This window comes from Dyella sp. S184, assembly GCF_009766065.1.
Classification (GTDB): domain Bacteria; phylum Pseudomonadota; class Gammaproteobacteria; order Xanthomonadales; family Rhodanobacteraceae; genus Rhodanobacter.
This window is the reverse complement of the sequence record NZ_LMUE01000009.1, coordinates 666,282-723,952: the sequence shown is the minus strand read 5'-3', so window position 1 is coordinate 723,952 and position 57,671 is coordinate 666,282. Positions and strand designations below refer to the sequence as shown.

Below are 57,671 nucleotides of genomic sequence, written 5' to 3'. Positions count from 1 at the left end.
CACCATTTATCGAGCCCAGAACCTGTTCGACGCCCATCTGGTCAAGGATGCGCTCGAAGCCGAGGGTATTCCGGCATTCATTGCCGGCGAATACCTCACCGGCGCGGTAGGCCAATTACCCGCGATGGACTACATCGCGGTGATGGTGCCCGAATCGAGCCTGGCGCTCGCCAGCGGCATCGTGGACGCGGTCGAGGCGCAGTTGAGCGAGGCGCGGCTCGCCATTGACGAGATCGGCGATCTACCCGACGGTCCGCAGCTCATGCCCTGCTGAACTAAGGTCAGCTACCGCGGTTCCGCGATCGCATCACCTCCAAGGAAGCTCCATGCAAGACCTCACCGCCCTGATCCGCGCCGTGCCCGATTTCCCCACGCCCGGCGTGATGTTCCGCGACGTCACCCCGCTGCTGGCCGACGCCGGCGGCTTCGCCCGCTGCATCGACGCGCTGGCCGAACCGTGGCAGGGCAGCGGCGTGCAGGCCGTGTGCGGCATCGAGGCACGCGGCTTCATCTTCGGCGCCGCACTGGCGCAGAAACTGCACGCCGGTTTCGTGCCGCTGCGCAAACCCGGCAAGCTGCCACCGCCGGTGGTGTCGGTGGACTATCAGCTCGAATACGGCAGTGACCGGCTGGAAGCGCAACGCGATGCGTTGAGGCCCCGCGAACGCGTGTTGCTTGTCGATGACGTGCTGGCCACGGGCGGCACGTTGGCGGCGGCGCGTGCGCTGGTCGAGCAGCTTGGTGGCGAGCTGATGGGTGCCAGTGTGGTCATCGAATTGCTTGCGCTGCGCGGGCGAGATCGTTGGTCAGGGGGCCAACAACTGCACAGCCTGTTGCGTTATTGAAGCTTGGCTTGGGCATCGTGACGACTCCTGAAGTGTTAGTTCAGAGCGTCCGCTTGGAACTGTTAGCGCTCACTTGCTCCAGCCTGTTCGTGAACGCCAATATCTTTTGAGAATGCCTGCATAGCGTGTGCATACGCGAGCTTTATACTCGTAGTACTAGACACATTTTCACTGAAAAGACTATCCCAAGAAGCTTGCCAGTCCCCAGAATAGTACTCGCGGCGACGTTCACATTCAGTGCGGAGACGAGCATCACGCCCCCAGCCAGTGAATGTCTCAAAGCAAGTATCTTGGAACGCAATAAGCGCCTTGAAGAAGTCTTTGCCGAAAAGCGGCGCGGCGAGATGGATCTCTTTGTCTATTGAGCGCTTAAGTCCTACGACGGAAGTTGGTGACATGTCTCGCCACGCACCGACATATGTGAAGTAGCAAAATAGATCGTTGAGTTTTGGAGCAAGAGAGTCATACACCGATAATCTTTTTTCAGTGAGCTTTTGGTTGCGCCATTGTAGATACTCAAATCGCTTGGCAAGTCGATGCAGGTATATGCCAAGCACTGCGAGTGCAATCGGAGTGAGAATCCCTGCTACGAGTTTGGCAATTTCTAGTGAGTTCCAGCTGTTTGGCTGCATGGTTTGAGCACTAACGTGAAGTAGCCCCCCCGGATCCGGAGCATTGCATCGAGTATGTAGTCTTGATCGCGCCTCGTACAAGCAGCGGATTTCCTTGTTATGCAACGTTTTGTATTACTGCAGATGCGCTACGCAAATAGCCGCGCTCCGTTGTCATTCGGCACTTTGTAGATGTAAACCGAGTTACGCCTGTGAATCCGCGGGTGTAACAGGATTTACGGTGTGACGATGCCAAGGCTCTCCACATAAACCAGCTCGCACGCGCCCGGACCCACATCGTCGCGGGTCATCGAGGTTTTCCAGCGCCAGCCGTCGGGGCGGCTGGCGTCGACGAGGAAGCCTTCGATATGTACGACTTCGCCGGGGCGCACTTCCTTAAGGTCGTGCAGCACGCCAGCGTCGGCGGGGATCATGTGCATGTTGGCGCTGTGCGTCTCGATCTCGCGGCGCGGGATCGGGAACTGTTTCACGTGCCAGTAGTAGAAACGGTCGGACTGGCTGATGTCGATGCTGGCCAGCACTGCGCTGTCGGACATGCGGCCCCAGCCGAGTGCGAGGTCTTCGGGGATCAATTTGGCGTCGGCGCCCCAGGAATAATCGGCGCGCGACAGCACGCGCGCGGTGAGGATGAAACGGGCGCGGGTGGTGAGGGTCACGTCGCCGTGTTGCAGCTTCGCGCCATCCTCGATGTTGTCCTGCTCGGGTTCATCCGGCGCAATCACGCCCGGTGGTTGATGCAGTGGACGGTGCTGCCACCACGAAGTGCCGCCCCACAGCACCAGCAGCAGGGCGACGCCGATCCATAGTTTGCGCATGCTCATCCGAAATCTGCGATTGGCCCCACGTTGTTCGGAACCAGCCTGGTGATGATGGCTGGCAGTGCTCTGTTCAGCTCGATCAGCCGGTTACAGGACATGGCTGCGGCTGGCCATGAACATACCACCATGAATAAAGCGCTCGGCGTCGCCTGGCTCCTCTATGGCGTCCGTTGAGAAGGGGTGGATGACCATAGCCATTGGCTATGAAACCGATTGGAATAATCGAATATACACACCTCATCGCGGTATCTATATTCGACTGGGATAAGTGGGACAAGCCAGTGCAAGTCACTGCCTCAGCCGCAAACCCAAGGAGTCCGTCGCGGGAGCCGCAAGATCCTGACCGCGCCACTTCCGGTCTGCTGACGTTGCGGTAACGCCAGATCGTCAAGAATCCAGCGCATCATGGGAAACCATTCGCAAGAACCAGTCATTCATCGGTACTCACGCTCCAAACTGGATCGCAACCAACCAACGGTGGAGAAGACATGTCAACCGAAACGAAATGCCCGTTCAATCACGCTGCCGGCAGTGGTATGTCGAATCGCGACTGGTGGCCCAAGCAGCTGAACCTGAAGATCCTGCACCAGCACTCCTCGCTGTCCGATCCCATGGGCGATGGCTTCAACTACGCCAAAGAGTTCAAGAGCCTGGACCTAGCTGCCGTGAAGAAGGATCTGCTCGCGGTGATGACCGATTCGCAGGAATGGTGGCCGGCGGACTTCGGTCACTACGGGCCTTTCTTCATACGCATGGCTTGGCACAGTGCCGGTACGTACCGCATTGGTGACGGTCGTGGCGGCGCCGGTGCCGGCCAGCAGCGCTTTGCGCCGCTCAACAGCTGGCCGGACAACGTTAGCCTGGACAAGGCGCGCCGGCTGATCTGGCCGGTCAAGCAGAAGTACGGCCGGAAGATTTCCTGGGCCGACCTGATCATCCTCACCGGCAACGTCGCACTGGAATCCATGGGGTTCAAGACCTTTGGTTTCGCCGGCGGGCGTGAAGACGTGTGGGAGCCGGAGGAGGAGATCTATTGGGGCTCCGAAACCACTTGGCTGGGTGGCGACGTGCGCTACGGCAAGCAAAAGCCGGGCGAGGGGGTGATTGTGGCCGAGGCGGACCTGCACGGCAGCGAAAAGAGTCGCACCGACCATGGACGCAACCTGGAGAATCCGCTCGGTGCGGTGCAGATGGGCCTGATCTACGTGAACCCGGAAGGCCCGGATGGCAACCCGGACCCGATCGCCGCGGCGCACGATATCCGCGAGACCTTCGCGCGCATGGCCATGAACGATGAAGAAACCGTGGCGTTGATCGCGGGCGGCCATACGTTCGGCAAGACTCACGGCGCCGGTCCTGCAGACAATGTGGGCGCTGAGCCCGAAGCTGCCGACATCGAGCAGCAAGGCTTCGGCTGGAAGAGCAGCTTCCGCACCGGCAAGGGCGTGGATGCGATCAGCAGTGGCCTGGAAGTTACCTGGACCACCACGCCGACGAAGTGGAGCAACAACTTCTTCGACAACCTGTTCGGCTACGAATGGGAGCTGACCAAGAGCCCCGCCGGCGCGCATCAGTGGACGCCGAAGCAAGGCGCCGGCGCCGGTACCATCCCGGATGCCTTCGATGCGTCGAAGCGTCGCGCGCCCAGCATGTTGACCACGGATCTTTCGCTGCGGATCGACCCGGCCTATGAAAAGATTTCCAGGCGGTTTCACCAGCATCCGGACCAGTTCGCCGACGCCTTCGCCCGCGCGTGGTTCAAGCTGACCCATCGTGACATGGGCCCGCTGGCACGCTATCTCGGCCCGGAAGTTCCGACCGAAGAGCTGCTCTGGCAAGATCCCATTCCCGCGGTCAATCATGCGTTGATCGATGACAAGGACATTGCCTCCCTCAAGAGCAAGCTGCTGGCGTCGGGCCTGACGGTCGCGCAACTGGTGTCGACCGCGTGGGCGTCGGCGTCCACCTTCCGCGGCTCCGACAAGCGTGGCGGTGCGAACGGTGCACGCATCCGTCTTGCCCCGCAGAAGGACTGGAAGGCCAACCAGCCCGAGCAACTGGCGAAGGTGCTGAAAACCCTCACCGGCATCCAGAGCGAGTTCAACGGCGCGCAGTCCGGCGGCAAGAAGGTCTCGCTTGCCGATCTGATCGTGCTGGGCGGTTGTGCGGGCGTCGAGCAGGCGGCGAAGAACGCCGGTCACGCCGTGACGGTGCCCTTCACGCCGGGACGCATGGACGCCTCGCAGGAGCAAACCGATGTGGATTCCTTCGCTGCACTCGAACCGATCGCCGATGGCTTCCGCAATTTCCTCAAGGGCAAATACGGCGTATCGGCCGAGGCGTTGCTGATCGACAAGGCGCAACTGCTGACCCTGACCGCGCCGGAAATGACCGTACTCGTGGGCGGCATGCGTGTCCTGAATACCAACGTCGGACAAACCTCGGCAGGCGTGTTCACGAAGCGGCCGGAAGCGCTGACCAACGACTTCTTCATGAACCTGCTCGACATGGGCACGGAATGGAAGGCGGCCTCGGATGCCAGGGACGTGTTCGAAGGTCGCGATCGCAAGACTGGCGCAGTCAAGTGGAGCGGCAGCCGTGTCGATCTCATCTTCGGTTCCAACGCCCAGCTCCGCGCATTGGCCGAAGTCTATGCAAGCTCGGACGCGCAGGAAAAGTTTGTGCGGGATTTCGTGGCGGCCTGGGCCAAGGTGATGAACCTTGATCGCTTCGACCTTGCGTGATCTCGCTGCATAGACCTTGAAGGTCTTGTGTCGAGCAAGCTCGATCCGGCTCGGGATCACCCGATGCCGGATCGAGCTTGGGCAGATGTCGGCGACTGAACCGTGGTATGCGCCTGTCACGCCATGAAGTCGATGGAACGATAACTTCGACTTCGGCTGGACTATCGGCGTGCGGGCGTGCGCGTTTTCGCGGAGGCTGCCGCGGCGGCCACCGCCGTTGCGGCCGTGTGCGGGTTGAGCAGGTCGGCGGGCAATTGCCGGAAGATCTCTGCAAGGTGCTTCAGGAACGCATCCATGGCCGAACTCTTGCGCCAGACCATGGCCACATGCCGGCTGGGTGGGCGACCCTTGAACTCGATCAGGTGCAGGTTCTCCAACGGCGCCACCGGCGGCTTCACCGCGGTGACCGGCAGCAGGGTGATGCCGACATTCGCCGCCACCATCTGCCGCAACGTCTCCAGGCTGGTGGCACGGAAGCCGCTGTGCTCGCCGGCGCCCACCATGTGGCAGACCTCCAGCGCCTGATCGCGCAGGCAGTGGCCGTCTTCCAGCAGCAGCAGGTTCTGGTTGGACAGGTCGGCGAGCTTCAGCTGGCTCTGCTTGTGTGCCAGCGGGTGCTCGCCCGATACCGCCAGCAGGAACGGTTCCTCGAACAGGAACTCGCTGTGCAGGCTGTCCTCATGCAGCGGTAGGGCGAGGATGCCGGCGTCCAGCTTGCCTTCACGCAGCATGCGCAATACCGCCTCGGTCTTCTCCTCGACCAGCAACAGCTCCAGTCGTGGAAACGCCGTGCGTACCAGCGGCAATACGTGCGGCAACAGATAGGGGCCCAGGGTCGGGAAAATGCCCAGCCGCACCGTGCCGGATTCCGGGTCGAGCGTGCGCCGGGCTACGCCGCGGATCTGCTCGATCTCGTTGAGCACGTCGCGTGCGCGGATGGCGATGTCGCGGCCGACTTCGGTGAGCAGCACCTTGCGCGGTGTGCGTTCGACCAGCGGCACGCCGAGCTCGTCCTCCAGTTTCTTGATCTGGGTAGACAGTGTCGGCTGGCTGACGAAGCAGGCATCCGCGGCGTGGCCGAAGTGCCGATGCTCGGCCAGTGCCACCAGATACTGCAGATCGCGCAGGTTCATCGTATGCCTCATCCAGGCCATAGGCTCAACCTATGATTGCGATGGTAACAATCAATTTGAACAATGCAAGCGCGGCAGCTATCTTGTTCGCCAAGGCACCTGCTGCAAGGCGTCTCTTATCCCCCGAATCCACCACCAAAGGCTAACTACATGCTGAGCATTGGCGACAAGTTCCCCCAGTTCAACGTCCCGGCCACCGTCTCGATCGAGAGCCTGGACAACGCATTCCAGAACATCGACAACAACACCTACATGGGCAAGTGGCTGTGCGTGTTCTTCTACCCGAAGGACTTCACCTTCGTCTGCCCGACCGAGATCAAGGGTTTCAGCGACGTGAACAGCCAGTTCGCCGACCGTGACACCCAGGTGCTGGCCGCCAGCACCGACAGCGAGTTCGTGCATCTGGCCTGGCGCAAGGACCACAAGGACCTGCGCGACCTGAAGTTCCCGATGCTGGCCGACATCAAGAAGGACCTCAGCAATGCGCTGGGCATCCTGACCGACGACGGCGTGGCGCAGCGCGCGACGTTCCTGGTCGACCCGGACGGCATCATCCGCTTCGTCTACGTGACCGACGGTTCGGTCGGCCGTAACCCGCAGGAAGTGCTGCGCGTGCTCGACGCCTTGCAGACCGACGAGCTGTGCCCGTGCAACTGGAGCCAGGGTGAAGAGACCCTCAAGGTCGCCTGAGTCCAGCGTTTCGTTTGCAATACCCCGCGCGTCAGGAGTTCCTCCCTCCCCCCGCTGACGCGCGGGTGACCCCACCGGCGGCGAGGTTCGCTTCGTCGCCGGTTTTTTTTGCCCCGAATTTATTGAAGGTGTCCCATGAGTCTTGCCGATCTGAAAAGCCAGTTGCCCGACTATGCCAAGGACCTGCGCCTCAACCTCGAGTCCGTATTGACCGAGGGTGGTGCGCCTGGCCTTACCCAGAAACAGATTGCGGTGATCGCGCTCGCCTCGGCGATTGCCTCGCGCTACAAGCCGCTGACCGCGGCGATCAACGAAGAAGCCGCGCAGCACGCCAGCGCCGAGGAATTGAATGGTGCCCGCGTCGCCGCCGCGATCATGGGCATGAACAACATCTACTACCGTTTCGTGCACCTGGTCGGCGATGCCGAGTACGGCACGCTGCGCGCCAACCTGCGCATGAACGCGATGGCCAATCCCGGCGGCGACAAGATCGACTTCGAACTGGCCTCGCTCGCCGTGTCGGCCGTCAACGGCTGCGGCATGTGCCTTGATTCGCACGAGAAGACCTTGCGCAAGCACGGCCTGTCCGCGCAGCCGATTCAGAGTGCTGCGCGCATCGCCGCGGTAATCCATGCGGTGGCCGTGGCGCTGGAGCAGGCCGACGTGGCCGGCTGATTGCAAGAAAATAGACGTCTATATGCCCAACGACGTCTTGATGGATGAATGCGCTTCAAAAGGAGCCTGGTGGCATCTTGCCACCAGGCAATCGACTCAATGACCAACTTCAATGCTCATTAGAAACCAGTCTTGGTCAAGGAGCAGGCGGCGCATGGTCGAAGGCTCGCCACGCGATCAACAAGTTCGTGGCATTCACCGAACCCAGGCCCGAGGCGAAGCTCCAGCCCGGTTGGGCACCGTAGGCTTTGTTACTTACCCCATATGAGGTTGGTGAAGCATTACTGGTGGTCATGCCCAGTTGCGCAACTCCAAGTAATGCCAGATAGCTATTGCTCTGCCCGTAGAAATAGCAATCAGGAGTAGTTTCGCCAAAAATCTCGATGCACTGGGTCGAAATCGATCCTCGAGTGACATTGTGGAACACGCAATTGGCCGTGCCAGTAGCACCATTGTTCGCATTGCACACGGCCAGGCTGGCGGGCGTCGGACCGGTAGCGCCGCCGTATTCGTCAGCCGCCAGCGCATACAGCGTCGGTGCTGCATTGCCCTGATCCTGTGACAATCCGCGTGCGGCCAGCCCCTGATCGATGAGTGCCTGGATGCCGGCGAACATCGGCGAAGCCAGCGAAGTGCCACCGCTCAATGCCATCGGAGTAGTGAACCCCGGAGTGCAGGGGTTGGCATTCGTGCAAGTTATCACCCAAGTGTATCCGCCATAGGACGCGGCAAACAGCGCTACGTCGGGGAGATCGCGTGAATGATCCTTTGCAGCGTTGAATACCTGCTGCTGCCATACCGGTTTGGCATCTGTCGAGGACGGGCCTCCGCTACCTGCTTCGGAGGTGACATTCCAGCCATCAGGATCCAATTTCAGATATTCCTGGCAGAAGGAAAGGGCACTCGTGAAGCCGAAAGCCGTTGCGGCAACACCGTTGGCGCAGGATTCATTCCATGGAATCTCTGGTACATAAGACAGCGCCGAACCGCCAACAACACTTGGTGTAGGGGCAAAATACTGGCTGGTCGTGCCATCGAGAATATCCGCTGTATCAGTACCGCCCACACCCGTGTCATGCGGTGACGTACCGAGCGCATTGGCGTCGACGCCCTGGGTTTGGATGATGTTCCCGTTGAAACTCGGATTGGAGCCGGAGTCGCCGGTTGATACAAATACTGAAATACCCTCTGCGTCAGCCTGAGCCCACATCAGGTCGATCGCCGTTTTGCTGGCGCTATCCGTGAAGAGTTCGCCCAACCCGTAGCTGGCGCTGATGATGTCCGGGCGGCTGGTGCCATTGATCAGGTTGGTTGCCGCGATGAAGACGCCGCCGAAGATGTTGCTGGTGAGGGGATAGTAGTTGGGGCCGTCATCAGCGCAGCTGGCGACAACGATGTTTGCCCCAGGGGCGATCGCGGTAGCCCATTCGGCATCCAGCAAGGTCTCTCCGTCGTCATTGGGTTCACCAAGAAAATTCGTGCTTGGATCTACGCAATTGCTCGTGCCGGATGTCGGGGCCGGATTGATTTGCTGGAACGTGCCGCCGTATTGAGCAAGATTGAAGGTGCTTGTGAAGTTGGTCCAATCGCTTGGCACCATGTCATTGTCTTCGACCACGGCAATGGTAATTCCCTTGCCGGTTACACCGTTGGCCCGGATGGTCCTGATGCCATACATCGTTGCCAGATCATTGGGTACCAGACCACGCTCGGTGCTATTGAAGTTAAGGGCCTGACTGATCACTTTCGAACCCGAGGCCGGCTTGGACTCGGACACGAAGCCCTTCTTCCCCGCATTCCACTGGGCAATCTCGGGCTTTTTCACCAACGCTGTCGGGTGAAAGTCATTCAAGCCCATCACGCCCGCCACCACCAATTGCAGTGCAGCTGGAACACTGATGTCGCTGGCGTTCGCCAGATGCTTTTCCGTGCCGATTGTGTAGACAGCTTCTTGTATATGGAACGCCTGATTCACTTGTGCCGCGGTACCACTGAAATCGATCTGCGTCTTGTTTGGGTATACGTTGTTGATGGTGAAGCCTTGGGAGGCAAGCCACGATGTCACAGCCGCGATGTCGTCATCCACCACGCCGAACTGTTTGCCGAACTGCTCCGGCGTCAGCCATTTCTGGAACTGGGCAGACTTGGGGTTGTGCTGGTTGGCAATCAGCGACTCCATTGCCGTCTGACGCGCAGCACTGGGCTTGAGTACCAACTGCAGGTGCTTCATGGTGGTTGTGCCGGCCAGCGCAACGCTCGATGTCGTCTTGCCCTTGCCTACGAAGTCCAGATGCGTCTTCGGAATGGTGAACAGGTGGCTGCTGTTGACGGCTTGGGTAACCCTCGGCGCTTCGGTAGTGTTGATGCCGGAAAGTGCTGCGTTTTCGGAAGTGGCAAGCAGAATGCCGGGTGTGACGGCCAGCGCCGCAGCGATGGACGCACTAAGAATGAGATGCCTTTGTTTCATGATGAAACCCCATTGAATAAGTTGGTCAAAAATTGATGGCGACATCGGCCGATAGCTGCTTGCAAGCGTCAAGCGTGTGCCGAACATGGCCCCTGCCCATTCCGTGCGGCAACGGACTCTCCTGGCGTCGAGCGGGATCCGGATTTATTTTGAGAATCGTCGGCATGGCCCCACTCGTGCTGCCCAATCCTGGCCACCAGCCCGAGTACCGAAGTGGTCGACCAGTACCTTGGGATAGTTGCCGATGGCTGCGTGGACTCCGGCGCCCCTCCCGTCGGTGCTGCCCGCGAATCGATTTCCGTATCGCGACAACCGATGGGCAGCATTGAGCACGTCGGTCCCATGTGTCACGCACGCTTGCTAACGGAAACTAACGCTTGCTCACGCGCGCCATGGCGGCGTACAAATCGGCAAGACTCAGGGCTTTCGGAGTGTCGACCTTGTGAGACTGTCCTTGCGTTCGGTGGCCGAGTGGCTGCAACGGGTGCCCATCGATGATGCGCTGGATCGGCGCAATGCGCCGGTCGTGCAGTTGCTGCTGATCTGCATTGGTGGCGAGTTGCTGGTGAATACCCCATGGGTGTACCTGAATCAGGGGCTTTACAAGCAGATACCCCTGTTTGCGATTGTCGTGGACCTGTCGACTGACGTGTTCGTGCTGGCCTGTATTGCCTTTAGCCTTTACTGGATCCGCCATGGGCGATTTCGGCTTGCGGTCAGTGCCTACATCTGGGTTTCGCTGATTTCATTGGCGCTTACGTACGCCGCGTTCGGCATAACGCGACTTTCATATGACGACTTGTATCCACTGCTGATGATCGGCCTGGCCGGGTTGGTCTTGGGGCGTCGGATGCTCTGGGCCGTTTTTTTGGCCTTGGTCATGGTCAACGCATGCGGCGCGTTGACTGACATCCTGTACGCCGCCACGCGTCAGGCGAGGACGTCCGATACACTTTTGCTGCTGACTAACAAGTCGCTGGGCTATCTGGTGACCACCGTATTGCTTGATCGCACCGTGGCTGCCTTGCGCGAGACGCTCGCTGAATCCAAGGAGCATGCGCGTCAGTTGGTGCAGGCCAATGTGCTGCTCGAACACGAGATGGTCGAGCGTGAGCGCGTACAGGATCAGCTCATCCATGCCCAGAAGATGGAGGCAGTCGGGCGCATCGCCAGCGGCATTGCTCACGATTTCAACAACGTGCTGAACGTGGTGCTTGGTTACGCGATGCGCCGCGAACGATTGGCCGATCAGGGTGCGCCTGCACTGCTGGGCGCGCTGGAAGGGGTTGAATTGGCGTCCCGGCGCGCGTTGGCGATCAGCCGCAAACTGCTCAATTTCAGTCGGCAGGATGTGGCGCACCCGGAAGTATTCGATGCCGGGCAGGTGCTGCGCGAGATGCAGCCGATGCTCCGACAGTTGTTCGACTCCAATACCAGATTCCAGATGGATATCGACCAGATCCGCTTGCCGGTTTGCCTGGATCGTGGGCAGTTCGAATTGATGATGCTCAACATCGCCGCGAATGCGCGTGATGCGATGCCCGAAGGGGGCCATTTCAAAGTCAGCGCGCAGCCGGCATTTGGCGCGGGGGAACTGGAAGTGACGCTGGCAGATAGCGGTGACGGTATGCCGGAGTCGGTGCAAAAACATGTATTCGAACCGTTCTACACCACCAAGCCATCGGGGCAAGGCACAGGACTTGGCCTTGCCGTGGTGCAGGACATGCTGAAGACTGCGGGCGGCAGTATCTCAGTGATGAGTTCGCCGGGCCAAGGTACGACCTTTCAAATCCGGTTGCCGCTGCTTTCGGCCTGACCGCGGGCTCGGACATCCAGGTCTTGCACACCCATGCCGCGCAGGTTATTCACCGCGGACAAACAGATAACCTGCACCGCGTGAAGTAAGTAGCGGCAGATTGCCAGCTGCGGCATCGATGGCCTTGCGCCGCAATCGGTAGACCAGCATTTCGAGACGATGCGGATCGAAGTCATACACATTGTCGGATAGTGCTGCGATCAGGGTTTCGCGCGACACTGGTGCGTCTTGGGCACTGATCAGCACACTGAGTAGACAGCGTTCGGGTGCGGTAAGGGCCAGGACGACAGCGTTGGGAGACACCAGGCACCAGCCGTCCGTTTCCAGTCGCCAATGCCTTGGCGTTTGCTGGTTGGCCACGTGTGGCTGTACCGAGCCCGTCGATTTTTCTGCCAGTCGTCGTGCCAGACTGTGCAATGTGGCTGCTAGTACGTCTATATCCACGGGTTTGGACAGATACGCATCTGCGCCTGCGCCAAGCGCATGCAGGTGATCGTGTTTGTCCTGATTGCCGGTGAGCATGATGATGCCGAGCCTGGCGGACAATTCGCGCAGATGACGCGCCACAGTAAGGCCGCTCTCATCGGGCAGCCCGATATCCAGGGTGACGATATCGAAGCGTTGGCTGAGCATCAGGCGATACAGTTCAGCGGAGGTGCCGGCGCCGCTGACCGTGAAACCGTAATCACGCAAACCAGGTAACAGGATCGCCTCGCGCAGCTCCGTGTCGTCTTCCAATACCGCGATATGCAATGGGCTGGCTGGTGTGGAGAGCTCGGGCATCGGCGGCGTTCTGCTCGGGGTGTGGCCTGCCGAAGAGTATATGAAAATCGCCTCGTGCCCTTCGACGCCGGTCGCCTATGCCTTTTGGCACTGGGTCACAAGTCATGCCTCGCCCTAGCGTGAGCGTTTGCTTTCGTCCCAGGGAAATCCGCCATGCGCCGTCTCGTTCGCCCACTCCTGCTTACCGCGCTTGCTGCCTGTTGTGGCGCAGCGTTTGCCGCCAGCGCCGACCAGGCGCCGCAAGGGCGCTTGCCGCGCTGGGCGGTGCCGCAGTCGTACCAGTTGTCGTTCAAGGTCGATCCGGCGAAGGAGGACTTTTCCGGCACCACCACGATCAAGGTCAAGCTGACCCAGGCATCGGACCACTTGTGGCTGGACGGTAACGAGCTGAAGGTGTCGAAGGTTGAAATCACCGACGCCACCGGCAAGGTTCATGTCGGCAAGTACGTCGCGGTGGATCCGAAGGCCGGTGTGGTGCGGGTCGATTTCGGCAGCACGCTGAAGCCGCAGGAGCTGACGTTGAGCTTCGACTACACCGCGCCGCTCAACGCCCAGCTGCAGGGTCTGTACAAGGTCAGCGCCAAGGGCCAGCCGTATGCGATGACGCAGATGGAGCCGATCAGCGCGCGCTTCGCCTTCCCGAGCTTCGACGAGCCCGGCTTCAAGACGCCGTTCGATATCAGCCTGACGATACCCACGGCCGACACGGCGGTGGCGAATACCCAGCAGGTGAAAGAAGTGCCGGCCGGCGACGGTTGGAAGACGCTGACGTTTGCACAGACGTTGCCGCTGCCGACCTATCTGGTGGCATTCGGCGTGGGTCCGTGGGATATCGCCAAGGGGCCGGACATTTCGCCGGACGCTTATCGCACCACCCCGCTGCCATTGCGCGGCATTGCCGCCGCGGGCGAGGCGCATCGCATGTCGCATGTACTCGGCGAAACTCCGAGCATCATCCATGCGCTGGAGAACTATTACGGCTTCGGCTATCCGTGGGACAAGCTCGACGTACTTGCCGCGCCGGACTTCGCCGCCGGTGCGATGGAGAACGCCGGTCTGGTCACCTTCCGCGACTGGCTGCTGTTGCTCGACAAGGATTCGCCGGCGCGCAACGTACAGGGTTCGTTCAACGTCACCGCGCATGAGCTGGCGCATCAGTGGACCGGCGACACGGTGACGCTGGAATGGTGGAACGACATCTGGCTCAACGAGGCATTCGCCACCTGGATGCAGCAGAAGGTGACGATGCAGGTGCATCCGGAATACCGTGCCGATCTCGACCGCGTGCGTGGCGTGCAGGGCGCGATGAGCAGCGACAGCCTGGTCAGCGCGCGCATGATCCGTCAGCCGATCACCGGCAATGGCGACATCGAGACCGCGTTCGATGGCATCACCTACCAGAAGGGTGCAGGTGTGATCGCCATGTTCGAGAACTATGTCGGCGAGAAGACCTTCCAGAAGGGCATGCAGGCATATATCCAGCAGCACAAGTTCGGTAACGCCGTGGCCGCTGATCTGGTTGGCGCGATCGCCACGGCCGCGGGCAAGGGCGATGCGTTCAAGCACGCGTTCAACAGTTTCCTCGACCAGTCCGGCGTGCCTTACGTGCAGACCAAGCTGGAGCAGAAGGACGGCAAGACCGTGCTGCATTTGAGCCAGAGCCGCTATCTGCCGATCGGCAGCAGCGGCGATGCGAAGCGCATCTGGGGCGTGCCGGTCTGTGTGCGCTACGGTACGGCCGATGGCAGCAAGGTCAGCTGCGACATGCTCGACCAGGCCACCGGTTCGATGGTGCTGGCTGGCGCCAGCAACCCGACCTGGATCATGCCGAATGCCAATGCCAGCGGCTATTACCGTTTCAGCCTGGGCAAGGTCGAGCTGGCCGGCCTGACCAAACAGGTCGGCCAGCTCAGCGATGCCGAGCAGTTGGCTTATGCCGATGCGATCAACGCCAACTTCCGCCGTGGCGACCTGGATGCCGGCGACGTGCTGGCGGCGTTGCAGCCGTTGACTACGTCGAAGATCCGCGAAGTGGCCACGGCGCCACTCGACCAGGTGGAATGGATCTATCGGCAGGAAGCCACTACCGATGCCCAGCGTGCCCGTTTGGCCACATGGGTGAAGGACGCCTATCTGCCGCGCCTCGAACAACTTGGCTACCAGCGCAAGGCAGGCGAATCCGAGGGGGATGCCTTGCTGCGCAGCGCACTGGCCAGCAGCCTGGCGTTCGATTTCAAGCTTCCCGAAGTGCGTGCGGCCTTGCTCAAGCAAGGTGAGGCAGCACTCAAGCCCAAGCCGGATGGTCGCCTGGATCTGGCCGCGGCCGATCCCGACCTGCTCAGTGATGCACTCGGCATGGCTGTGCAGGAACAGGGCAAACCTGCTGTCGATGCATTGATTGCGGAATTGCCCAAGACCAGCGATGCAGCCTTGCGCAACGGCATCCTCGGCGGTCTGACCAGCGTGGAAGATCCGGCATTGACGGAACAGGTACGTGATTTCGCATTGACCAAGCCGGTCAAGGTCGGCGAGATGGTTTCGCTGCTGCGTGGCGGCCGTGATACCGCAGCCCAGCGTGATGCGATGTGGCAGTGGTTCACCACGCACTATGCGCAGGTGCTGACTCGCACCGGCAGCTTCGCCGGTGGCTACCTGCCGGCATTGGCTGCCGGTGGCGGCTGCTCGAATGCCGAGGTCGATCGCCTGCAGGGCTTCTTCAAGTCGCGCATGAAGGATGCCGATGGCGTGGACCGCGGGCTGGCGCAGACCAGCGAATCGATCAAGCTGTGCAGCGCGCTGAAGGCGAAGCAGGATCCGATAGCGATCATGCGCTGATGATGGCTGCACCCAGGCACGAGGAATGGCGTTCCTCGTGCCTGGGTGCATGCGGGCCTCGGTCAAGAGCAGATTGCTTGAGGTTGCTTCGCAGCTGGCCAGGTCGCAAGCTCGACTGGAGCCAGGATCGGGTCTGGTCCGATGCGGTCAGTAAATGGACGTCTAAAACCCTGAGCATGAATCGATGCACACGGGGCACTCAGGCAGATGGGATGGTATGGCTGGACCCGGCGTCATCTATGTTGGCGCTCCACTGCACATGATCCATCCAGCCGCGCTCCTTCTCGAAGACCGCTTCGATTTCGCGAGCGATCCGATCGCCGATATGCGTGGTGGGTTTTTCAGCCGCGAAACGGCTGACCTGGGCAACCGACTTGCCTAGCATCTCGGCCAGCATGGTCAAACCTCCAGCCTGTTTTCCGCCGCGGTTTGCATCGCGCTCAAGCTTTCTTACGAGCGTACGCACGTTGCGATGCCGAATTTCCTTGATATCCATTTGCTCAACCAGTTGGCGCCACCGGGCATCGCTTTCAGCCAGTGCTTCTGCGGACCTTTTTTGGTCGGTAATGTCCATGGCGATGCCGACGTAACGCCGTGCCGCTCCACTGAGGGAGATCACTTTGCCGCGCCGAGCGATCCACCGGATTTCGCCCGTTACCGGATCGACGCGCCGGAACTCCAGATAAGCCATGGGATTGGGCAGGCCGGAGCGTTGAGGTATCACCATGTGCCGGTCATCGGGGTGCACCAGGCTGAGCAACAGTTTATCGGTGACGACTGCATCGGCGCCCAGTCCCCACACGCGTTTATATTGCTCGGAAGCCTCGAGGCGACCGGAGTCCGGATACCACTCAAACGTACCCACGCCACCAGCTTCCTGGGCAAAACGAAGTCGCTGTTCGGCTTGAACTCGCGCGGTGGTATTTTTGACAACCGCCACTACGCCGACAGGGGTCCCGGTTCCATCGACGACAGGGCTGTAGTTGATGTCGAGCCAAATATCCTCTGGCTCGCCATCGCGTAGCAGCACAAAATGCTCGTCACGGTAATTGAGCGTATTCCCCTCAAGTACATGACTCACTGCATCTGCCCTGAAGTCCGCTATCTCCGACCAGCTATCGCGAACTGTCTGGCCCAGCAAACCGGGATGACGAGCACCGGCGAGTTCGATGTAGGCATCGTTGTAGAGGAACCAACCCTCAGCCCCCCATTGGAGGGTCATCGGCGCATCGGAGCGCAGGATCAGTGCAGTAACCGTGCGCAGACATTCAGGCCACTGGCTTAGCGCTCCCAGTGAGGTTTTCTGCCAGTCGAAGGCCCGAATCAACGCACCAGTCCTGGAACCGCCGCCCAGAAAAGGAAAGGGATCGATGGCATTCGGGTCAGTCATGCAGTGCCTTAACAACGGGATGGGAGTGCAGATGGGAATGGAGGTTGTCGGAGATCGACTCAGGCAGAAATTATACCGATGCCGCGTGTGCAGACTTCGTCGCAAACGCTGGCAATCGTGCACCTTGCTCATCTCCCAACCTTGCTCGGATGCTCCAACGCGTCGGGTGGGACGCACGCATCGGTCTGGCGCGGTCACGTTGCGGGGACGAATTTCTCGGGTACGTCGGCAGCTACAGGTGGCGTTCGGTACGGCGCGCGAAATTTTTCGCACAAATCCTGCCGCATAACCCATAGAATCTATGCATGTCGCCGCAGTCTTCAGCTGCAGCACATGGCTTGTACGCAGGAACGAACACCGTATTCCACACAATTTAGTTCACCGGCATCGAATACAGGGGGGCCTGATGATCGAGCTGGAAATTCAAGGCCTCTCGGAAAGCCGGGAGGGCCTGCTGATCGACGTTGGCCGATTCGTCATCGCCAACGGCTTCACCTTGCAGCGGCAACGTCTGGTGCAGGATCCGCACGGCATTCTGATCACGATGGTCGTACGCGGACCCTGGCTCAAGAAGCGGGCGCTCGTGTCGGCGTTGAATGCGTATGAGCGCTTTCTCAGTGTCAAAGTCGAGCCGTATGTCGAAGGTGAGCTGAAGCCGCATTTCGCCGCATCGCACAAGCTGCCGCCGCAGACAGCTCTGGCGTCGCCACCAATAGCGGCTGCGCCTGCGATGACGTCAGTGCCGGCCGCTGAGCCAGTGACATCGAAGGTGGTCGATCGGCCCGAGCCGGTCGTGGCGTCGGCGATCGCGGACGTGCCGGAAACGCGGCAAGCACCGCCGGAGCCGGAGCCAGAGTTCGAGTTCATCTTGCCCAATCCGCCGCGACCGGCTCCGCCACCCGCACCCATGGCGGCGACCCCGTTCGTCGATCTGGTTCCGCAGGGGCCGGACGAGCCAGCCGTCGACAAGTTGCTGCGCGATCTGGAATACGACTACCCGAAGATCGTGCCGCAGTTGCTGGCGATGGATCATGCGGTCGCCGAAGCGGCGCGCGAGTCGTCGCTCGCATTGGCCGGGCGGCGCATGGGGGGCTGGGTTTTCGAGCGCGAGTACGCGCTGGATGGCGGGCTCGATTTGCGCGAGGCAATCGAGCGCATCGGGGTTCCGGCGTTGCGCGCGCTGGCCGAGGTCGATCAGCAGGGCGCCCAGCTGCACATCCAGGACAGCGCTCTTTGCGCCGAGGATGGCCATTCCGGGTGCAGTTTCTTCAGTGGTTTCCTGGAGGGGGTGCTCTCGCCTGCCATCGCACCGGGTAGTTTGTCGATCTTTCCGGTTTGTTGCCGTAGTTATGGTGCGGATGAGTGTGTGTTGGCGATTTCGGATTGAGTGGGTTTGGCGGTTTCGGCCGCTGCCATTTTTGAAGCAAAGGCTTTCGTCCTCCTGCGGAGGGCGAGTCACTTTCTCTCGCTTGCCCGAGAGAAAGTAACCAAAGAGAGGGGCACCCCGTTTACGCGCCTTGCGGGCATCCCTGCCCGCAAGGTCCGCGTGCGGGTTACGGGGTTTGTCGACAGCACCTCCTGTGCTGACGCCAAACTGGTTCGCATCCCTGCGAACCACCCTGCGGGCTTTTCCTCCACCCGCCCGCCGCTTCAGAGGGGCCCCGGATAGAGCGACGCGCATCCTGCGCGTACTTTTTAGAAGAGCCAGATCAAAAACAGAGCAAGAGCGAAGCCACGGCATAGCGATGCTTTGCTCTTGCTGTCGCTTTTAAACTTCTTAGCATTTCACCGAGTGCGGGCCACGATGGCCCGCTTCTCTACCCGGGGCCCCGGCTCACGGATTTGCCGGGCAAGGATGCCCGGCAAGCGCCAAGCGGGGCGGCCTTTCTCTTTGGCCACGCAAAGAGAAAGTAACTCGGGCGCACGAAAGGTCTTGCTTCAACGTCGCCCGCAAATGAGTCGGAACGATATCTGGGAACGTCTGCTAGGGTTGAAAGCGGACGTTCGTATTGCATGGGCGACTGGCTACGAAGTCCAAGCCTCCTCGCGCTTTATTACCCGCCAAGTGCCGTTTACATGCTGTAGTAGGACGTACTCCCCGTGTGCACACAGTCCTCCGCAGTCTTCCGAGAAATAAACAATCGCCATGTCCTTTGTCGGGGAGTAGACCGGCATGCTAAGCCTAAGCAGGATGCCAATGTCCGGAAAGGTATCCTTGAAGCCTGTGTTCGCTCCAATGGGTATCAACACGCCCGGAGGAACCGGGAACTCCATGTGTTGCTTTGCTGGCCTATCAAAAGCCGCTTTGAGTCGTGCGTAGGGCACCACGCGTACGCGCGGACACACTATGCCTTTCGGCAGTGCATCTGTGGCTTCGGTGCGATTAATAAGGTCGGCTATCTGAGCATCGGAGATGCCACTCGGATAACCTTTTTTCGTATCGTCGGGTGCTGAAGGCTTAGAAGAAAGCAGGACCTTGCCTCGATCCTTTCCTTGACACTGAATCGACACCACCGCAGTCAGAACTGCCTTGTCCGCTTTGAGCTCATCGGGAGACGCTTGATTGCCATGCGCGATATTGGCTATCGACAACGTCGCCATCGCCATGAGCAACATCCTCACTATACGATCCATGACTATCCCCAGTTCCTTTTGTCTTGAACCCAAGAATATCCGCCGTCGATAGCGGACATTACAGAACAATCGCACCTTACGCCTGCGGGTCCACCCGCAGCACCAACTTCCCCCGATGACTCCCATCAAACAACCGATTGAGTACCTCGGGAGCATTCTCCAGCCCATCCGCCATCGTCTCCTCCGCCTTCAACTTCCCCTCGCGAATCCACCCACCTAACGTCTGCACTGCCTCTCGCGTCTTCGTGTAATCGAGTATCAGAAACCCTCGCATGCTGAGGCGCTTCATCACGAATACGCCGTAGTCGTCGCTGGGGCGTTCGCTGCTGTTGTAGCCGGAGATCAGCCCGCACATCGCGATGCGGCCGCCGATGACCATGCGTGAGAGCACCGCACGCATCACCTCGCCGCCGACGTTTTCGAAGTTGACGTGCACGCCGTTGGGGGTGGCTGCCTTGAGCTGTTGCTTGAAGTCTTCGGCCTTGTAGTCGACGGCGGCGTCGAAGCCGAGTTCGTCGACAAGGTAACGGCACTTGTCGGCGCCGCCGGCGATGCCGACCACGCGTGCGCCGTGAATCTTGCCGATCTGGCCGGCGATGGAGCCGACCGAGCCGGCGGCGGCGGAGACCACCAGGGTTTCGCCGGGTTGCACCGGGGCGATGTCGGTGAGGCCGTAGTACGCGGTGACGCCGCTCATGCCGCAGGCGCCGAGCAGGGTGGGCAGCGGAATGCCGGGATCGGCGGGCAGGCGCACGTAGCCCTTGGCGCTCTCGTGCAGTACCAGGTAGTCCTGCCAGCCGGTGATGCCTTGCACCAGATCGCCTACCTGGTACTGCGCCGAGCGCGACTGCACTACGCGGCCCAGGCCGAGTGCGCGCATCACTTCGCCGATCGCCACCGGCGGCAGGTATTGCGGGATGTCGCGCATCCACACGCGGTTGGTCGGGTCCATCGACAGGTACAGCACGCGCAACAGCACCTCCCCGTCCTTCAACTCGGGCACGGTTTGCTCGACCAGGTCGAAGTTCTCGCGTTTGACCAGGCCTTCGGGGCGGGTCTTCAGACGTAGCTGACGATTGACGTAGGGCATGGGGTTCACCGTGATGTGGAAAGAGGCATGGGTGCGTTCGACTATACGGCGCAGGCGCCGCCGTCGATCACCATTTCGGCGGCAGTGACGTAGCGGCTTTCGTCGGAGGCGAGATACAACACGGCATAGGCGACATCGTCCGGATCGCCGAGGCGATGCATGGGAATGCCGTGGGTGAGCTTGCGGGTGGCCTCCTCCTCGCCCAGCGCGTCGAAGAACGGCGCCACGATACCGGTGCGGATGAAGGCAGGATGGATCGAGTTGCAGCGTACGTCGATCTTCTGCCGTGTGCAGTCGATGGCGACCGATTTGGTCAGCATCGCCACCGCGGCCTTGGAAGTGTTGTACGCGGTGTAATCGGGACCGACCTTGAACGCAGCCAGTGAGGAGATGTTGACGATCGACGCGGGCTGATGCGCGCGCAAAAGCGGCAGCGCATGCTTGCAGCCGAGCATGATGCTTTCGACGTTAACGCTCATCACGCGGCGCCACTCCTTCAGCTCGATCTGCTCCACCGTGCCGAGTGAACCGATGCCGGCATTGTTGACGAGGACGGAGAGGCCGCCCATGGCCTCGCTCGCTTCAGTCAGCAGCGCATGCCAGCGCTCTTCGTCGCGCACATCCTGTGCGGCGGACCAGGCAACTTGCCGGCCGCGTTCGTGGTTGATCTCGTCAGCCACCGCGCGTACGCCGATTTCGTCGATATCGGTCAGAAAGACATTCGCGCCGTGGCGCGCGAGCATGCGCGCGATCGCGGCGCCGAGACCGCCGCCGGCACCGGTGACGAAGGCGTGCTTGCCGGCGACGCGCTGTGCGGAAGGTTCGGTCATGGCGTGTTCCTGGCGAGGTTGATCGGATCAGACACAGAGATAGCCGCCATCGACGTTCAGCACCGCGCCGGTGGTGTACGACGACGCGTCGGAGGCTAGATAGAGTGCAGCGCCGGCTATCTCTGACGGCTGTGCCACACGACGCATCGGTACATGCGCCAGCGCCTGCTTGAGGATCGCCGGCGTATTCACCAGCACCGAGGCGAACTTGGTGTCGGTGAGTCCCGGCAGCAGTGCGTTGCAGCGCACGCCAGATGCCGCGCATTCCACCGCGAATGCCTTGGTCATCGAGATCACCGCCGCCTTGGTGATCGAGTAGATGCCCTGCTGGAAGCCCGGCACCACGCCGTTGACCGAGGCCACGTTGACGATCGCGCCACCGTCATTGGCCGCCATCAGCTTCGCGCCATGCGTGGACATGTAGAAATAGCCACGGATGTTCACGTCGACGGTTTTCTGGAAGATGCCCGGATCGGTATCGAGGATGCTGCCGAAGTAGGGATTGGTGGCCGCGTTGTTGACCAGGATGTCGAGCCGGCCGTGGCGTTGCGTCACGTGCGCGAACAGCGTCTCGATCTGCTCTAGCTCGCCGATATGGCAGGCGAACGCTTCGGCCGAGCCGCCGGCCGCCACGATCTCGTCGACCACCAGCTGGCAGTCGGCCTCGCGCCGGCTGGAGACGATGGCGTGTGCGCCGTGCGCAGCCAGCAGCTTGGCGATCTCCGCACCGATGCCGCGGCTGGCGCCGGTGACGATGGCGATCTTGCCCTTGAGATCGAAGGTCGGTGTGGTGCTCATGGCGAGGCCTCTTGGCGAAAGTGGGAGGAAATCAGCGCAGCGTGACGAGGTGATGGTCGTTCGCGTGTTCCAGATGCGGCCACGCGTTGTAGGTAATCAGCGTCGCGCCACGTTGGCCGAGTCGCAGTCGCGTGAGGCCGGTGTTAACCAGCGGCCAGCTCAGCTTGAAGGTCTGTGCCAGCGGTGCTTCGGTCAGTGTATTGGTGAGTACGGCAATCGGGCCGCCCGAAGTGAACGCCCAGATCGTGCGCGCCGGATGCGCGGTCAGTGTCTGTAGTGCTTGCAACACGTTGCTGCGAAAGCTCGGCCAGGTGAGCTGGTACTCGGTGTCGTGCGCGCCGTCGACCCAGCGAGCGACGGCATCGGCGAACAGGCGCTGAAATGCGCGGTGTGGATCGAGCGCCTGCTTCAACTCCGCGCGCAGTGCACCGGGTCCGCTCAGGTCGGGGCGATGTCGCGCAAGCAGTTCGTGATGGTCGACTTCGTCCAGGCCATCCAGCGTCAGTGGCTCACGATCGATGCCAGCGGCTTCGAGACAGAGTTCGGCCGTGCGTCGATGCCGTTCGCGCGGCCCGATCGCGATCAGGTCCGGGGTCGATCCACTGGCTCCCAGCCAGACACCCAGTCGACGTGATTGTTCTTCGCCAAGCGGTGACAGTCGATCGTAGTCGTCCTCGCCGAAGCTGGCCTGACCATGACGTATCAGCAGCAGGCTACACGCGCTCACAGCGTGGAACGACCGATGATGCGGCGGCAGCGACCGCCCATGTAACGGGCGGCCTGGCCGAAGCCGGCGAACTGCGGGTTGCTGGTCTGGCCCAGCGCGAAACGAAGGTAGATCTGCTGAATGATCACCATCAAGCGGAACAGTCCGAACACTTCGTAGAAATCGAAGTTGTCCACATGCAAGCCGCTGCGCTGGCCGTAGTAATCGATCACCTCGCGGCGCGTCAGCATGCCGGGTACGTGCGTGGGCTGGCGCCGGAATGACTGGAACGTGGCATCGTCGTCGGCCTGCACCCAGTACGCCAGCGAGCCACCCAGGTCCATCAGTGGATCGCCGATGGTCGCCATCTCCCAGTCCAGCACGCCGATGATGTCGAGCGGGTGGTCGCGGTCGAGCACCACGTTGTCGAAGCGGTAATCGTTGTGGATCACGCAGCTGGCGTTGTCGCGCGCCGGTTGCTTCGCCGCGAGCCATGCCACGACATCGGCGCAGGCATCGGTATCCTCGGTGGCCGCTTTTTGCCAGCGATCGCTCCAGCCGGCGACTTGTCGTGTGATATAGCCGCCGCCCTTGCCGATATGCTGCAGTTCGGGCAGCGAGGCATCCACCTGATGCAGTTCGATCAGCCGGTCGATGAAGCCCAGGCAGAGTTGGCGCACGCCGTCCGCATCGAGACCCAGCTCGGACGGCAGTTCGCGACGCAGGATGCTGCCGCGCAGCCGTTGCATCACGTAGAAGTCATGGCCGATCACCGAGCTGTCGTTGCAGCTGGCGAGGATCGCCGGCACATACGGGTAGTGCGGTTTCAGCGCCGCCATCACCTGCGCCTCGCGCAGCATGTCGTGCGCGGATTTCGCCTTGGCGCCGGCTGGCGGACGGCGCAGCACCAGTTCGCGTTCGCCGTAGGCAATCAGATAGGTGAGGTTGGAGGCGCCGCCGGGAAACTGCGCGAGCGTCGGCGTGCCTTCGAGACCATCGACATGTTGCTTCAGGAACGCATCGACGCGCGACAGATCGAGCGCATCCTCGTCACGTACCGCGCGCGGTTGATCCAGCGGCGTACTCATCGCGCCGGCTCCTGTGCGCTTTGCGCTTTCATTTCCAGCCGTGCGATCACGCCGCGATGGACTTCGTCGGGGCCGTCGGCCAGTCGCAGAACACGCGCATACGCGTACAACTGTGCCAGCGGAAAATCGTCGGACAGGCCGGCGCCGCCGTGGATCTGGATTGCCGCATCGGCCGCCTGCTGGGCCACCGCCGGCACCACCACCTTGATCTGCGAGATCAGGCTGAGCGCGGCCTTGGTGCCGTGCATGTCGAGTGTCCAGGCGGTTTTCAGCGTCAGCAGGCGCGCCTGCTCGATCGCCATGCGCAGGTTGGCGATGATGTCCGGATTGCCACCGAGCTCGGACAGTGGTTTGCCGAACGCGACGCGTGAACAGGCACGTGCACACAGCAGGGCTAGCGCGCGTTCTGCCGCACCGATCGCACGCATGCAGTGATGCACGCGTCCAGGTCCCAGTCGACCCTGCGCGATCTCGAAGCCGCGGCCCGCGCCAAGGATCACGTTCTCAATCGGCAACCGAACATCGGTGAAGGTCAACTCGCCATGACCGCTGGGTTCGTCGAAGTGATGGAACACCGGCAGCATGCGCTCGACGATGACGCCCGGACTGTCGAGTGGGCAGATCACCATGCTGTGGCGGCGGTGCGGTTCGGCGCGCGGGTCGCTCAGCCCCATGAAGATCACGAAGCGGCAATGCGGATGGCCGACGCCGGTGGTCCACCACTTGCGGCCATTCAACACGACGTGGTCGCCTTCGATAGTCGCGGTGGCCTGCATGTTGGTGGCGTCGGAGGAGGCTACGTCCGGCTCGGTCATGCCGAAGGCCGAGCGGATCCGGCCATCCAGCAAGGGTTGCAGCCAGCGCTGCTGCTGTTCCGGCGTGCCGTAGCGATGCAGCACTTCCATGTTGCCGCTGTCGGGCGCGCTGCAATTGCACACTTCGGGCGCGATGAAGGAGTGGCCCATGATCTCGGCCAGCGGTGCGTATTCCACATGGCTGAGCCCCGCGCCATGTCCGGCGTCGGGCAGGAACAGGTTCCACAGTCCGGCGGCGCGCGCCTTCGCCTTCAAGGTTTCCATCATGGCCGGTTGCTGCCACTGGTGATGGTCGCTGCTGCCAGTCAACTGCGCGGCGTAGACGCGTTCGGCTGGAACCACCTCATCGCGCATGAAGGTAGAGAGGCGTTCGATAAGAGCCTGGGTACGTTCTGAGGCGGCGAAGTCCACGTGCGTTTCTCCTGACCAGCAAGCCAGCCTACGCCTCGCCACTACAATTAGTGAAATGAATATGCTTTATGACTATCCATTAACATCGCTGATGACTTTGGTGCCGATGCCTTCGGCACGCATACGGTAGGGAGCAGGACATGGATCGCACCGACAACCGCATCGACCTGAACCTGTTTCGCGTGCTTGACGCGATCTACAGCCATGGCGGCGTCAGCGCCGCCGCGCGCGTGCTGCACCTGACCCAGCCGGCGGTCACGCATGCGTTGCAGCGCCTGCGCGATCAGCTGGGTGACCCGTTATTCGTCCGCCAGGGCAACCGGCTGCTGCCGACCGAGAAGGTGCGCACGATGATGCCGGCGGTGCAGCTGCATCTGAAAGGCCTGCATGCCAGCACACATGCGCAGCCGCGCTTCGATCCGGCGCAGTTGGACCTGCAGTTCACCGTGGGTTTCCGTGACATCCTTGAATCGATCGCGTTGCCGGCGCTGCTGGCGCGGATCGAGCGGGACGCGCCGCAGCTGCGCGTGGTAAGCCGGCGCGTCGCCGCGGACGAGGTGGAGCGCGAGCTGGCCGCGGGTTCGGTCGACCTGGTAGTGGATCGCCCGCTGCGCGCTGGCTCACGGATTTCCCGTCGACACCTGCTTGATGAATCGCTGGTAGTAGTGATGCGTGCCGATCACCCGTTCGCATCGCAACTGCGGCGCAACGATTACTTGGGCGCCCAGCACGTGGCTGTCTCGCCGCTGGGAGAGGCCAACGCGCTGGACACGCTGCTCGGCCAGGACGGCATGTTTCGACAGGTGAGGCTGGTCTGCCAGCACTATTTCTCGGCTTGCCAGATTGCCGCAGGCACGCATCTGTTGCTTACGGTGCCTCGCTCATACGCATTGCACCTGGCCACCTTGCTGCCGATCACCGTGCAACCGTTGCCGATCAAGCTGAAGGCGTTCCCTATCCTGGCCTACTGGCACGAATCGAAAGACGCCGATCGCGCGCATGTATGGTTCCGGCAGTGGGTGATCGAGGCGATCACCGCGGCGATTGCGCCTGCTCAGCGACGGCGATGATCAGTGGGCGACCGCACTTGCTGCCGACGCGGCCGATTCGGGTTGTACATGTTGCGCATATTGCCGGATGAAATTTATGGTGTCGTCCAGCACGGGTGCCTTGCTGCGGAGCGGTCGAGACATCGCGAAAAGAATGGCAAAGTGGCCGATATCCGGATACAGCTTCAGTTCGACCGGCTCGTTTTCGTGCCGCAGCGCCGCGGCCAGCGACGTGGCATTGCGCGGCCAGACGATCTTGTCGGTGGTGCCTTGCATCAGCAGCATTGGCGGTTCGTCGCCATTAACGTAATGCACAGGTTGCGAGCGCAGTTGCGTTTCATGGGTGCTGCCGAACATATCGATGAAATCGGGGTCCTTCAATGGCAGGAAATCGTACGGGCCAGCTAGTCCGATAAAGCCAGCGAGGTCACGTGGTTTCATGCCGACTGCGTTCAACCAGTGCGCATCGGTGGCCAGCAGGGCGCCGATGTGCGCGCCGGCCGAATGACCCATCACGAACAACGAGGCTGGATCGCCGCCGTAGTCGCCGGCGTGCGCATGCGTCCATGCCACCGCACGCGCGGCGTCCTGCATGAAACCGTCCAGCCGAACCTGCGGCCACTTGCGGTAATCGGGAATTACCACCACCACGCCACGTCTGGCCAATGCCTCGGCTGCCCAGCGATACCACTGCCGCTTGCCGGACTTCCAGCTGCCACCGTAGAAGAACAGCACCACCGGCGCGCGTGCTGTACCGGGCAAGCGATAGACGTCCAGCGCCAGCTGGTACGCCGGGTCGAACACCACATCGCGTTGCACGACGACGTCGGTCTTGCCGGTGGTGGCGTTGAGACTGCCAAACAGCACCGCCTGACAGCCCATCAGCAGGCTGCTGCCGATCAGCAGCGCGGCAGTGGCGAACAGGCGACGGTGCGGGGTTGCGGACGGGCGTTGGGAAACTGGACTCATGGGCAGCCTTGAATCGTGTGGTGCCACGTGGGAGCGGTTGATGCGGCGGCAGTGCTGGAGATACGTAACCGGTCAGCTCAGGGATGCAGTTTGCCGTCAATTATTGAAGGAGGATGATCAGGCGCATCGCTGGTCTCGTGAACGTCTCGCCAAGTCGATTGCCTAGGCGATGTTGCCTTCGCAACGCCGACTTGCCCCCGATACCGATGTGCGCGCAGGATGGCCTGTCGGCACGGTGCTACATAGGTATTGCCGCCAAACAATGACCGCAGGAAGAGCCCGGCGATGTCGCCGGGCGGACCCATGACGAGGTGTCTTGCATGTCGGATCAGTCGCCATCGCTCGAGGTCGTCTATGACCCCACCGATCCCATGCATCGCAGGGAGCAGATGTTCCCTCGGCTGAGCCCGGATATGGTGAAGCGTATTGCTGTTTATGGTGAGGAAGAGGCCGTGCCGGCTGGCACACTGCTTTTCCAGCGCGGGCAGCGCGGCGCGGATTTCTTCCTCGTGCTGGAGGGCCTGATCGAGATCTTCGAGCTCGACAAGTTCGGCCAGGCGAATGTTTTCACCATCCACGCTGCACGGCAGTTCAGCGGCGAGATGAACCTGTTCAACCAGCGCGGCATCCTGGCTTCGGCACGCGTAGCGGTGGACAGCCGCGTGGTGCGCGTCCGTCCGGAGAACTTCCGCCGCATGGTGGCCGCCGAGTCGGACATCAGCGAGATCATCATGCGGGCCTTCATCCTGCGCCGTGTGGGCCTGATTCGCCTGGGTTACGGCGGCGTGGTGCTGGTGGGACCGGGACACAGCGCCGATACCCTGCGGCTTGAGCGCTTCCTGGTACGCAATGGTTACCCGCATCGGTTGATCGATACCGAGGTGGATCCGGACGCGAGCGGTTTCATTGCCTGCTTCCAGTTGCGTCATGATCAGTTGCCGGTGGTGATCTGTCCCGAGCATTGTTTCCTGCAAAACCCCAGCACGTCGGAACTGGCCGATGAGCTGGGCCTGACGGAAATCATCGATCCGAATACCGTCTACGACGTGGCCGTGATGGGTGCGGGGCCGGCGGGGTTGGCGGCCGCCGTCTACGCGGCATCGGAAGGGCTGTCCACCATCGTGGTGGAAGGTCTTGCACCGGGCGGGCAGGCTGGTACGTCGTCGAAGATCGAGAACTACCTGGGCTTTCCCACGGGCATTTCGGGGCAGGCGTTGGCGGGACGCGCGCAGGCCCAGGCGCAGAAATTCGGCGCGCGTTTGGCCATCTCGCGCCATGCGGTGGGCATCGACTGTTCGGTACAGCCCTATCAGTTGCAACTGGACGATGGGCAGTCGCTGCAGGCGCGCGTGGTGATTGTTGCCACCGGCGCGCGCTATCGAAAACTCGATGTGCCTGGCTACACCGACTTCGAGGGCGCAGGTATCCACTACGCCGCCACCGCGATAGAAGGCCAGCTGTGTGTCAACGAGGAAGTGGTGGTGGTCGGTGGCGGCAACTCCGCCGGACAGGCGGCGGTGTTCCTGTCGCGCATCGCGGGGCACGTGCACGTGCTGGTGCGTGCGAACGGGTTGGCGGCAACCATGTCCGACTATCTTGTCCAGCGCATTGCGCAGTCGTCGACGATTACCCTGCATGCGTGCAGTGAAATCGTGAACCTGGAAGGCGAGGGGCGACTGCAGCGCGTCACCTGGCGACATCGCAATAGCGGTGAGCTGACGACGCGACCGGTGGGCAATATGTTCGTGATGATCGGTGCCGAACCCAACACCGAATGGCTGAAGGATTGCCTGGCACTCGATGCCAAGGGCTTTGTGATGACCGGCCGTTGCGAGGAAGGTCATCTGCTGGATTCACCGTTTGCGACTACCAAGCCCGGCATCTTCGCGGTGGGCGACGTCCGCGCCGGGTCGGTCAAGCGCGTGGCCTCGGGGGTTGGCGAGGGTTCCGTGGTGATCCAGGCGGTGCATCACTATCTGCATCCGGAAGCGGGCTGACGCATGGCGGGTTCGCTTCACAGTGTCGACTCTCCGTCGATGAATGCTGCCATGTTGTTTTCGCTGTCCCGCCTTTCACATCACCGCCAAAGCGTGGTGGCTGCGCATGGCTGAGGTGCGTTGATGCCGCTGAAAAGCACGGCCTGGCAGCCGGTGAGCAGGGCGTCACCGAGCAGCATCAGCGCCGTTGCAAGAAGGCCTCGACGAATCGCGTTGTAGGTTGCGCTGGGTGTACTGGCCGGCATCCGGTTTCCTTTGGCTGGTCCATGGGTTTGACCGAGGTGGCTGGCCGGTTAACCCCGTTGCGCAGCGGGCCGCGTTTCATCAGAGGTTGAGGTGGCATGCGTGCAGATACGAGCAACGACTCCTTCAGGATGCAGTTGCTGCTGTGTGCCTGCCGCGTACCACTTACACTGTGCCGGCCCCGCGGGCACACAGGGAGAAACGCATGCTTCGTCGATCGTTGGGGTTGCTGGGTCTATGGCTGCTATTTGCCGCGCCCTTGCTGGCACAGGACGTACCGTCGCCATTGCGCGACTGGCAGGCCTGGGTGTTGCACGATGTGCCGCAGCATGGCTGTCCGTTTCTTGCCAACCAGCCACCGGGAGATGGCAGCTATCAGTGCGCGTGGCCGGGACGATTGACACTGGATGCCGACAAGGATGGCGGGCGCTTCAGCCTGGACGTGCATGTGGATGCGCCAAGCTGGGTGGCGTTGCCGGGCGACAACGTCCATTGGCCGCAGCAGGTGACGCTGGGTAACCAGCCGGCCATCGTGCTGGAGCATGAAAACGTGCCGATGCTGCGACTGGAGCCCGGCGACTACCAGGTGAAAGGCACGCTGCCATGGGCGTCGCGCCCGGCCAACCTGCATGTCCCGGCTGCGATCGGCCTGGTCACACTGACTGTCGACGGCGCCGCCGTCACCCGGATCGAGCGTGAGGACGAATTGCTCACGCTGGGCGAAGCGGCCAATGCACAACGCGCTGCCGATGCGCTTTCGCTTCGCGTGTATCGCCGCCTCACCGATGGCCTGCCGGCCACGCTGGAAACGCAACTTCAATTCAATGTCACCGGCACGGCGCGCGAGCAAGTGTTGGGACCTGCGCTGCCGGACGGTTTCGTGGCGACTGCCCTCAGCGGCGATCTGCCGGCGCGGCTGGAAAAGGATGGCCGCCTGCGCGTGCAGTTGCGGCCGGGCCAGTCGACGCTGACGCTGGTCGCGCGCAGCGTCGCGCCGCTGGCAAAGATCAGCGTGGCGCTGCCGCCATTGCCATGGCCGAAGCAGGAGATCTGGAGCTATGCCGACGACAACGCGCTGCGCAGCACACGGGTCGATGGCAATGCCATCGATGCCGATCAGGCCGGTGTGCCGGACGACTGGAGCAAGCTGCCGGCCTATGTACTGGACGGGGCCAGCGGTCTGAGCGTGGAGAAGGGCAATCGTGGCAACGAGGGTGGCCAGGGTGACGCGCTGCACCTGCAGCGCGAGATGTGGCTGGATTTCGATGGGCGCGATTTCAGCATCGCCGATCACCTCACCGGCAAGTTGCGTCACCAGCAGCGGCTCGACGTGGCAGCACCATGGCAAATGCAGCGTGCCTCGGAGAACGACCAACCGTTGCTGGTCACCCGGGATGCCACGGGGCATCCGGGCGTGGAAGTGCGCGATCGCACGATTGACGTTTCAGCCGGGCTCAACCTGCCGGCACATGCCGGTGCGGTGCCCAGTTCGGGCTGGCAGGTGCCGCTGGAAAACATCGACGCCACCCTGCACTTGCCGCATGGTTACCGACTGCTCGGCGCGATCGGTGCGGATCGTTCGGCCGATTCGTGGGCGGCGCAATGGAGCCTGCTCGATCTGTTCGTGGTGGCGCTGATTGCGCTGTTGGCCGGGCGTCTGCTCGGCTGGCCGTGGGCGATGCTGGCAGCCGGCTATCTCGTGTTGGCCCAGCATGAGGACATGGCGCCCCTGTGGACGGTCGCCATCTCGCTCGCGTTGGCGTTGTTGCTGCGCGCCTTGCCCGAGGGCCGGTTGCGCCTGTGCGCACGCTACGGTGCCATCGGCATGTTCGTGCTGGCGGCACTGTGGGCGCTGCCGTTCACCGCGGCACAGTTGCAGTACGCGCTGCATCCGCAGCTGGAGGAAAGCATGGTGCCGCGGATGGTCTCGGCCGCTTACGTGCCGCAGACGCAGGATGCGACGGAGGATGAAAAGAGCGTCAATCAGCCCTCGCCGAAGATCGTTCAGGCAGTCCCGCCGCCGCCACCCATGGCAGGGTTGGTGACATTGAACGAGGCCGCCGCTCCGGCACAGGCTGGCGCAGCCAGATCAGGCAATCTGCAGACGATTGTGGTCACCGGCTCGTTAATCAGCATCCAAGATCTGGTCGGCAACGACCAGGACACGCACACGGTGATCCAGGCCGGTGCCGGCACCCCGCGTTGGAACGAGGGCAACAACTATCGGCTCGGCTGGTCCGGCCCGGTGACCCTGCAGCAGACCACCCGCCTGGTGATTGCGCCGGCATGGCTGGTGCGCATCATGCGCGTACTGATGATCGGCCTGCTTGCTGCACTGCTCGGCCGGTTGGTGATGAACCTGCTGCTGCCGTTGCGTGGTCGTTGGACGCCTTCGCGTGGCGCCGGCGTGGTTGGTGCCGTACTGCTGGCGATGGTCCTGCTGCCCACGGGTTCGCGCGCCCAGGCGATGCCCGATCAGCAGCTGCTGAACCAGTTGCGCAGCCGGCTCACCGAGGCGCCGAAGTGTTCGCCGCAATGCGCCGAGGTGGCGCAGGCGCAGCTGCAGGTGAACGGCGCGATGCTCGATCTGGAGCTGGAGGCACATGCGGGCACTTCCGTTGCGCTGCCGCTGCCGACACCTGACGATGCGTTGCCGCTGGCCGACGTCAGCCTTGATGGCCATGCCAATCCGGCGCTGCTCCGCGACGGCGACCAACTGCTGCTGCGGGTCGACCGCGGCGTGCACCGCATCAGCCTGCACTACCGTCTTGACGACGTCGAAAGCGCTGCCGTGCATTTCGCGTTGGCGCCGCAACACATCGCCTTCGTGGGCCCGGGCTGGTTGCTGGAAGGCATCGACGACGGACGGGTGCTGGGCGACAGCATCACCTTGCGCCGCGTGCAGACCGCAGCCGACGGCAAGAGCCTGCCGACCACGCAGAGCTTTCCGCCCTATGTACGACTCACCCGGAAGATCGGCCTGGGCCTGGACTGGTTCGTATCGAACCAGGTGGAACGCATCGCGCCCCAGGACGGCGGTTTCAGCATCAGCCTGCCACTGCTGCCTGGCGAGCATCCCAAGGGCGAGGGCGTGCTGGTCAGGGATGGCCGCATCAACATCACTTTCAAGGCGGGCGAATCCGTAGTGAGCTGGGAGAGCCAGCTTGATCGTTCGGCCGGAATCACTATGCACGCACCGCCGCTGGGCGAACGTGCCGAGGTGTGGGAACTGGGTGCGGCGCCGATGTGGCACGTCGATGCCAAGGGCGTGCCGACCAGCGACAGTGATGTTGATCTGCGCTTCGACCCGTTGCCAGGCGAAAGCCTGCAACTGGCGATCACCCGGCCGGTCGCGATCGCCGGCGACAGCCTCGCCATCGACAGCGTACAGCTGGCCAGCAGCACCGGTGAGCGTGCCAGCGAGCTGGTGCTCAACGTACATGCACGCAGCACCCGCGGTGGCGAGCATGCGATCGATCTGCCGCCGGGCAGCGAACTGCTCGATGCGAAGCGCGACAACGAGTCGATCAATCTCGCCATCCGCGACGGCAAGCTCAGCCTGCCGCTGCTGCCGGGCGAGCATGACTATTCCCTGCGCCTGCGCGAACCGCAGGGTGTGGCTGCGCGCGTGCGCGTGCCGTCGCTTGACTTGCACGCGCCGGTGGCCAACATCGACCTCACCCTGCAACTGCCGCAAGATCGCTGGGTGCTGTGGACGTGGGGGCCAACCGACGGTCCGGCCGTACTCTACTGGTCGCAATTGCTGGTGCTGCTGATCGCCTCCTGGCTGCTGGCCGGCTATGCGCCGACACCGTTGCGTTTCAGCCACTGGCTGCTGCTGGGACTGGGTTTCTCGGCCTTTGCCTGGAGTGCGTATGCGCTGGTGGTGTTGTGGCTGATCTTGCTGGGGCTGCGCGCGCGCATGCGCACACCGGAGCTGATGGGCGGCACGCAGTTCAACCTGCTGCAATTCGGTCTGGCCGCACTGACTGTGCTTTCGTTGGTGGTGCTGATCGGCGCCGTGCCGCAGGGACTGCTCGGCCTGCCCGACATGCATGTGGCCGGTAACGGATCAACGGCGTCGTCGCTGCGCTGGTTTGCTGACCGGAGCAGTGGCGCGCTGCCTGAGGCGGGTGTGTTCAGCGTACCGCTGTGGGTCTACAAGGTCGCCATGTTGGCTTGGGCGCTGTGGCTGGCCAACGCGCTGATCGGCTGGCTGCGCTGGGCCTTCGATGCATGGACGCGGGGTGGCTACTGGCGCAAACCCGAAGCCAGACCTTCTGTCATGCCGCCGCAGTTGCCGCCGTCATCGATGGAGCCAGTGCAGGATGCCTGATGTTCGCAGCGTACTGGCCGTGGCCACGCAGCAGCTCGGCGAGCGCCTGGATGCCGAGCTGCTGTTGCTGCACGTGCTGAAGAAACCGCGAAGCTGGTTGTTTGCGCATGTAGATGACGTAGTCGATGCAGATATCCAGATAGCGTATGCCGCGCTGCTCGAGCGCCGCATGCAGGGTGAGCCGGTGGCCTATATCACCGGCTATCGTGGCTTCTGGTCCATGGATCTGGAAGTGAGTCCGGCGACCCTTATACCGCGCCCGGAAACCGAGCTGCTGGTCGAGCAGGCGCTGCTGCGATTGCCGCCCGACATCGCCTGCAGCGTGGCGGATCTTGGCACCGGCAGTGGGGCGATCGCGATCGCGATCGCCCATGAGCGTCCGCGCGCACAAGTAATCGCTACCGATGCCAGTGCTGATGCACTCGCTGTCGCTTTGCGCAATGCGCAGCGCAATGGCATCCATAACGTCACGTTCCTGCACGGAGACTGGCTGGCACCCCTGGCTGGCCAGCGCTTCGAACTGATCGTCTCCAATCCGCCGTACATCGAGGCTGACGATCCGCATCTGGCGCAGGGCGACCTGCGTTTCGAACCGGCCAGCGCATTGGCGTCCGGTCATGATGGCCTCGACGATATCCGCCGCATCGTGCGCGATGTGCGTGCCCATCTCGGCGCGGGTGGCTGGCTACTGTTCGAACACGGGTGGAACCAGGGTGAAGCCGTACGCGCGCTTCTTGTGGATGCTGGTTACTCCAGTGTCTTCACGACGCAGGATCTGGAGCGACGCGATCGCGTCAGCGGTGGTTGCTGCTGATCATTTGGGAATCCATCGTTCACGATGGGTTGTTGAAGCTGAAGACTCTTCCAGCTTGCGGGTAGTGTGTTGCTGACGGTCGCGCTAAGCTGACGACAGCATGTCGTTCTCGGTCGGGTCTCGGCGGACTTCGGTCTCCCGTCATCCGCAACGAAATTATCCGTGCCAGATGAGGATGCAGATCCATGCAGTTTCATTCGGGTAGCGCTTCAGGCGGTGCAGGCGGCAGGCCTCTTGCTGGCGGCAATCGCTGGCGTCGAATGATCGGCATGTCGCTGCTTTGCATTCCAGCGTTGGTCCTCGCGCAGTCGTCCCCGGATTCGACCGGCGCAGCTGCCGCGCCAACAGCCGGCAACAGCCAAGCATCAAAAGCAAAGCCGTCAACGACGCTGGGCGAGATCATCGTCACCGCGAACCGTCGGCGCGAGCCATCGCGCGAAGTGCCGATGCATGTGGACACGGTGCAGGCTGCCGACCTGCAGAAGCTTGGCGCCAGCACGCTCAGCGACTATGCTTCGTACCAGCCGGGCGTGTTCTTCGCCAGCTCGGGTGGCCCCGGTGAAGGCGAGCTGATCATGCGCGGCGTGTCCACCGGCAACCAGACCAGTCCCACCGTGTCGGTGTACTTGGACGACGTGCCGGTCGGCGGCAGTACCGTGTACGCCTCGGCCGCCACCTTCGTGTTCGACGCGGCGCTGATGGATCTGGATCACATCGAGTTCCTGTACGGCCCGCAGGGCACGCTGTACGGCGCCGGCTCGATGGGCGGCCTGGTCAAGTACGTCACCAACAAGCCCGATGCCAGCGGGTTTTCCGGCTCAGCGGGCTTCGACATCTCGCATACCCAGCAAGCCGGCATGAATTACACCGAGCGGGCCACGCTGAATATCCCGCTGGTTCTGGACAAGGCGGCATTGCGCGTATCGGTGATGGATCAGCACAGTGCCGGGCTATACCGTGCGGTGGGCGAAACGCCGTCCAATGGCGACAACCGCACGCATACCCAGGGGGTGCGTGCGCAGCTTGAGGTCGACCCGATTGACAAGCTGACCTTCAACCTCAGCGCGATGGTCCAGCGCATCGCCGCCGATGGCCTATCGATGGCGGACTATTCGCTGGCCACCGGCCAGCCGGTATCAGGTGGCCCCTATGACCGCGAGCTCAACCATCGCGAGCCGTTCACGCAGACCCTGCAGCTGTATTCGTTCCATGCCGGCTACGACTTTGGCTGGGCCAACCTGGACTGGATCAGTTCGTACCAGAATTTCGTCAACCACAGTGTGCAGGATTATCCGGATGGATTCCTGGCCCTGTACAACCAGATTTATCCCTCGCTCGGTGGCGACAGCGCACTCAGCTCGCTATATGTCGATTCCCAATACGACGTGCACAAGGCTTCGCAAGAGATCCGCCTGACCTCGCGCAAGGGCGATCACTTCGACTGGCTGGCGGGCCTGTGGTTCAACCGCGAGGACGAGTGGGAGCAGTACGCGCTGCAAGGTGCGAACCTGCCGCCGCCGGGCCGGAGCATTCTGCTGCAGCAGCTGGTGAGTTCCCGCTTCGAGGAATATGCCGGTTACGGCGACGTGACCTGGCATATCACCCCGACGATCGACCTGGCCGCCGGCGTGCGCGCCAGCGGCAATTCGCAGCAACTATCCAATTTCGAGGATGGCTCGGTGGCCGGCAGCCCGGGCGGCTTCCGCGAGAGCATGATCAGCGATGACATCACCAAGATGCTCACCGCCAGCTACCGGCCCGACACGACCCACAGCTACTACATGCGCGCATCCACCGGCTACCGTCCGGGTGGCTTGCAGGCGCCGGTGCAGAGCACGATCTTCGGCTCCAACCCGAACGCGGGTGACACCTTCGGCTCGGATACGCTGCAGAGCTATGAACTCGGCTACAAGGGCAGTCACCTCGATGGCCATCTGAACGTGGGTATCGATGCCTATGACATCGAGTGGCACAACATGCAGCTGATCACCTATACGGTCGGCAACGCGATCATCGAGAATGCGGGTGATTCGAGGATCGATGGCCTTGAGCTGCAGGCCACCTATTCTACCGGGCCATGGCTGCTCAGCGGCTCGGGTGCCTATACCGACGCGCGCACCTTGCAGGGCAACTCGCAACAGGGCATTGAGGACGGCGCGCGCCTGCCGTATTCGGCCAAGGAAACGGCCACGCTCGCTGCGAAGTACAACTTCCGGCTGGCTGGCGAGGCAGCCTATGCCGGCGCCAACCTGCGTCTGTCGAGCCAGCGTAACGCGGGCTTCGAGGGCGATGCGAGCGACCCCAACTTCAACCTGCCGGGCTTCGCCATGCTCGATCTCAACACCGGCATGACCTTGCGCAGTGGCGTCAGCGTGGACCTTTACCTGCGCAACGCGCTGGATCGCCGGGTGGCGATTGGCACGCTGAACTCCGAGTCAGTCAGTTTTCTCGCCAGCGTGGGCGGTCCGATGCTGGTGCAGCTGTCCACACCGCGCACGCTCGGTGTCTCGGTCAATGTGCCGTTCTAGTTTGTGCAGGTGTCAACGTGTAGAGCAGGGCGGGCAGGAAGGCGAAGGTCGCCAGCAGCACCGCGACCAGGCTGAGCAGCAGCAGGCTGCCCATGCTGGCCATGCCGCGGTCGTGCGACAGCGCCAGCGAGCCGAACGCGGTGCCGGTGGTCAGCGCTGAAAACAGCACCGCGCGCGCCGAAGCCGAGCTGACGTAGTGGCGCATGCCGGCGCGCCAGTTCATCACGAAGTACACGTTGAACGACACGCCGACGCCGAGCAGCAGCGGCAGCGCGATGATGTTGGCGTAGTTGATCTCCATCCCGCCCAGCCGCGCCAGCAGCGCCGTGAGCAGCCCCGACATCCCCAGCGTCAGCAGCACGATGCCGGTATCGCGCAGGTGGCGCAGCACGGCGAACAGCACCAGCGCGATCGCCAGCGTCGCCAAGGCAGCCGCCTGCAGGAAGGCGCGCATGATGGTATCCGCCGAGGCGATGGTGGTGACCGCGGGACCGCCTGCCTGCGGTGCGATCGCCTGCACGGCCTGCACGAAACGACGAAGACCTGCGGTCTCCTTGGCAGCGGCAGTGGGCGATACCTGGATGCGTACCTGTCCGTCCGGGCTCCACCAGTCGCGACTGATCGATGCGGGCAGGTTCTGCAGGGTGATCTCGTTGGCATCCAAAGCATCGCGCAGGCTGGCGAGTTGATCGGGCAGGAAGCGACTGACTGCCTCGTTCATGGCCAGCAGGTTGCTGTCGGATGCGTGGCTCAGCCGCTGCAGCGCGGCGTCGATGCCGCGCAACGGCGAATCGGCAGGCAGGTCGTGGCCGGCATCGGCGATGGCGCCACGGGTATCGGCGATGGCGGCGCGCAGCGCCGCTGGCGTGACCGCTGTCGACGTCGCGCGCGGGGTCAGCGAGGGCAGGATCAGATCCTGCGCCTGCTCGAGCTGGTCGAGCGATGCGGACTGGTCCGGCGGCACGAAGGTCGCCGCCGAAATCACCGCGGATACTTCCGGCAATTTCTCCAGCCGCGCGCTGAGTTCGCGCGCCTGCGCCAGGCCCGGCACCATGATGTTGATGTTGAACGGGTTGGTGACCGGGTTGTCGGCCATGCTGCGCAGCGTGCGCATGGGCTCGGAATCGCGTGCCTGCGTATGCAGCGGGTTGGCGTCGAACGGCATCGTCACGGCGGCGACCGCACCGACCGCGCCAAGCAGCGTGAACAGCCACAGTATTCCCTTGTGCCGACGCCACATCCATGCATCCCAGCGCGCACCGAACGGCAGCGCCAGTTCGCCACCCTGGTCGCGCGGCTGGAATAGCCACAACAGCGCGGGCAGCAAGGTGAGCGTGCACAGCAGGGCGATGCACATGCCGACGCCGGCGATGAGGCCAAGCTCCGCGACACCGACAAAAGCCGTCGGCGCAAACGCAAGAAAGCCGCAGGCGATGGCGGCAGCGGCCACGCTGATCTGGGCACCCGCGATCCTGCCAGTCCGGCGCAACGCGTCTGCCAGCAGGGGCCGCTGCGGGCGCACATCACGCAGACGCACCGCGAACTGGATCGCAAAGTCGACCGCCAGGCCGACGAACAGCACGGCGAACGCCACGGAGATGAGGTTCAGCGTGCCGATCGCCAGCGCTGCAAAGCCGAGCGTAAGCGCCAGGCCGCCAAGCAGGTTGAGCAGGATCGGCACGATCAATCGCCATGAGCGCAGCGCCAGATACAGCCACAGCGCCAGCAGCACGAGGCTGACCAGTGTGCTGCCGAGGATGCCCTGGGTCAGCGCGCCGAACTGCACGTCCGACAGCGCCACCGAACCGGTGTAGTTGACACTTGCGCGACCGCTGCGTACTTCGGGCAGGCTGGCGCTTATACGCTCAAGCGCTTGCGTGGCAGCCAGGCCCGGTTGCAGTGCATCCGCCTGCATGACCGGATGGATCAATACCAGCTGCATCGGATCGGTTTGCTTGGTAACGTCCGAGCCGAGCAGCGTCTGCCACGACAGCGGCACGGCGTGGCCGGCAGCGGCGGCATCCAGCACCTGGCGCAGTTGTTCCAGCGCAGGCTTGTAGGCACTGAGGTCGGCGTGCTCGATGCGCACGCCCGCCGCCATCAGCGAGACACCGTAGAGCAGGCCGAGTGCGGACGGCTGTTTGGCGAGCGGCCCCAGCAATGGTTGTGCGTTCAACAGCGAATCGAGCAGCTTGTTCAGATCCTGCGACGGAAGCAGCAGCAGGCCCTCTTGTCGGAAGAACGGGTCGGCATCCGGCCGCGTGGCATCATGGAAATGGGCGGGATCCGCCCGCAGTGCCTGTGCCAGCGCGCCGGCTGTTGCATCGGTTTCCTCGGGAGTGGCTCCACGCACCACCGCAACCAGCACATTGTTGAACTGCGGGAATTCGCGGTCCACCGCCAGTTCCTGCTGCCGCCACGGCAGGCTGTCGGCGAACATGTGATCCGTATTCGAATCGATACCCAGATGGCCCGCGGCAAACCACAGACAGGCAGCAGCGAGCAGGGTGAAGGTCAGTATGATCAGCCATGCGTATCGGCGGCTGGTGTCGACAAGACGTGCGATCCAATCGGTCATCAGTGACGCGTCTCCTGACCGGACGGCCATCAAAAACGATGGCCATCCTGTTTTTGTTCGCCGTCACGATATTTCAGCGCGCGACGCTCGTCGGTAGTCTCAGGCGCTTGCTTGTGCTTGTTTTATTGTCCCGGCCTGAGGAAAACGCACGCGGATAGCGTTGCGGATGCTTGGCAGGTCCAGACCGGCCATCGTCAATACTTCCTCGCGGCTGCCATGTTCCAGATAGACATCCGGCAGGCCGATATGCAGGATCGGCAGGCTGATGCCATGGGCGGCGAGGCATTCGGCCACGGCAGAGCCGGCGCCGCCGGCGATCGCGTTGTCTTCCAGCGTGACGAACGCATCATGGGTCTTCGCCAGTTCCACGATCAACGCCTCGTCCAGCGGTTTCACGAAACGCATATTGACCAGGGTGGCGTCGAGTTCGGCGGCGATCGTCGTGGCCGGGGCGAGCATCACGCCGAAACTCAGCAGGGCCAGGCCGTGGCCGCGGCGACGTAGCTCCGCCTTGCCGATCGGCAGCGTGTCGAGCTCCTTGCGGATGGCTACGCCGGGGCCGCTGCCGCGTGGATAACGTACCGCGGCTGGACCGTGGTGCTGGAAGCCGGTACTCAGCATCATGCGGCACTCGTTCTCGTCCGCCGGTGCCATGATCAGCATGTTCGGCAGGCAGCGCAGGAACGACAGGTCGAAGCTGCCCGAATGGGTGGCGCCATCCGGGCCGACCACGCCGGCGCGGTCGATCGCGAAGGTGACGTCGAGGTTCTGCAACGCCACGTCGTGGATCGCCTGGTCATAGGCGCGCTGCAGGAAGGTGGAGTAGATCGCCACCACCGGCTTGGCACCTTCGCAGGCCATGCCGGCGGCCAGTGTCACGGCGTGTTGTTCGGCGATCGCAACGTCGAAATAGCGTTGTGGATATTCCTTCGAGAAACGCACCAGGCCGGAGCCTTCACGCATCGCCGGCGTGATCGCCAGCAGGTGTTCGTCGGCCGCGGCCTGATCGCACAGCCAGTCGCCGAAGATGTCGGTGTAGGTGGGTTTGGCGGGCGCGTTCTTTTTCACCAGCCCGGCCTGCGGATCGAACGGGCCGACCGCGTGGTATTCGATCTGCGCCTGCTCGGCTGGAGCGTAGCCCTTGCCCTTGGTGGTGATCACATGCAGCAGCTGCGGACCGGGCAGGTTCTTCACCGTACGCAGCGCCTGCAGCAACTGCGGAATGTTGTGGCCGTCGATCGGGCCGGTGTAATGGAAGCCGAGTTCCTCGAACAGCGTGCTCGGCACGAACATGCCCTTGGCGTGTTCCTCCCAGCGCTTGAAGAAGCGGCCGAAGAACGACTGCTTCGGGATCGCCCGCTTGGCCCGTTCGCGCCATGCGTTGAGCCGGCGGCTGGCCATCGCGCGCGCCATCATCTTGGTCAGCGCGCCGACGTTCTCGCTGATCGACATGCCGTTGTCGTTGAACACCACCAGCATGTCCGGTTCCACATCGCCGCCGTGGTTAAGCGCCTCGAAAGCCATGCCGGCGGTCATCGCGCCGTCGCCGATCACCGCGACTACCTTGCGATGGTCACCCTTGCGCTGCGCGGCGATCGCCATGCCCAAGGCGGCCGAGATCGAAGTGGACGAGTGGCCGACGCCAAAGGTGTCGTACTCGCTCTCCTCGCGGCGCGGGAACGGCGCCAAGCCGTCCTTCTTCTTGATCGTGGTGATGCGATCGCGGCGGCCGGTGAGGATCTTGTGCGGATAGCACTGGTGGCCGACGTCCCACACGAGCCGATCATGCGGCGTGTCGAACACGTGGTGCAGCGCCACGGTGAGCTCGACCACGCCCAGGCCCGCGCCGAAGTGGCCACCGGAGCTGGCCACGGCCTCGATCAGGTACTGGCGCAGCTCGTCGGCGACGGCCGGCAGTTCGTCGTCGGGCACGCGACGCAGGTCGGCCGGCGTCTCGATCGGCGCCAGATGGGGATAGTGGGATAGGTCGTTCATTTGCGTATTGTTGGCCCAGCGGCGGGGCGGGGCAAGGGCAACGCGGGGGCGGAATCATGGGCGCATGAGCGCCATCACCCATTTCAGGTAGCGTGCGGTCGCCGGTCGCGCGGCAGATGGCTGACCAGAAAGTCCATCTGGTCGGCCAGGATATTGCGGTTGGACAGGATCAGGTGCTCGACCCAGCTAGGCCGGTACGGCACCGCCAGCAGCGGCATATTGGCCTGCTGCGGGATGCGGTTGCTCTTCTTCAGGTTGCAGGCGAGGCAGGCGCTGACCACGTTCTCCCAGTTGTCCTTGCCATGCTTGGAAATCGGTAGCACATGGTCGCGAGTGAGTTCGCCGCGAGTGAAATGGTCGCCGCAGTACAGGCACAGATGGCGATCGCGGGCGAACAGTGCGGTATTGGTCAGGGCCGGGGCAGGATCCACTGCGTGATCGCGGCAGCGGCCGGTGCTGGCGATGATCGGATGCAGTTCCATCGTGCTCTGCACGCCATGCAGGCGATTCATGCCGCCATGCACGGTCAGGCAAGGGTCACCCAGGGTCCAGGCCACGGCGTCGCGGACGTACAGACAAACTGCCTCCTGCCAGCTGATCCAGTCGAGGATACGGCCGGCAGAGTCCAGCGACAGCACACGGGTCGAGTTGAGATCGGCCCGACTTGGCACTTCCATCAGCATGTAGATCGTCCTTCAGCCAGGGCTTTGAGAGCGTTTCAGCGATGCAGAATGCTTGTCTGGAGCCAGCATAGACCAATTTGATTGCAATTCGCATGCAAATGCCGTGCGCAGGCCAGTCCAGGCGCAGTCGCGGGCGTCCGGCCGCGCTGATATGATCATGGATCAACACAGACCCGACGCCGGGTTTGGTAGGGGCGCTTCAGTGGTGACCCGGCACGGCGGGGGCAGAGGTAGTCAACGTGGCTGAAGTTCTTTTTTACGAGCGCCCGGTACCGCTTAACCGTACTGCCCACAAGGATTTGCGCCTGAAGGGCGTGCCGAACGTGAAGTTCGCCATGAACGTGCATTCGGTGCCGATCACCGGTGCGGAGTTCAGCGCCGCCGCGCGCGACCTGCTGATCGTGTTTGCAGGCGCGGACGCGGCAACGGCTGGTCCGGTGGCATTGCTGGGTCTGCGCGAGAACGAAAACCTGTACGTCGATACCGACGGTCAGTGGGCATTGAACACCTATATCCCGGCGTTCGTGCGCCGCTATCCGTTCGTGCTCGCTGAGAAGCCCGCGGATCAGAAAGACGGTGATGACTTCACCGTTTTCCTCGATGAGCACTACGAAGGTTTCAACACCACCGAAGGCGAACGCCTGTTCAAGGACGACGGCACCGATACCGAGATGCTGACTCGTGCCGTGGACTTCCTTGGCGAATTCCAGCAGAACGTGGCACGCACCAAGTGGTTCGTGGAACAGCTCAACAAGCATAATCTGTTGGAGTTGCGCAACATCCGTCTGCAGCAGACTGGCAAGGACGGTGCGGATGGCCGTTCGATCAATCTCAATGGTCTGTTCGTGATCAACGAGGAGAGGCTGCGTGCGCTGGACGAGAAGACGGCTCATGAATTCGCCCGTGACGGCATCTTCGGCTGGATCTACGGACACCTTCTGTCTTTGTCCAACATCGATCGGCTGACCCACCGATTGACCTTGCGTGAGCAGGCCGAAGCGGCCGGCAGCGCCACCAAGAACTGAGCATGTGCTGGCGATCGTTGCGGCGACACGCCGTTGCGATCGATACCTGAACAAGCCATTCGTCGCTTTAAAAAAGATGGTGCGTGAGCACCATCTTTTTTTGTGTCGCGCCCGCTCAGCGCACCGATTTGGCCAGCCGCAGCAGATCCGGCGCGTAGCCGGTCGCCTCGTACAGCGCTCGCGCCCGCTCGTTGCCGGGAAACACCGCCAGCGTCACCAGCTGGCAATGATGTTCGCGCGCCCATTCCTCTGCATGCGCCAACAGGGCGCGGCCGACCCCGTTGCTCTCGTGCCGCGGTGCTACGGCCAAGTCGGAAACGTGGCAATTGCTGCGCCCGGTGAAGAAATCCGCGGTACGTTGCAGATGGATGAAGCCCACCCGTTCGCCATTCGCATCCTCGGCCACGAACAGGTAGCTGTTCGCCGGCTGGTCCTCCAGATGCCGCAGCAAGTCATTGCGGATCCCCTCGACACATTCGTGCCGACGTCGCCACGGTGGCAGGGTGAAATCCACGAAGCGTGGTACCAGCGAGAGGATGAAGTCGTCGTCGTCTTCGGCCAGACGGATCAGCAGGGCAGAGGCAGTCATGATGCAGTCGACAGGATGCGGGGAATGACCCTGCTGTTTCTACACCTAGCGGGGTGCCGACGGAAGTCCCGAACGACGCGTGTATATTCCGGGCAGCATGACCACCACAGGGGCGATCTGTTGGCCCCGGACTGCCGAAAGGTACCACGCCAGGAAGAGCGCCCTTGTCGACCACTCGCCGCATCCACGTTCAAGCCGACGACAATGTACTCGCGCAAAGCATGCGCGATATCCAGGCCGAAATGAAACTGCCGCTGGCGTTTCCAGCGGAAGTCGAGGCCGCTGCCGAACGGGCCGCCGCGAATCCGCGGTTGCCGGCACTGGATCGCACCGACGTCCCGCTGATCACGATCGACCCGCCCGAGTCGATGGATCTCGATCAGGCGATGTACGTCGAGCACAGCAACGGCGGTTACCGCGTCTACTACGCGATTGCCGATGTCGCCGCGTTCGTCAGCGCCGGTGATCCGATCGACCTCGAGGCGAACCGGCGCGGTGAAACGCTGTACGGTGCGGACGCCAAGATTCCACTGCATCCCAAGGTGCTGTCCGAGGGTGCCACCTCGCTGCTGCCCGGCCAGCTGCGCCCCGCATTGCTGTGGACGATCGAGCTGGACAAGAGTGGCGAGATCAGCAGCATCGATGTGCGACGCGCCCGCGTCAACAGTCGCGCCAAGCTCAATTACGCCGGTGTACAGCAGCTCATCGACGCGGGCAGCGCCGACCCGATGTGGGCCGTGCTGCGTGAGATTGGCGAACTGCGGAAGCAGCGCGAATTCTCCCGGGGCGGCATCAGCCTGCCGCTACCCGAGCAGGAGATCGACGTGGTCGACGGTCGGTGGACACTGGCATTTCGCGCGCGCCTGGCGGTCGAGGACTGGAACGAGCAGATCTCGCTGTTGACCGGCATGGCCGCGGCGCAGTTGATGGTGCAGGCCAAGGTCGGCCTGCTGCGCACGCTGCCCGAGCCCGAGCCGCAGTCATTGCAGCGCCTGCGCATCACGGCGCAGGCGCTCGGCATCGACTGGCCACCCGCGCAAAGCTATCCCGCATTCATCCGCTCGCTCGACCCCACCAAGGACACCCATGTCGCGATGCTGACCGCGTGCACTACCGTGCTGCGCGGCGCCGGCTACGCGGCGTTCAATGGCGAGCTGCCCGCGCAACCGATGCAGTGGGCGCTGGCCGCGGAATACACTCATGCCACCGCGCCGCTGCGTCGTCTGGTCGACCGCTACACCGGCGAAGTCTGCGTGGCGTTGTGCGCAAAGCAGCCGGTACCTGAGTGGGTACTCTCGGCATTGCCGGGCCTGCCCGCCACGATGCAGGCTTCCGGCCATCGCGCGCGCCAGTACGAGAAGGCCGTGCTCGACCTCGCCGAAGCTGAGGTGTTGGCAACGCGCATAGGTGACATCTTCGCTGGCGCCATTGTCGAGGTTGCACCCAACGATCCCAGGAAAGGCGTGGTCATCGTGCGCGATCCCGCGATCGAGGCCAGTGTTTCCAGTGCGTCCGCGCTGCCGCTGGGTGCTGACGTCAAGGTCAAGCTGGTCGAGGCGGATCCGGTCAAGCGAACCACCCGCTTCGAACTGGTGGGGTGAGAATGGCTAATTTTCAGCATTCCTGATGCGTAAAAACCTGCGCCTTGACATGCCCCCACGCGATGAAATCAAAATGGTTCCCTACCGCATCAATTGATGACGGAACGGCAAGAGCGCAGGGATTTGGGGAGCAGCTGATGTCAGGGAAGGCAGAGAGCCGTCAGGCTCTATCTACGGCCGTCTATACGCAGCGAGCCGGGTCGGCTTTGATCGTGATCCCGACCACAAGATTCACCAAGCTAGCGCTCGACATCCAGATGCTCGCCGCTGATGACGGCCATGTCGCGCGGCTGAGTGTCAACCAACGGCCCTCCTTTTGCGAACCCCTCTTCCAGCACGGTCGCTCTCGCCACCGTGGCCGCGGCTCATTCGCGCATTCCTTCCTTCCGCCCATTACTAGCTGGTCCTCGTTTGAGTCCAGGGAGCTTTATCATGCCTCACGCTAAGGCGCGCTTTGGCGCTGCATTTCTGTCCGTCTGTTTGTTGACGCTTTTATCTGGCATGGCGAGTGCGCAAGACGACTCAGGAACACCAGCCAAACCGGAAAACGCAAAAACGCTTCCCACCATCCCTGTAACCGGTTATTCCATCCCCGATCCAACGGCGGGAATCCCCATGGTTGGCAACATCCAAGTGGACAACATTACCGCGGGTTGGCATGCCAGTGCCGTTTTCGCTACTGCCAGCCGTACTCCGTCGAATACCAATAACCTGAACCCATGCGACAAAACCGGAAAACCCATTCTTCCCCAGACGGGAACGAAAGTGGAGACCTATCCCATTTTCGCCATGCCCGGTGAGATGGGTCTCAAATACGTTCTCTACTACAACACGGCAGCAAGTCCATCCAAATGGACCAGCAATTTCCAATACTGGCTGGATACCGATTGCTCCACCCAAGTCAATAACAATACAGGTCGGTGCTCACAAACGATCGCGCATCGCCCCGATGGTTCGACGCTGAAGTTCGCGGGAGGGCCGAACGACTCAGCCTATCTGGAGACCTTCAGCAACGGTCAGAGCGTCAGCAATCCCGTGGCAGTGTTGAGCCGAGATCCGACGACTGGCAACTACAGTCTGCAGGACGAGAATGCGGAAACCGAGGTCTACTCGTCGACCGGGCAGATCCAGTCCATCACGGATGCCTCCGGCATCGGCTGGACCTTCCACTATGCCAGCGGAGTAACTGCCAACGAGGCCATACCTACCAGCGTCACGCATACCAATGGCCAATCCATCACCATTGCGGCGGGCCCATTCACACAAAGCCAGCAAAACGGCCAGAACGTCGAAGGTCAAGTCGTCACAGTGAGCGATCCGGCTGGAAATGCCTACACGTTCGACTATGGGGATGCCTACACGCCCAATGCGGCCATCACGGATGTCGCCGCAATGACCTTGCCTGGCTCACCCGCCACGGTCATTACCTTCAAATACATCGGCTTTTCGGTAACGCCCTATGCGGACGTGCTTTCGGAGGTCGATTACAACGCTGTGCCCTATGCGTACACCACGTACGTCACCACATCCACCAGCCCTAACTACGAATGGGCCAATAGCACCTCGCTGGCCGATGGCTCGGAGTTGGACTCAGTGGCCTACGCGACAAATAGCGCGGGCAATCTGGTCGCGACGCTCACCAACCCACTCGGTCATGTGTCGACCCACACCTATGCCGGCACCAATGGCGTTGGCGGGGCCTCCAACGGACAGTTGAGCTCGGTAAGCGAAAATGCGGTCGAAGATTGCGGTGCCACCACTAGCTCATATGCCTACGACAGTAACGGCAACCCGTCGCAAACCGTCGACAACAACGGCAACATTGACACCTTGACGTATGCCGCCAACGGCCAGTTGCAGACCGAAACCGAGGCCTCCGGCACCTCGCAGGCACGCACCACCGACTACGTCTGGGATCCCAGCCTTCAGCTCAATCGCTTGACGAGCGTCACGGTCGAAGGCTGGTCCAAGACCGTCTACACGTATAACGCTCAGAACCGTCTGGCGTCCGTGGCTGTAACCAATCTGTCCAGCAACGGCACATCCGGCCAGACGCTCACAACCATTTACAACTACACCTTGTATGCCAACGGCATGGTCCAGACCCTGTCCGTGACCCACCCCTCGCCGAACAACAGCGATACGGACGTCTCCACCTATGACACCCTCGGTAACCTGACCTCGTTCGCCAACGGCCTCGGCCAGACCACCACCTACAGCAACTACAACGGACTCGGTGAGGCCCAGCACATCGTCGGCCCCAACGGTGACGCCACCGACTACGTCTACGACGCACGCGGTCGTGTACAGACCAAGACCACCTACCCCAACGGTACGGCAGCTACTTGGCAATACACCTACGACGGCTTCGGTTTGCTCTATACGCTGACGGCACCGGACAACGAGGTCACCACCTGGAACCGCAATGCCTTGATGCGGTTAAAGACCATCACGCATAACGACAAGGACGGCACGTCGACCGAAACGTTTGACTACGATTCGAACGACGATGTCATCAGTCACGTGGTGACGCGCGGCAGCGTCACAAGCCTGTCCGAAAATGCGCTCTACGACGCGCTCGGCCGGCTCTACCAGAAGCAGGGTCAGCATGGTCAGACGCTGACCTACGGCTATGACGGCAACGGAAATGTGTTGACGGTCACCGACGCTGCGGGACACAGCACGGTAAACACCTATGACCATCTCGATCGCCTCACGCAGACGACGGAGAGTGGGGGTGCCAGCCCACCGATGCCCAGTGCGGCACCCACGCTGAGCGAACCGGCCAGCAGCAACACCGGTGATTACACCGTCAGTTGGACCGCTGTCAGTGGTGCGACGAACTACGTCTTGCAGGAAGAGGTCAATGGTGGCTCTTGGGTCACTGCTAGCAACCCCGCCTCGACCAGTTGGAATGCCAGCAGTCAGCCGAGCGGCAGTTATGGGTATCAGGTCAAGGCCTGCGATGCCACAGGGTGTGGTCCGTGGAGCGCACAGGGCAGCACCACCGTATCGATTCCCACCGCGCCGACATCGGCACCGACGCTAACCGTACCTGCCAGCAGTGCCACGGGCAGTTACGCGGTGAGCTGGACCGGTGTCAGTGGCGCAGCGAGCTACAACCTGCAACAACGCGTCAACAGTGGCAGCTGGACGACCATCCAAGCCTCCGCAGCGACCGGCTGGAGCGCGAGTGGTGAAGTCAGTGGCAGTTATGCCTACCAGGTGCAGGCCTGCAATGCCGTGGGCTGCGGTCCGTGGAGCACCACCGGAACCACCACGGTGACCCTTCCGCCGATACCTGGCGTGCCTGCGCTCACCGTACCCGCCAACAACGGCACCGGCAGTTACACGGTGAGCTGGGGTGGGGTGAGCGGCGCCACCAGCTATAACCTGCAGCAGCAAGTCAATGGCGGTAGCTGGACGACGGTATTGAGCTCGGCAGCCACCAGCTGGGCGGCCAGCGGCGAAGCGAGCGGAAGCTACGGCTACCGGATCCAGAGCTGCAATGTCAGCGGTTGCAGTGGCTGGAGTGCAACGGCCACTGCCGCAGTGACCATCCCGGTGCCGATCGCGATCAACGGGCAAACCTACGCGACCAGTTCTTCCCCAGGCAGCACCGGCGGCGCTTCGTCCACCATCGGCATCGAGATCACGGGTGGGAATACCTGGGAAGTCTTCACCTCGAACCAGAAGGTGGCCAATACGTACGTCACCTCGGGCGCCGTGCCATCCGGGGCCACCACGGTGCAATACAGCTGGACCGAAGTTGGCTTGGCGAGCGGGGCCAACCTGGGAGGCGGCACCGTCACCAACGGAGCCAGCACACCTACCGCGCTCAGCAGCAACCCTTCGAGCAATTACACCGTCGCCATGGGCAAGAACAGCAGCAATATCGAAGGGCAGCAGTATCAAGTCACCGTGACGTTCTACAACGCGGCCGGCATCAACGTGTCCAGTTCTACGTGCACGATGACGGCCGAAGTGGCGGGGACAGAATGATGACGAGCCTACGCCCTCACAAGATGCCAGCCGCAATGAAGTTGCGCTGCGATAACGACAACCGGGTTTATTCACGGAGGAAACCGAGCATGGATCTGGCCCTAACCATCCGTCACCTTCTGTCCCGGCATCGCGTACTGCCTGTCCTGCTGCTGGGCGGACTGATGGCGGGTCAAGTAGCCTACGCGGACAGTCCGGTGGTCACGCAGAACACCTACGATACCGGGGATCATGTGGCCACCGTGATCGATCCCCGTGGTTTGGTGACCACCTATACCCACGATGGACTGGGGCTGCTATGGCAGCAGGTCAGCCCGGATACCGGCACGACTAGCTACGCCTACGACAGCTACGGCCGCCGCTCCAGCATGACGCGTGCCGATGGCGTGCAGACCACCTACGGCTATGACGGCCTGAACCGCATGACGAGCGTCAGCGCGGGCGGCCTGACACAGAGTTTCACCTACGACAACTGCACCAACGGCCTCGGGCGCCTGTGCTCGGACGGAGATGCCACCGGCGCGACGTCGTACAGCTATACGCCCGAAGGCTGGATCGCGGGTCGCGGCTTCACCATCGGCAGCACCACCTATGCGCTGGGTTACAGCCATGACAGCGTGGGCCATGTCACGACGGTGAACTACCCAGACGGTAACCAGGCCAACTACACCTATACCGATGGCGTGGTCTCGGGCCTGACCCTGACCATGGGTGGCACCACGGTCAACGGCGCCACCGCGATCAGCTATCAGCCGATGAACCTGGGCATGGCGTCGTGGACCTCCAGCAACGGCCTGGTCAATACGATGGGCTACGATACGGATGGGCGTCTGACCGGCATCAGCGTACCGAGCGTGCAGAGCCTGGGTTTCACCTACGACAATGCCGACCGTATTACCCAGGTCGCCAACGGCATCGATGGCACGCAGACGCAATATTTCGGCTATGACGCCATGTCGCGCCTAGTGTCGGTGTACTCCGGGGTGGACAACGAAAGTTTCCAGTACGACGCCAATGGCAACCGGATCGCGCAGACCGGCGACGGCGCATCGTCGCTCCTCAACGTTAGCCCCACTAGCAACCAGATCGTCAGTGCGTCGGGGTCGCTCAGCGCGCAATACGGTTACGACGCCAAGGGCAATACCACCACGGTCAATGGCGCAATCACCTATAACTACGATGCGTTCAATCGGATGAATGCCGCTGGCGGCATGGCTTACTACGTCAACCCTGAGGGGCAGCGGTTGCGCAAGACGGGCACAGCGGGGACGACCTACTTCGCCCCGGATCAAAGCGGCAGCCTGCTGGCGGAAAACCCGAGCGGTGCCTGGGTCGATTACGTCTGGCTTAACGGCCGACTGATCGGCCGTATGGCGGCCAACCAGGCCGACGCGATCGACGACGATCAGGTCGGTCGGCCGCAGGTCGTGACGGACTCAGGCCACAACATTGTGTGGCAGGCACAGAACCTGGCGTTCACGCAGAACGTCACGACGGCCAGTATCACGCTTAACCTGGGCTTTCCCGGCCAGTACTACGATGCGGAAACGTCGGCTTGGAACAATGGGTTTCGGGATTATAAGTCGGGGCTGGGACGATATATCGAGAGTGATCCGATCGGGCAAAGTGGCGGAATCAATACCTATGCCTATGTCGGCGGCAACCCGCTGAGCCGCGTTGACCCCTACGGGATGTTTTGGATGCCGGGCGATCCGCTTCCACAAGGTCTGGTGGATGGCGTTACTGGATTCGGCGACGGAGTGTTTTCAGCAGTTACTTTTGGCCAATTGAGTTTGGCAGATCTTAGAAATCAGTCGATATACACAGCTGGAGCAATAGATCCATGTTCAAAGTACTATAAAAACGCATTTACTTACGGTCAATTGTACGGAGCTGCTACCGTCACAGCAGGTGTTGGTGGGCTTGCGGTCAAGGTTGCGGGAGCAGCTACAACAGCTCAAGCTACTTATCTCAGCCTGCAATTGGCGACGGGAGCAGTTGATTTAACAGGATATACCGTGGAGGGTGCCAATTATACTCAGCAACTCACCGCCATTACTTCCATGGCACAAGATGCGGCAAACGACGCGGGTCTGGCAAAATATTTAATAATGAAGTGAATATGATCATCGAATTTCTTTCGAGTCTAAGTAAAAAATCTAAAGTTAGTGCTATAAAATTAGCAGTATCTTTGATACTATTTATTACATTTTTTATAGGCGTATTATTCGTTCAAAAAGATTTAAAGATTTTTGTTGGACCATTTGCGGTTATAACATTTTTTACTAGCATCTTGCTTAGCATAAAAGCCAGTAAGACGGTAAGGCTTGAAATGCCGAAAGACGAGATGACAAATCGTTTTGCGATTATCTTGGCTGTACCTCAAATTATTTGTGGTTTAATACTTATTTTAATTGGATTAATTTTGCCTTTTGTGGAAATAAGCGATTTAATAAAAGATATTCAATCAGGCAGATCGTTCTTTCTACATTTTATTTACCTAGTGAACGCGTTACTGCTCATTGTGGTGGGATACTTTACTGTGCGTTTGGGCATAGGATTCAAGATTTTTCCAGGGAAAGTTATTAAAAATCGTAACAAGTAAGTATGCCTATGCCGGTGATAATCCTCTTCTCTCTATCGATCCGAGCGGGTTGCAGAGCTACTACCCATATGGAATATGGACAACTCGTAAGCGTAAGCTCCCCCGTCAAGTAGACATTTCAAAAGTAGAACGGCTGGCGACTTGTTGACGGTATTCGCTGGGCGTCAGATTGCCGAGCGACTCATGCGGGCGCTCCTCGTTGTACTCGATCATCCACCACCAGACTGCCTCGCGCACATCTTCAATGCGAGCGAACAAGTGTTGGTTTAGCATCTCCTCGCGGAAGGTTCGGTTGAAGCGTTCGATGTAGGCGTTCTGGTTGGGCTTGCCAGGCTGGATGTACTGGATGGCCATGGCATGGATCTTGGCCCATTGCACGAAGGCCTCGCCGAGGAACTCTGGGCCGTTATCCGTGCGCAACACCCGCGGCAGGCCGTGGTCACGCTTGAGCTGCTCGAAGATACGCACCAGGCGTGCGGAAGTAATCGATGTGTCCACTTCGATATGCATCGCCTGACGATTGAAGTCGTCAACGATGTTGAACGTCCGGAAGCGCCGACCACACGCCAGTGCATCGGACACGAAATCCGCCGACCACACGGAGTCGGGCATCCGTGGAACGTACAGCGGCACACGTTCACGCTTAGGCAGGCGCCGCCGTGCAGCGCGGCGCAAATTCAGTCGCATCGCCTTGTACACCCGGTAAATCCGCTTGGGGTTCCAGTCTGGCTGCGTTCGCCGCAGCAGGGCGCAGCACTTCCAGAAGCCACGGCTGGGCCGATCCTCCACCGGTCGCGCCAAGGCTGCGATCAACGCGGCATCACGAACCGTCCAGTCCAGCGGTGGACGATAGAACGCCGCACGAGACAGCCCGACGCATCCACAGGACCGACCCACCGGTCGCGCGTGTACCTCGATAAGGTACCGTGCGGCGTCGCGCTTCTGAGCCGGTCCTAGAGTTTTTTTGCAATCAGATCCTTCATCGCTGCGTTGTCCAGCGCTAGCTCCGCATAGAGGCGCTTGAGGCGAGCGTTCTCGGCCTCCAGCTCCTTTACACGCTTGAGATCCGACGCCTCCATACCACCGTACCTGGACTTCCACTGGTAGTACGTCGGTACGCTGATGCCGGCCTGCCGGCAGATGTCCTTCACCGGTATCCCGGCGTCTGCTTGTTTGAGAATCGAGACGATCTGGGTCTCGGTGAACCGCGACTTCTTCATGGGAAACCTCCTGGCCGAAACATGCCAGAAAGTTCTACTTCTGTGGCGTCTACCTAGCGGGGGAGCTTACGTAAAGACGCAACTGTTACCCACCAACCACCTGACTCGTGCCTCCAAACATGAGCTGCCCGACGCCATCCCCGAATTGCCCCTGGCTCAAGCGGATCAGCGCCGATCATAACGCAGTCGCTCCCGCCAAGAGGACGGCGCCATGCAGCAAGCCCCCGTTGCTGAAATAGAGTAATGAGTGTGTCGAACTCGATGTCGTTCATGAGGCCTAACGCCTGAGTTAAGCGGCGGCGAAGCCGTCCGCCTTGAACGAGTAGTTAGACACTTGCCGAAACCACAGCTAGTGCCTTGTTGGCTATTGTGGAAGATGCTGAAACCTCTTTGACTGCAGCATGGTTGGTGGCGCTGCAAAGAGAAAGTGCTGCCGCAGCCTCACACGCTATGAGCGGATCAGAGCGCAGGGCCTCGGCGAGCGCGCAAACCGACTCGTCGGACAGTAAGCCGAGCGCACCCAAAGCTCCTGCCGCGTAGGGATGGCCTGCGCGAAGCTCGTTGCGAAGAAAAGGCTCAAGCGGTCGAGCAGCGACACCAAGGGAACGAGCAGCAACCAAGCCACAATCTAGCGGTACGCCGACTTGCCGATAAGGAATGCCGTAGTTGTTACGAGCGGAGCCGTCAAATAACGACACAAGAACAGGAAGTGCCAGCGCGCCTCGGCTGGCTAATTCCGAGGTTGCTGCGGCGCGACCTGCGGGCGATAGGAACTGCTCGAAGATCGAATTTGGCATCGCGTTGAGCATGCTTGTGTCTAACGCTGGAGTTAAGCGGCGCCGGAGGCGTCCGCCTTGAACGAGTAGTTAGGCCTGCGATGCGATGAGCTCATGGCAAGCCTTGATGATGTGAGGCAATGTCGTTGCTTTGGTGATGCCGAGATGCCAATGATCAATGCGCAGGAGGATATTCCCTCAGACGAACTTGTGTTAAGCAGTCATGGTCGGACGCGGCCCAAAAACTCAGCTCGCGCCGATCGCCGATTCGTGCCGAAATTGCTCGATAGCCAGGTCCACCATCCACGCCAAGCGCCCAGTTGTGGGTGATGGCAACCCCTGCAAACCTCGCAACACCAATAGCGGTTGCACAAGACGATCCATCCAAGGTGATGCTCATTCCATGAATTTGGTTCCTTGGATCACCCACAGTAACCGTGGTGATACCCCACCTGTTGCTTTGTGCCTTATAGAACGTGCTCGTAACTATCGGCGTTTCATCACTGAACACAACGTGCAAAGACGCTTGGATATCGCCGATCTGAGGAAAGTCTTGCCTTAGGGCGAGAGCAGCAAGGGCAGATTCCAAATTTTTGGATTCAGTGGGTTGAGCACTAGTGGGCACCGTGGCCAGAATCAGGGAAATACAAACAGTCACGATCGACAAATTGCGAAACATGAGCACCTCACTATGATTCATAGCGATCCCGATGAATTGCGCCTAACGCTGGAGTTAAGCGGCGCCGGAGCCGTCCGCCTTGAACGAATTGTTAGCCGCCACCGCCGCAGCCATTTTGAACTGCAGCGATCAGACTTTTAGCGGATTTTGGAACACGGAAGCCTGTCCGCTTGCCTTGCAAGTATGGTGGGTTTGAACCGAAGTCGGTGTACTGCTCCGCTGTAGCGTCGATGATGTCGCCGGCGGGCGAAACCAACCAATAATGTGAGACGCCAGTTGCATCAATGGCTTTCCAGACGGAGTAGCCGCAATCTTTGCCACCAAGGAGTTTGTACAGAGCGATGCTTGCATGAAAGCAATGCCCGTAGAACGGATTGTCAGGACGATCCTTGAACCCGGCAGTGAGCAGATCGGGAGCAAGTTGAGCCCGAATGGCATGAAATAGACGCGCTTCGTTTTCAGTCATGGTCGCATCAGAGTGCATTGTGGAGGCTAACGCTGGAGTTAAGCGGCGCCGGAGGCGTCCGCCTTGAACGAAATGTTAGACCGTTGCCGAGCAATTACGCATGCAGGGGCCATTGCTTGAGTAGCTCGCTGATAACGGAAGGCACCATACGACCCTTTTAGGACCATTGTGCCTGCCTGCAACGAAACTTGGTCTATGCCCCAAATTTTTTGCCAGTGGATTGAGCTTGGCGCAACAACGGTTCCTGTTGATGTATAGACAGTTCCGCCGACAGCGACGCGGCATTGATAGGCCGACCCATCTTGGTCAATTTGAACCCAAACCGTGTGCTCTTCGAACTGCCATAGCCCGGCAGCCGAAGCCAGCACAGAGGGCGTCTGCGCATAGCTGAGGATCGAGAAGAAACCCAATACGAGAGCTAGCAGTGTGCGCATAGGTCTAACGCTGGAGTTAAGCGGCGCCGGAGGCGTCCGCCTTGAACGAGTAGTTAGGGCTAAGCGGCATGCTCAACCCAGACAGACAAACCCGGATGATGCTCTTTGATGGTGCCGATTGCATCGTCTAGCCCTTGACCCTCCGAAGAGACCAGCCGCGCAAACTCCGTGACATCGAGGCCTTGGGTGCGCAACACGGTTAATTCAGAAGAAGAGAGCACGCCAGCATTAACCCAGAGCGGCGATGGTGGACTGCCACCGCATACTTTAATGAGCTGATCGTAACCTTGTCTGGTGAGCGCGAAATGCGGCATTTGAGGCCTAACGCTGGAGTTAAGCGGCGCCCGTCCGCCTTGAACGAGATGTTAGGCCTGCCGCCGCCTTGGAAACACAACAGCGGCAAACAGGCCGACCAATAAGCCGCAGACCACTGGGGGAAAGCCATGCCCGAACCAGGAGTCAGCGAAACGCCAACCGATGTAAGCACCAACAAGTGTGGCGACGCCAGTATTTAATCGCTCAACGGCGTTCATTCGGCGAAGCGTGGCGTTGCGGGCTGGCGCACTTGAACTGCGAGCTTGGTTTAACAGACTGTCGGCGATCCGATTGGCTTGATCGGGGTTCATCAGGGACCTCCTGTAAGCAGGCCTAACGCTGGAGTTAAGCGGCGGCGAAGCCGTCCGCCTTGAACGAGTTGTTAGGTATAACCCTTACTCTCCGGGTTGAACTTCCGCTGCGCCGGAAACGCGACTGACAGTGACAGAGAAGGCACATCCAGGCGCCGGATCTTTGCAGGTATATAGAAAGAACCACTCCTTTCCTCCGGGCATGAGGTCATTAGTGTTTGGGTTGGAGAGAAGCGAATATTCTTTTAAATCGTAGCCATGTTTGACTGCTGTCTGTCGAGCCACGATTAACGCTTCGTCATGTGTAAATGGACCTTGAGCGAGAGGCTTTTGAGTACATCCTTGCGCGGAGCATAAAGTTGCCGCAACCAATATTGAGCAGAGCGTAAGTTTCACTGTGGTACCTAACGCTGGAGTTAAGCGGCGGCGAAGCCGTCCGCCTTGAACGAGATGTTAGAGCCCAACTGCGACATTGCGAAGTTGGGTTGTTTGCCCATCAGGGCCACGATAGACAACCGCGTAGGTGCCTTGCTTCAAATGACCGAGCTGTGCCGGCGGACAGAGTGAGGTACGCCCTGAGCCAGCGAGGCTAGTAGAGATAGCAATGTAGATGACTTGACCCTCAACGCTTGCATTGACCGTGTAACACGACAGCCCCGAATTCAGTGCCGTGGGCTTGAACGTGATTTTTTGAAGCCCGCTGACGTCGGCGCGAACAGGAAGAAGCCACTCATTTGCTACTTTGGTCGGCTGACCAACTGCAATGCCCCCAATAGTTTGAACGAAGCCCCAGCTGCGCGACTCCGCAGCGATGCTGGATGACGCTGCGAGCAAAAAGACTATAAATGTGCAGAGTCTGATCATTGGGCTCTAACGCTGGAGTTAAGCGGCGCCGGAGGCGTCCGCCTTGAACGAGTAGTTAGGCATAAGTAGCACGACCTCAATCACTCTTGCCACTTTGGCAGGCCGCAATGAACACAACTGCGCGCAAACGGCCAGTAGTACCAAGAAGCCTTGAAGAATTGACTGTGACAGCGCGGGCACCGGAAGAGCTGTAAGCGCACAGCAGCGAAAGCAAAGCCGAGAACCCAGAAGAGCGCGACAGCTAGGCCAAGCCAACTTGAAGCAGATGTAAGAGATAGTGCGTAAGCCAGCGAGGCAGCAACCACAAAGCCTCCAAGCCATACGACAAAGAACAACCGGACTCGCCCCCGATAGTCACGCCAAGCATCAATGTGCGGTTGGTTCTTCATAAG

The 57,671-nt window shown here is 61.4% G+C and carries 44 protein-coding genes (1 of these 44 only partly in view); 18 read left to right on the top strand and 26 right to left on the bottom strand.

Annotated features, from left to right (window positions below; all coding sequences use genetic code 11):
• Together GSQ75_RS15465 and GSQ75_RS15460 are read left to right on the top strand one after the other, a co-directional pair.
• On the top strand, positions 1-274 hold the 3' portion of the coding sequence (locus GSQ75_RS15465; RefSeq protein ID WP_158755808.1) for a DUF2007 domain-containing protein. 5 nt of this gene lie to the left of the window's left edge; only the last 274 of its 279 coding nucleotides appear in the window; its start codon lies off the left edge, out of view; it ends in the stop codon at positions 272-274.
• A gap of 52 nt (positions 275-326) precedes the next feature.
• Positions 327-845, top strand: a complete 519-nt coding sequence (locus tag GSQ75_RS15460; RefSeq protein WP_158755730.1) for an adenine phosphoribosyltransferase — start codon at positions 327-329, stop codon at positions 843-845.
• A 62-nt stretch (positions 846-907) separates the two neighbouring features.
• Here GSQ75_RS15460 and GSQ75_RS15455 read toward each other — a convergent pair whose 3' ends face one another.
• Together GSQ75_RS15455 and GSQ75_RS15450 are read right to left on the bottom strand one after the other, a co-directional pair.
• Positions 908-1,477: a hypothetical protein gene (locus tag GSQ75_RS15455; protein ID WP_158755729.1), complete on the bottom strand. Its 570-nt coding sequence runs from the start codon at positions 1,475-1,477 to the stop codon at positions 908-910.
• A 215-nt stretch (positions 1,478-1,692) separates the two neighbouring features.
• A complete protein-coding gene (locus GSQ75_RS15450; protein WP_254058603.1) occupies positions 1,693-2,298 on the bottom strand; it encodes a hypothetical protein in 606 nt (201 codons plus the stop codon).
• Between the two features lie 485 nt (positions 2,299-2,783).
• Here GSQ75_RS15450 and katG point away from each other — a divergent pair, with 485 nt between their 5' ends.
• Positions 2,784-5,039 carry a catalase/peroxidase HPI gene (katG, locus tag GSQ75_RS15445; protein WP_158755728.1) on the top strand — a complete coding sequence of 752 codons (2,256 nt, stop codon included), beginning with the start codon at positions 2,784-2,786 and terminating at the stop codon, positions 5,037-5,039.
• 161 nt (positions 5,040-5,200) lie between these two features.
• Here the strand turns inward: katG and GSQ75_RS15440 are convergent, their stop codons facing one another.
• Entirely contained in the window at positions 5,201-6,172 is a 972-nt protein-coding gene (locus GSQ75_RS15440) for a LysR substrate-binding domain-containing protein (protein WP_158755727.1), read from the bottom strand.
• A 150-nt stretch (positions 6,173-6,322) separates the two neighbouring features.
• On the opposite strand from GSQ75_RS15440, the gene GSQ75_RS15435 reads away from it, so the two are divergent.
• Positions 6,323-6,862, top strand: a complete 540-nt coding sequence (locus GSQ75_RS15435) for a peroxiredoxin (protein WP_158755726.1) — start codon at positions 6,323-6,325, stop codon at positions 6,860-6,862.
• A gap of 135 nt (positions 6,863-6,997) precedes the next feature.
• Positions 6,998-7,537, top strand: coding sequence for a carboxymuconolactone decarboxylase family protein (locus GSQ75_RS15430; protein WP_158755725.1), 540 nt, complete (start codon positions 6,998-7,000; stop codon positions 7,535-7,537).
• A 136-nt stretch (positions 7,538-7,673) separates the two neighbouring features.
• Here GSQ75_RS15430 and GSQ75_RS15425 read toward each other — a convergent pair whose 3' ends face one another.
• Positions 7,674-10,091: a protease pro-enzyme activation domain-containing protein gene (locus GSQ75_RS15425; RefSeq protein WP_158755724.1), complete on the bottom strand. Its 2,418-nt coding sequence runs from the start codon at positions 10,089-10,091 to the stop codon at positions 7,674-7,676.
• 355 nt (positions 10,092-10,446) lie between these two features.
• Here GSQ75_RS15425 and GSQ75_RS15420 point away from each other — a divergent pair, with 355 nt between their 5' ends.
• Entirely contained in the window at positions 10,447-11,820 is a 1,374-nt protein-coding gene (locus tag GSQ75_RS15420) for an ATP-binding protein (RefSeq protein ID WP_158755723.1), read from the top strand.
• Between the two features lie 45 nt (positions 11,821-11,865).
• Here the strand turns inward: GSQ75_RS15420 and GSQ75_RS15415 are convergent, their stop codons facing one another.
• On the bottom strand, positions 11,866-12,603 hold the full coding sequence (locus GSQ75_RS15415) for a response regulator transcription factor (RefSeq protein ID WP_254058602.1): 738 nt from the start codon (positions 12,601-12,603) through the stop codon (positions 11,866-11,868).
• Positions 12,604-12,756: 153 nt separating this feature from the next.
• Between GSQ75_RS15415 and GSQ75_RS15410 the strand changes: the two genes are divergently transcribed.
• A complete protein-coding gene (locus GSQ75_RS15410; protein ID WP_158755722.1) occupies positions 12,757-15,438 on the top strand; it encodes a M1 family metallopeptidase in 2,682 nt (893 codons plus the stop codon).
• 199 nt (positions 15,439-15,637) lie between these two features.
• Here the strand turns inward: GSQ75_RS15410 and GSQ75_RS15405 are convergent, their stop codons facing one another.
• The gene (locus tag GSQ75_RS15405) at positions 15,638-16,828 is read right to left on the bottom strand and encodes a PAS domain S-box protein (protein WP_158755721.1); all 1,191 of its coding nucleotides are present in this window, start codon (positions 16,826-16,828) and stop codon (positions 15,638-15,640) included.
• A 406-nt stretch (positions 16,829-17,234) separates the two neighbouring features.
• On the opposite strand from GSQ75_RS15405, the gene GSQ75_RS15400 reads away from it, so the two are divergent.
• Positions 17,235-18,215: a hypothetical protein gene (locus tag GSQ75_RS15400; protein ID WP_158755720.1), complete on the top strand. Its 981-nt coding sequence runs from the start codon at positions 17,235-17,237 to the stop codon at positions 18,213-18,215.
• Positions 18,216-18,853: 638 nt separating this feature from the next.
• On the opposite strand, the gene GSQ75_RS15395 is transcribed toward GSQ75_RS15400, so the two are convergent.
• From GSQ75_RS15395 to GSQ75_RS15365, 7 genes are all read right to left on the bottom strand, one after another.
• Positions 18,854-19,435, bottom strand: coding sequence for a hypothetical protein (locus GSQ75_RS15395; protein ID WP_158755719.1), 582 nt, complete (start codon positions 19,433-19,435; stop codon positions 18,854-18,856).
• 103 nt (positions 19,436-19,538) lie between these two features.
• Positions 19,539-20,552, bottom strand: coding sequence for an NADP-dependent oxidoreductase (locus tag GSQ75_RS15390; RefSeq protein WP_158755718.1), 1,014 nt, complete (start codon positions 20,550-20,552; stop codon positions 19,539-19,541).
• A gap of 41 nt (positions 20,553-20,593) precedes the next feature.
• A complete protein-coding gene (locus tag GSQ75_RS15385; RefSeq protein ID WP_158755717.1) occupies positions 20,594-21,382 on the bottom strand; it encodes an SDR family oxidoreductase in 789 nt (262 codons plus the stop codon).
• 27 nt (positions 21,383-21,409) lie between these two features.
• Positions 21,410-22,180 (bottom strand): SDR family oxidoreductase, encoded by a 771-nt coding sequence (locus GSQ75_RS15380; protein WP_158755716.1) that lies wholly within the window; start codon positions 22,178-22,180, stop codon positions 21,410-21,412.
• Positions 22,181-22,211: 31 nt separating this feature from the next.
• The gene (locus GSQ75_RS15375; protein WP_254058601.1) at positions 22,212-22,907 is read right to left on the bottom strand and encodes a histidine phosphatase family protein; all 696 of its coding nucleotides are present in this window, start codon (positions 22,905-22,907) and stop codon (positions 22,212-22,214) included.
• A complete protein-coding gene (locus GSQ75_RS15370) occupies positions 22,904-23,974 on the bottom strand; it encodes a phosphotransferase family protein (RefSeq protein WP_158755715.1) in 1,071 nt (356 codons plus the stop codon). Before GSQ75_RS15370 ends, GSQ75_RS15375 begins: the two co-directional genes overlap by 4 nt.
• On the bottom strand, positions 23,971-25,200 hold the full coding sequence (locus GSQ75_RS15365; RefSeq protein WP_158755714.1) for an acyl-CoA dehydrogenase family protein: 1,230 nt from the start codon (positions 25,198-25,200) through the stop codon (positions 23,971-23,973). Before GSQ75_RS15365 ends, GSQ75_RS15370 begins: the two co-directional genes overlap by 4 nt.
• 140 nt (positions 25,201-25,340) lie before the next feature.
• Between GSQ75_RS15365 and GSQ75_RS15360 the strand changes: the two genes are divergently transcribed.
• Entirely contained in the window at positions 25,341-26,270 is a 930-nt protein-coding gene (locus tag GSQ75_RS15360) for a LysR family transcriptional regulator (RefSeq protein ID WP_158755713.1), read from the top strand.
• Here GSQ75_RS15360 and GSQ75_RS15355 read toward each other — a convergent pair whose 3' ends face one another.
• On the bottom strand, positions 26,271-27,218 hold the full coding sequence (locus GSQ75_RS15355; protein ID WP_158755712.1) for an alpha/beta hydrolase: 948 nt from the start codon (positions 27,216-27,218) through the stop codon (positions 26,271-26,273).
• 320 nt (positions 27,219-27,538) lie between these two features.
• Here GSQ75_RS15355 and GSQ75_RS15350 point away from each other — a divergent pair, with 320 nt between their 5' ends.
• The gene (locus tag GSQ75_RS15350) at positions 27,539-29,215 is read left to right on the top strand and encodes an FAD-dependent oxidoreductase (RefSeq protein ID WP_158755711.1); all 1,677 of its coding nucleotides are present in this window, start codon (positions 27,539-27,541) and stop codon (positions 29,213-29,215) included.
• 80 nt (positions 29,216-29,295) lie between these two features.
• Here GSQ75_RS15350 and GSQ75_RS15345 read toward each other — a convergent pair whose 3' ends face one another.
• Positions 29,296-29,460 carry a hypothetical protein gene (locus GSQ75_RS15345; RefSeq protein WP_158755710.1) on the bottom strand — a complete coding sequence of 55 codons (165 nt, stop codon included), beginning with the start codon at positions 29,458-29,460 and terminating at the stop codon, positions 29,296-29,298.
• Between the two features lie 203 nt (positions 29,461-29,663).
• Here GSQ75_RS15345 and GSQ75_RS15340 point away from each other — a divergent pair, with 203 nt between their 5' ends.
• The 3 genes from GSQ75_RS15340 (at position 29,664) to GSQ75_RS15330 (ending at position 37,136) form a co-directional block, all read left to right on the top strand.
• Entirely contained in the window at positions 29,664-33,794 is a 4,131-nt protein-coding gene (locus tag GSQ75_RS15340) for a hypothetical protein (protein ID WP_158755709.1), read from the top strand.
• Entirely contained in the window at positions 33,787-34,608 is an 822-nt protein-coding gene (gene prmC / locus GSQ75_RS15335; protein ID WP_158755708.1) for a peptide chain release factor N(5)-glutamine methyltransferase, read from the top strand. The genes GSQ75_RS15340 and prmC overlap by 8 nt, the downstream gene beginning before the upstream one ends.
• Positions 34,609-34,793: 185 nt before the next feature.
• On the top strand, positions 34,794-37,136 hold the full coding sequence (locus tag GSQ75_RS15330; protein WP_158755707.1) for a TonB-dependent receptor plug domain-containing protein: 2,343 nt from the start codon (positions 34,794-34,796) through the stop codon (positions 37,134-37,136).
• Here GSQ75_RS15330 and GSQ75_RS15325 read toward each other — a convergent pair.
• The 3 genes from GSQ75_RS15325 to GSQ75_RS15315 all read right to left on the bottom strand — a co-directional run bounded on the left by GSQ75_RS15325 (position 37,120) and on the right by GSQ75_RS15315 (position 42,392).
• On the bottom strand, positions 37,120-39,714 hold the full coding sequence (locus GSQ75_RS15325; protein ID WP_158755706.1) for an MMPL family transporter: 2,595 nt from the start codon (positions 39,712-39,714) through the stop codon (positions 37,120-37,122). The genes GSQ75_RS15330 and GSQ75_RS15325 overlap by 17 nt on opposite strands.
• A gap of 99 nt (positions 39,715-39,813) precedes the next feature.
• Positions 39,814-41,709, bottom strand: a complete 1,896-nt coding sequence (gene dxs, locus GSQ75_RS15320; protein ID WP_158755705.1) for a 1-deoxy-D-xylulose-5-phosphate synthase — start codon at positions 41,707-41,709, stop codon at positions 39,814-39,816.
• An 83-nt stretch (positions 41,710-41,792) separates the two neighbouring features.
• Positions 41,793-42,392 (bottom strand): HNH endonuclease, encoded by a 600-nt coding sequence (locus GSQ75_RS15315; RefSeq protein WP_158755704.1) that lies wholly within the window; start codon positions 42,390-42,392, stop codon positions 41,793-41,795.
• Positions 42,393-42,631: 239 nt separating this feature from the next.
• Between GSQ75_RS15315 and GSQ75_RS15310 the strand changes: the two genes are divergently transcribed.
• Positions 42,632-43,417, top strand: a complete 786-nt coding sequence (locus GSQ75_RS15310) for a SapC family protein (protein ID WP_158755703.1) — start codon at positions 42,632-42,634, stop codon at positions 43,415-43,417.
• Positions 43,418-43,532: 115 nt separating this feature from the next.
• Here GSQ75_RS15310 and GSQ75_RS15305 read toward each other — a convergent pair whose 3' ends face one another.
• Positions 43,533-44,006: a GNAT family N-acetyltransferase gene (locus tag GSQ75_RS15305; protein ID WP_158755702.1), complete on the bottom strand. Its 474-nt coding sequence runs from the start codon at positions 44,004-44,006 to the stop codon at positions 43,533-43,535.
• Positions 44,007-44,170: 164 nt separating this feature from the next.
• Between GSQ75_RS15305 and GSQ75_RS15300 the strand changes: the two genes are divergently transcribed.
• From GSQ75_RS15300 to GSQ75_RS15285, 4 genes are all read left to right on the top strand, one after another.
• Positions 44,171-45,607 carry an RNB domain-containing ribonuclease gene (locus tag GSQ75_RS15300; RefSeq protein ID WP_158755701.1) on the top strand — a complete coding sequence of 479 codons (1,437 nt, stop codon included), beginning with the start codon at positions 44,171-44,173 and terminating at the stop codon, positions 45,605-45,607.
• A 615-nt stretch (positions 45,608-46,222) separates the two neighbouring features.
• A complete protein-coding gene (locus GSQ75_RS15295) occupies positions 46,223-49,609 on the top strand; it encodes a hypothetical protein (RefSeq protein ID WP_158755700.1) in 3,387 nt (1,128 codons plus the stop codon).
• A gap of 89 nt (positions 49,610-49,698) precedes the next feature.
• Positions 49,699-51,729 (top strand): RHS repeat-associated core domain-containing protein, encoded by a 2,031-nt coding sequence (locus GSQ75_RS15290; RefSeq protein ID WP_254058600.1) that lies wholly within the window; start codon positions 49,699-49,701, stop codon positions 51,727-51,729.
• Between the two features lie 2 nt (positions 51,730-51,731).
• Entirely contained in the window at positions 51,732-52,214 is a 483-nt protein-coding gene (locus GSQ75_RS15285; RefSeq protein WP_158755698.1) for a hypothetical protein, read from the top strand.
• 105 nt (positions 52,215-52,319) lie between these two features.
• Here the strand turns inward: GSQ75_RS15285 and GSQ75_RS15280 are convergent.
• The 7 genes from GSQ75_RS15280 to GSQ75_RS19075 form a co-directional block, all read right to left on the bottom strand.
• Positions 52,320-53,434 (bottom strand): IS3 family transposase gene (locus tag GSQ75_RS15280; protein ID WP_174236740.1). Its coding sequence is split into 2 segments (ribosomal slippage): positions 52,320-53,182 and positions 53,182-53,434, totalling 1,116 coding nucleotides; the frame shifts between segments, so codons are not numbered across the junction.
• 326 nt (positions 53,435-53,760) lie between these two features.
• A complete protein-coding gene (locus GSQ75_RS15275; protein ID WP_158755697.1) occupies positions 53,761-54,243 on the bottom strand; it encodes a hypothetical protein in 483 nt (160 codons plus the stop codon).
• A gap of 142 nt (positions 54,244-54,385) precedes the next feature.
• Positions 54,386-54,889 carry a hypothetical protein gene (locus tag GSQ75_RS15270; protein WP_158755696.1) on the bottom strand — a complete coding sequence of 168 codons (504 nt, stop codon included), beginning with the start codon at positions 54,887-54,889 and terminating at the stop codon, positions 54,386-54,388.
• A 91-nt stretch (positions 54,890-54,980) separates the two neighbouring features.
• The gene (locus tag GSQ75_RS15265) at positions 54,981-55,355 is read right to left on the bottom strand and encodes a hypothetical protein (RefSeq protein WP_158755695.1); all 375 of its coding nucleotides are present in this window, start codon (positions 55,353-55,355) and stop codon (positions 54,981-54,983) included.
• A 493-nt stretch (positions 55,356-55,848) separates the two neighbouring features.
• Positions 55,849-56,103, bottom strand: a complete 255-nt coding sequence (locus GSQ75_RS15260) for a hypothetical protein (RefSeq protein WP_158755694.1) — start codon at positions 56,101-56,103, stop codon at positions 55,849-55,851.
• A 51-nt stretch (positions 56,104-56,154) separates the two neighbouring features.
• Positions 56,155-56,415, bottom strand: coding sequence for an AtpZ/AtpI family protein (locus GSQ75_RS15255; protein ID WP_158755693.1), 261 nt, complete (start codon positions 56,413-56,415; stop codon positions 56,155-56,157).
• 944 nt (positions 56,416-57,359) lie between these two features.
• Positions 57,360-57,671, bottom strand: a 312-nt coding sequence (locus GSQ75_RS19075) for a hypothetical protein (RefSeq protein ID WP_216840695.1), incomplete at its 5' end; no start/stop codon positions are given.

What these genes read in the sequence shown, in the direction of transcription:
- GSQ75_RS15460 (WP_158755730.1), top strand. Translation starts at nt 327, where the DNA reads ATGCAAGACCTCACCGCCCTGATCCGCGCCGTGCCCGATTTCCCCACG.
- GSQ75_RS15455 (WP_158755729.1), bottom strand. Translation starts at nt 1,477, where the DNA reads ATGCAGCCAAACAGCTGGAACTCACTAGAAATTGCCAAACTCGTAGCA.
- GSQ75_RS15450 (WP_254058603.1), bottom strand. Translation starts at nt 2,298, where the DNA reads ATGAGCATGCGCAAACTATGGATCGGCGTCGCCCTGCTGCTGGTGCTG.
- katG (WP_158755728.1), top strand. Translation starts at nt 2,784, where the DNA reads ATGTCAACCGAAACGAAATGCCCGTTCAATCACGCTGCCGGCAGTGGT.
- GSQ75_RS15440 (WP_158755727.1), bottom strand. Translation starts at nt 6,172, where the DNA reads ATGAACCTGCGCGATCTGCAGTATCTGGTGGCACTGGCCGAGCATCGG.
- GSQ75_RS15435 (WP_158755726.1), top strand. Translation starts at nt 6,323, where the DNA reads ATGCTGAGCATTGGCGACAAGTTCCCCCAGTTCAACGTCCCGGCCACC.
- GSQ75_RS15430 (WP_158755725.1), top strand. Translation starts at nt 6,998, where the DNA reads ATGAGTCTTGCCGATCTGAAAAGCCAGTTGCCCGACTATGCCAAGGAC.
- GSQ75_RS15425 (WP_158755724.1), bottom strand. Translation starts at nt 10,091, where the DNA reads ATGTTCGGCACACGCTTGACGCTTGCAAGCAGCTATCGGCCGATGTCG.
- GSQ75_RS15415 (WP_254058602.1), bottom strand. Translation starts at nt 12,603, where the DNA reads ATGCCCGAGCTCTCCACACCAGCCAGCCCATTGCATATCGCGGTATTG.
- GSQ75_RS15410 (WP_158755722.1), top strand. Translation starts at nt 12,757, where the DNA reads ATGCGCCGTCTCGTTCGCCCACTCCTGCTTACCGCGCTTGCTGCCTGT.
- GSQ75_RS15405 (WP_158755721.1), bottom strand. Translation starts at nt 16,828, where the DNA reads ATGACTGACCCGAATGCCATCGATCCCTTTCCTTTTCTGGGCGGCGGT.
- GSQ75_RS15400 (WP_158755720.1), top strand. Translation starts at nt 17,235, where the DNA reads ATGATCGAGCTGGAAATTCAAGGCCTCTCGGAAAGCCGGGAGGGCCTG.
- GSQ75_RS15395 (WP_158755719.1), bottom strand. Translation starts at nt 19,435, where the DNA reads ATGGCGATGGCGACGTTGTCGATAGCCAATATCGCGCATGGCAATCAA.
- GSQ75_RS15390 (WP_158755718.1), bottom strand. Translation starts at nt 20,552, where the DNA reads ATGCCCTACGTCAATCGTCAGCTACGTCTGAAGACCCGCCCCGAAGGC.
- GSQ75_RS15385 (WP_158755717.1), bottom strand. Translation starts at nt 21,382, where the DNA reads ATGACCGAACCTTCCGCACAGCGCGTCGCCGGCAAGCACGCCTTCGTC.
- GSQ75_RS15380 (WP_158755716.1), bottom strand. Translation starts at nt 22,180, where the DNA reads ATGAGCACCACACCGACCTTCGATCTCAAGGGCAAGATCGCCATCGTC.
- GSQ75_RS15370 (WP_158755715.1), bottom strand. Translation starts at nt 23,974, where the DNA reads ATGAGTACGCCGCTGGATCAACCGCGCGCGGTACGTGACGAGGATGCG.
- GSQ75_RS15360 (WP_158755713.1), top strand. Translation starts at nt 25,341, where the DNA reads ATGGATCGCACCGACAACCGCATCGACCTGAACCTGTTTCGCGTGCTT.
- GSQ75_RS15355 (WP_158755712.1), bottom strand. Translation starts at nt 27,218, where the DNA reads ATGAGTCCAGTTTCCCAACGCCCGTCCGCAACCCCGCACCGTCGCCTG.
- GSQ75_RS15350 (WP_158755711.1), top strand. Translation starts at nt 27,539, where the DNA reads ATGTCGGATCAGTCGCCATCGCTCGAGGTCGTCTATGACCCCACCGAT.
- GSQ75_RS15345 (WP_158755710.1), bottom strand. Translation starts at nt 29,460, where the DNA reads ATGCCGGCCAGTACACCCAGCGCAACCTACAACGCGATTCGTCGAGGC.
- GSQ75_RS15340 (WP_158755709.1), top strand. Translation starts at nt 29,664, where the DNA reads ATGCTTCGTCGATCGTTGGGGTTGCTGGGTCTATGGCTGCTATTTGCC.
- prmC (WP_158755708.1), top strand. Translation starts at nt 33,787, where the DNA reads ATGCCTGATGTTCGCAGCGTACTGGCCGTGGCCACGCAGCAGCTCGGC.
- GSQ75_RS15330 (WP_158755707.1), top strand. Translation starts at nt 34,794, where the DNA reads ATGCAGTTTCATTCGGGTAGCGCTTCAGGCGGTGCAGGCGGCAGGCCT.
- GSQ75_RS15325 (WP_158755706.1), bottom strand. Translation starts at nt 39,714, where the DNA reads ATGACCGATTGGATCGCACGTCTTGTCGACACCAGCCGCCGATACGCA.
- dxs (WP_158755705.1), bottom strand. Translation starts at nt 41,709, where the DNA reads ATGAACGACCTATCCCACTATCCCCATCTGGCGCCGATCGAGACGCCG.
- GSQ75_RS15315 (WP_158755704.1), bottom strand. Translation starts at nt 42,392, where the DNA reads ATGCTGATGGAAGTGCCAAGTCGGGCCGATCTCAACTCGACCCGTGTG.
- GSQ75_RS15305 (WP_158755702.1), bottom strand. Translation starts at nt 44,006, where the DNA reads ATGACTGCCTCTGCCCTGCTGATCCGTCTGGCCGAAGACGACGACGAC.
- GSQ75_RS15295 (WP_158755700.1), top strand. Translation starts at nt 46,223, where the DNA reads ATGGTTGGCAACATCCAAGTGGACAACATTACCGCGGGTTGGCATGCC.
- GSQ75_RS15290 (WP_254058600.1), top strand. Translation starts at nt 49,699, where the DNA reads ATGGATCTGGCCCTAACCATCCGTCACCTTCTGTCCCGGCATCGCGTA.
- GSQ75_RS15285 (WP_158755698.1), top strand. Translation starts at nt 51,732, where the DNA reads ATGATCATCGAATTTCTTTCGAGTCTAAGTAAAAAATCTAAAGTTAGT.
- GSQ75_RS15275 (WP_158755697.1), bottom strand. Translation starts at nt 54,243, where the DNA reads ATGCTCAACGCGATGCCAAATTCGATCTTCGAGCAGTTCCTATCGCCC.
- GSQ75_RS15270 (WP_158755696.1), bottom strand. Translation starts at nt 54,889, where the DNA reads ATGTTTCGCAATTTGTCGATCGTGACTGTTTGTATTTCCCTGATTCTG.
- GSQ75_RS15265 (WP_158755695.1), bottom strand. Translation starts at nt 55,355, where the DNA reads ATGACTGAAAACGAAGCGCGTCTATTTCATGCCATTCGGGCTCAACTT.
- GSQ75_RS15260 (WP_158755694.1), bottom strand. Translation starts at nt 56,103, where the DNA reads ATGCCGCATTTCGCGCTCACCAGACAAGGTTACGATCAGCTCATTAAA.
- GSQ75_RS15255 (WP_158755693.1), bottom strand. Translation starts at nt 56,415, where the DNA reads ATGAACCCCGATCAAGCCAATCGGATCGCCGACAGTCTGTTAAACCAA.